We start from the raw sequence: 57,671 nt of genomic DNA on the forward strand, positions 1-57,671 counted from the left end.
ATTTAATAATTTTCAGGTTGTTCCACCTGGAACAGGCATTTGCCATCAAGTAAATCTGGAATATTTAGGGAAAACAGTATGGAGCAGTACTGATGATGGAAATTTATATGCATATCCCGATACTCTAGTAGGTACAGACTCTCATACAACCATGATTAATGGCTTAGGTGTACTTGGATGGGGAGTTGGCGGTATCGAAGCAGAAGCAGCTATGCTCGGACAACCTGTATCGATGTTGATTCCAGAGGTAATTGGATTCAAATTACATGGAAAAATGAAGGAAGGTATTACTGCAACCGACCTGGTACTTACTGTAACACAGATGCTCAGAAAGAAAGGCGTAGTGGGCAAGTTTGTTGAGTTTTATGGTCCTGGCTTGAGTGACTTACCCCTTGCTGATCGTGCCACAATTTCTAATATGGCTCCGGAGTACGGCGCTACATGTGGCTTTTTCCCAGTAGACAAAGAAACCATTCGCTATCTTGAATTGACTGGACGTGACAAACACACTATTGCGTTGGTTGAAGCCTACTCTAAAGCGCAAGGCATGTGGTATGATAAAGACAGCGAAGATCCAGTATTTACTGATACTCTGGAACTTGATTTGAGTACAATTGTCCCTTCATTAGCAGGACCTAAAAGACCACAAGATAAAGTAACGTTAAATACTTTGCCCGTAGAATTTGATTCGTTCCTTAAAGAAGCAGGAAAAGAACAGGAAAAAAATACTTCTTTCCCGGTTAAAAATCATGATTTCCAAATGAAACATGGCCATGTGGTTATTGCAGCCATTACCAGTTGTACTAACACATCAAATCCAAGTGTACTCATGGCAGCAGGCTTGGTCGCTAAAAAAGCAATTGAAAAAGGATTACAACGTAAGCCTTGGGTTAAATCTTCCTTAGCTCCAGGCTCTAAGGTAGTAACAGATTATCTCAAAAAAGCCGGATTACAGTCTTATTTGGACCAATTGGGTTTTAATTTAGTTGGCTATGGGTGTACTACCTGCATTGGTAACTCTGGCCCGTTGCCTGATGCTATTTCTCACTGTGTCAGTGATAATGATCTTGTTGTTTCAGCGGTTTTATCAGGAAATCGTAATTTTGAAGGTCGTGTACATCCACAAGTCAGAGCAAACTGGCTGGCTTCTCCTCCTTTAGTTGTTGCTTATGCTTTATGTGGAACCACCACCATTGATATAAGCAAGGACCCTCTAGGAAAGGACGATAAAGGTAATGATATATATCTGAAAGACATTTGGCCTTCTAATGCTGAAATTGCTGTTGAAGTATCTAAAGTGACTGGAGGAATGTTCCGTAAAGAATATTCTGAGGTTTTTCTTGGTGATGAGCACTGGCAAGCAATTAAAACAAGTAGTGGGAAAACCTATGAATGGGATGCACATTCAACATACATTCAACACCCGCCATTTTTTGATAATTTAAAAGCTAAACCTGATTCAATTAAACCGATCAAACACGCTTATATTTTAGCTTTATTTGGTGATTCAATTACCACAGATCATATTTCTCCAGCGGGCTCAATTAAGGCTAACTCTCCTGCAGGCTTGTATTTAAAATCCAAGGGAGTTGATGAAAAAGAATTTAACTCGTATGGTTCTCGCCGCGGTAATCATGAAGTGATGATGCGAGGGACCTTTGCTAATATTCGTATTCGTAATGAAATGACTCCTGGTCAAGAAGGCGGCATTACACGTTACATCCCTTCAGGGGAAGTAATGCCTATTTATGATGCAGCAATGCTTTATCAACAAAAACATCATGAACTCGTAGTGATTGCCGGCAAAGAATATGGCACAGGCTCTTCAAGAGATTGGGCGGCAAAAGGGACAAATTTACTTGGCGTTAAAGCAGTACTTACTGAAAGTTTTGAACGCATTCACCGCTCTAATTTAATCGGTATGGGTGTTTTACCATTACAATTCTGTGATGGTATGACCCGTAAGACCTTAAACCTGAAGGGAGATGAGCGTGTCAGTATCGACATATCTGATTCCTTAAAACCAGGCTCAATGGTTCCAGTAACTATTGAGCGTTCTGATGGTCAAGTAGAACAAATTAAAGCACTATGCCGTATCGATACTGCTGACGAATTAGAATATTATAGAAATGGTGGTATTCTACAATACGTTCTCAGAAATCTGTGTGCTTGATATGGTAATAATATACTCTCGGTTGGACCCTTGGTCCAACTGCAGTGTCATCCAATTAGATCATACCTATGATCATCATCGTTTGATTGGGCTAAAAGCCCAATCTGCTTTTTGTTTAAATTTCTTAAATAGCAATAATACTACACATCCAAAGTTATCGGCTGCTCGCTTATACCGTATTTGTTAAGGATTAATCATGAATCAACCCAAAAAGGTTCTAAGTGTATTTTCTTTAGTAATGATTAATGTCATTGCTGTTGATAGCTTACGTACCCTTCCCATAAGCGCCAAACTTGGCCTTACATTAGTCTCTTATTATGTTGTAGCAGCGCTTGCTTTTTTTATCCCTGTATCTTTAGTAGCAGCTGAATTAGCAACAGCTTATCCCGAAACGGGGGGCATTTACGTATGGGTTCGTGAAGCATTTGGTAAGCGTGCTGCGTTCATCACTATTTGGCTTCAGTGGATATATAATGTAGTTTGGTATCCAACAATCCTTGCTTTTATCGCAGCCACCCTATCGTATTTAATTTCCCCAGAATTAGGAAGTAATAAATACTATTTATTAGGCACAGTGCTTGTTCTATTTTGGGTGTTTACACTACTTAATTGCTTTGGAATGAAAATATCAAGCATAGTGAGTACGATTGGCGCAACAATAGGCACAATATTTCCCATGCTTTTCATTATTGTCTTAGCAGCACTTTGGATTATCCAGGGAAAACCTATGATGGTTGGTTATCCCTCAACATGGTTGCCTGACTTCAGTTCCTTAGGGAATTTATCGCTCTTTGCAGTAGTATTATTTGGTCTACTCGGCATGGAAATGTCAGCGGTACATGCCGAAGAGGTAAAAAATCCCAAGCGTGATTATCCCAAGGCTCTGTTTTATTCAACTATTTTAGTTATTTCTACCCTTTCTTTAGGCTCGTTAGCCATTGTAGTTGTAGTACCTAATGAAAGCTTAAGTGTCGTATCTGGACTTATTGATGCCTATGCTGTTTTTTTTAAAGCGTATAATATGGACTGGATGACTTCAATCATTGCGATTCTAATTATTTTAGGCGGTTTAAGTGGTGTTTCCGCATGGATTATCGGCCCTACAAAAGGATTGATGGTCTCAGCCCGAGATGGCTCTTTACCTGAAAAATTTGCATATACCAATAAATACGGGGCCCCAACAACCATTCTTTTTTCCCAGGCTCTTATTTTTACTGTATTAAGTTCCGCTTTTATTTTGTTGGATTCCATTAATGCAGCCTATTGGATGCTTAGTGATCTGTGCGCTCAAATGGCCCTGTTAGTTTATCTTTTTATGTTTGCTGCGGCCATTAAATTGAGATATAGCAAACCGGATCAACCGCGGGGTTACACAGTTCCAGGTGGAAATATAGTGATGTGGTTTTTATGTGTCCTTGGCATTCTCTGTTGTCTTACCGCAATTATTATTGGTTTTGTACCTCCAACACAAATACCTATTGGAAATGTATTTATTTTTGAATCATTTTTAATTGGCGGGTTAATTTTATTTGTATTAATTCCCTGGTTCCTTTCTAAAAAGCACTAGAGTATTGAATACTGCTTCAGATAAAGTGAAGCATCTGGTTCAGTTATAAAGACCGCGTATATAACCTGTCCCTTAGTCACAAGTTAAGAATGGGGAAAAGATAAATTTGAGTGCAGATTGGGGTAAAAAAACTCTGATCCGACGTCTCGCGGGGATCCAGGAGTTCTGCGTTTAGCAGAACTGGTTTTTCAACGATGCAAGCAGATTCAAGTATATAATCCTGGTTTACTTTTGTTACACCATAAGGATTACATTTGTTATTTATGCAAACATCTCAATAATCGCTTGATTCCATTGTTTGGGTTGCTCTAAATTAGATAAGTGTCCTGCATTAGGTAAAATAATTAGTTGACTATTTTTTGAGAGTGAATGCATATCAATGCTTTGTTGAGGGGGAATTACATTATCTAATTCGCCTGTAATAATCAGAATAGGTAACTTTGTCGTGGCTAATACAGCAGAAGTGGAATTACGGAGTGCCATTCCACGTAAAGCAGATGCAATTGCGGTTGATTTTTGTAACGTTAAAATATGACGAAGATAATCTTTAGTTTGTTGAGGTGTATCAGATGAAAGTGCCTTAACTATAAATCCAGCAATTAGATTTTCTGTTCCATTTTCAAGCACATCAAGTGCCGTTTTTTCGCGAGTAGCTTTTGTTTCCGGACCATCTGCCACGGCTTGGGTATTTGAAAGTACTAAGCCAAGTGTTTGATTTGGATATTTGTCTAAAAATGCAAGAGCAATATATCCTCCCATTGATTCACCGCCAATGATCGCCTTATCAATCTTTAAATAATCTAATAACTGTTTTACCTCATCAGCGTATTCGGTCATGGGAATTGCTTTTCCATCCACACTAGATGATTCACCAAATCCCCATAAGTCTAGAGTAATCACACGAAAATACTTTTTAAGTACTTCTTGTTGGGGTTGCCATAATCGTTGATCCGTTGGGAATGCATGAATTAATACAAGAGGATTGCCCTCCCCTATGTCAGTGTAAGAAATAAATTGCTTCGTATGAGGAAGTACCATAGTGGATGCCAGCGCAGTATGACTAAAAAAACAATATAAAATAGAGATTAAAACATAAATGAAACAGAATTCTTTATTCATTAATTACTCCATTAAATGAGAAGTGCAACCTCTTGTTGCACTAGAAATATAGAGGCGTAACAGAAATCAAGTATACTGATTGAAGTTACGCCTAAACTTTGTTTTAGTTAATTAATCAGGCAAAGACATTAAACTTGCATTACCTCCGGCTGCAGTAGTATCCACAGTATAAGTTCGCTCGTGGCAAAGTCGAATGAGATAGTTAGGCCCCCCCGCTTTAGGGCCTGTACCTGACAATCCTTCTCCACCAAAGGGCTGTAAACCAACAACAGCACCTATCATATTTCGGTTTACATAACAGTTGCCTGCATGAATATTTTTTCTGATGTATTCCACTGTTTCATTAATACGACTATGGATACCCAGAGTTAAGCCATAACCTGTCGTGTTAATTTGTTCAATAACTTTATTCAGATCTTTTCGTTTAAATGGGATTACATGCAGTACTGGACCAAAGACCTCTTTTTCTAATGCACTAATATGATTAATGGCAATCGCGGTTGGAGGCATAAAATATCCAGATTCCAATGATTCGTCTAATGGGCATTGGTAAATAATTTCAAAACGCTTTTTCATATTATCCACATGATTTTTTAATGTAGATAAAGCCGCCTTGTCAATTACAGGTCCTACATCAGTCATAAGCCAGCGCGGGTCACCTACGACCAGCTCCGCCATAGCTCCTTTTAAGAGAGCAATGGTTCTTGGATAAACTTCTTCTTGGACAAATAATACACGCAAAGCAGAACATCTTTGACCAGCACTACCAAAGGCTGAGTTCACCGCATCTACCACAACCTGCTCCAATAAAGCTGAAGAGTCAACGAGCATCGCATTTTGACCACCCGTTTCAGCAATCAGGGGAATAATTTCTCCACCACGTGTTGCCAGGGTACGATTAATAAGATTCGCTGTATCGGTCGAACCAGTAAATAAAACTGCTTTGATTCTTTTGTCAGCAACTAATGCAGCTCCAATTGTTTCACCTGGACCAGGAAGTAATTGTATGGCACCTACAGGAATTCCAGCCTGATGCATTAATTTAACAGCATAAGCAGCAATTAGTGGGGTTTGTTCTGCAGGTTTTGCAATAACACAGTTACCAGTTACCAACGCGGCAGCGACCTGACCTGTAAAAATTGCCAAGGGAAAATTCCATGGACTTATGCAAAGTACCGTGCCTCTTGGATGCAAACTCAGTTCATTTAACTCTCCTGTATAACCCGTTAAACGTAAGGGAGCAGCTAAAATTTGCTGTGCTTGCACGGCATAATAACGGCAGAAATCAATTGCTTCACGCACTTCTGCAATGCAATCATTCATGGTTTTACCTGCTTCAAGACAGGCTATGGTCATGAGTTCTGCTTGATTTTCCTGTAACGAGTCAGCAAAGCGATTAAGACATGCTGCTCTTTCGTTAACGGACATGCCTGACCATAGTGGGAACGTTTGCTCAGCTTGTACCAATGCATGTTCCACATCATCTAGTGATGCATTTTGGACTGATCCAACAATATTTTCAGTTTGTTGAGGCGAATTAACTTGTTGTTTCTCACCTTTAAGTATTGGGTTTCCTGCGATAATTGGTCCTGAAGTCCACTGCCGCAATTTGATTTGTCCCATTTTTTCTTGTAAAAGAGCACACTCAGTACGATCAGTAAAATCAAACCCCTTAGCGTTTTTCCTATTGGGTTGAAAGATGTCTTCGGGTAATGGAATATTTTGATTTATCTTATGTAATAAAGATTGGGCTTTTTCGACTGGATCTTCAACTAATGTGCTAATTGGTGCATTGTCATCAACGATACGGTTTACAAATGAAGAATTTGCTCCATTTTCCAGCAATCGGCGTACTAAATAAGGAAGTAAATCTTCATGACTTCCCACTGGAGCATAGATACGGCAAGGGATCCCATGGCGTGCTGCTGGTACTATCTGATGATACAGCTCATTACCCATCCCATGTAAACACTGGAACTCAAAATCGCGATAATCGCCGGTAATATTTAAAATCATTGCTACCGAATAGGCATTATGAGTAGCAAATTGAGGATAAATTGCATCAGTCATGGTTAATATTTTTTTCGCGCACGCCTGAAAAGAAACATCTGTAAACACTTTTCGGGTAAATACAGGATATTCTTTAAAGCCCTGCATTTGTGATTTTTTAATTTCACTATCCCAATAAGCACCTTTAATCAAGCGCACCATGATTCGACGTTGCTTTCTTCTTGCCAGAGCAGCGACCCAATCCAATACATAAAAAGCTCTTTTTTGATAAGACTGAACTGCCAAACCAAAACCGTTCCATCCATCTAAACTCGCATCATTAAAAACTCGCTCCATCACATCAAGTGATAACTCTAAGCGTTCAGATTCCTCGGCATCAACAGTTAAGGCAATTCCATAGTTCTTTGCTAAACGAGCAAGGGCAAGCAGCTTTGGTGGTAATTCTTCCATAACTCGCTCATGCTGGCTTTCATTATAACGTGGATGCAAAGCAGAAAGTTTTATAGAGATACCCGGGCGCTTATATACATCTGAGTTTTTATCAGCCTTTTTGCCTATAGCTTCAATGGCTTCTTTATATGCTTCAAAATAACGGGATGCATCGATAGAGGTTAACGCAGCTTCCCCCAACATGTCATATGAAAAGCGATATCCTAGAGCTTCTTTCTTTTTGGCTCGGTTTAGCGCTTCTTCAATAGTTCTTCCTTTGACAAATTGCTTGCTCATAATTCGCATCGCTTTATCCACTGCTGTTCTAACTACAGCTTCACTGCTGCGATTAACGAGTTTCATTAAAGATTTAGCTAATGATGTTTGAGCTTTTTCCGGAGTCAGTATTTTTCCTGTAAGCATCAATGCCCAAGTCGTTGCATTTACAAAAAATGAATCGCTTTGACCTCTATGAGATTTCCAATCACCACCAGATAATTTATCTTTGATTAAATTGTCTATTGTTGCACTGTCAGGAACACGTAATAACGCTTCCGCTAAACACATGAGCGCAATTCCTTCATCACTGGATAGTGCGTATTCAGTCAAAAATGAATCGATACCTGTGCTTTTTTTTCGTTCAGCTCGCACGGATTCAACTAACTTTGTTGCCCTGTTCTTAATATCTGTTACTTGCTGTTGCCCTAATGCCGCTTTTTCACAAAGTTCTGTTATCAACGATAACTCATCAACACGATAGGCGTGATTAATAGCAGCTCGTATGCCTTCAGGTAATTGTATGATCTGCTTTTCCAGCATAGCATTCTCCGAATCAAATCTATAATGAATCTTTTTCCCCTTTCTCTCTTGAACACAAAGGAGTACAAGTCAATGCTGGGTTTAAAAGAGTTTAAAAACTAACAGCCAAGTATAATTTAGAGCCATATAAAATGGAATGCGCCATCCATTATTTTGCTATAGAAGATGGCGTAAATGAGCTGTAATCGTACTGATTATACCTAATTCTAAGTAATTTTTCTGTTTTTTATTTAATTTTTTAGAATAATATTAAGTCTATTTGATTTAATATTGCTCCGATAAATAGATCTAAATATAGTCAATTAGATCCATGATTTTACTATATTTTTTCTAACACCCATCCAAGCCTCTGAATTGAATAATATTTTTCCCTGATGGTCAATTAAACTCCTTTTAAATTTACATTTACATGAATTGTTAATATAATCATCATTTTTTTAATGAAATTGTAATGACGATTTACACGTAGAAAGGGGAAGTATGAATACTTTATTAACTCTAATCTCAACCATGATTTTAACTAGCAATATCACTTCCAGTACACCTTCTTTTGCAGCGCGAGCAGAAGCGGATATCAGTACTAAATTACAGCATCTAAGTAATAAAGCGCCTCAATTAAATAAAAATGTTTTAAGACTCGCTTTAACTGCATATAACAATGCGAGCAAAAAAGGGGCTGTGAAAAAACCAGTTCTTACAGTAATTGATTATTCCTTACCATCAAACAAACAGCGTATGTGGGTATTTGACCTTCGTAGAGAGCGCCTCCTATATAATACCTTTGTGGCACATGGCAAAAACTCCGGTGTGAATAGAGCCAGTCATTTTTCTAACGTGCCTTCAAGTAAACAATCGAGTTTGGGTACGTACATTACCAAAGATACTTATATAGGGCATAAAGGATATTCACTTAACTTGCAGGGCTTAGATAAAGGCTTTAATGACAATGCATTAAGCCGACGCGTTGTAATACATGGCGCATGGTATGTAGAGCCTAATTTTATCAAACAGGCCGGTCGTGCCGGACTGTCTTGGGGGTGTCCAGCTATTGCTCAAACTTTGGCAAAGCCTGTAATTAATACGATTAAAAATGGATCCGTTATTTTTGCCTATTTTCCAGATAGAAAGTTTTTATCTAAATCAAATTATTTAACAGCATAAAAAAAGCCAGGGCTTAAACCCTGGCTTCGCAGTCATCCGTATAAGAACTTCCAGTTCTTATGATCATCCATGATAAATCATATCCGTATGATTACAATTCCGTTTGTGTGACTTATATCCATACAAGTCATGTTTAAAATGTAGCAACAGAAAATAAGAAGCGCAAGATTATTTCAGGACGATTATCTTAACTCACTTCGGATAAACCGAAAATCACTCATATAAAATATATATAAAAAACAATAAGTTAATTTAAATCAATGAAATTGACACCCAAAAAACAGCCATTGTCTTCACTTGAATTGAGAAATATCTTACAAGAAATCGAGCAAAACATAGATATCACCTCACATTAAAATATAAGTCAAAAGCCTTTATGGATTGATTTGAGGTCAACCTGGTATTTAAGTGACCTTAAAGATCAACTATAATTACTTTTTTATTTCACTGTGATCGCAAGATGGAACGCATACAAAACAAATTTGAATTCTTTAATCAGTTAGCAAAAGATCTCAAAACTGAAACGGCACTACATTTGCCGACACCTGATTTAATAAAGCTTTCTATGATTTCAAAAAAATATAGAGCATTCTTTAAGCCTATGCTGGATGTTCGAAAATTATTACATCATGTGGCGCGTGGTGAACATGATGCAGTTAAAACGATGCTCGAAAAAGATATCAATTTACTCTTTAAAAAAGGTCGAGTAACAGACTGCTCGGGCCGAACCTTTGAGCATATCAGCAGTTTTGAATATGCGCTTTGGGCCTTGGATAAACACATGTGGACCATGGTTCTTGATTGCATACCTCAAAACGAAGCAGGTAAAAAGGTATTAGTACAATTGCTTTCTCAATACAACAAAGTAAAAAAAGAAGGGGTTTCTTATACGCTTAATGGAAGAACAATCACTGAGAAGCACTTTAACTTTGAAAAGACCCTCATTAAAGAGCTGCAAACGCAAGTTGATTCGATACAGGCACCTGGAGATAAGAATTGGGATGCTATTAATAAGCAGTGGAGAGAAGGTGTCGGCGGTGTCCAAAAGCTACTTCCCATGCATGTTGTTTATGAATATTGTTCTGATGAGCCTTTTTATCACATTCCACACATCCCATCCCCACAGACTAAACCATCAAAACAATGGCTGAGCTCTCCGCGCCCCAAACCATTAAAACAATTTTACAATACGATAACTGAAAAGCATGAAAATTGGTTTTGTGTGGATTCAAAATTAGGTATTGCTTTTGCATTATATAAAGGTTCAGGCACGGGGGGAGCGGTGTCCAACTACTCAGGGTGGCAAGAGGCATCACTCATGGGGCTCAAATTAGTGATTAACGAGCTAACGGCGGTAAGGGGATTATATGAAGCAAGAACAACCGAATTTATCCATCTCGAATCGCAACTTGAAGAACAGATAATCTCAATAAATCAACCCCAAGGATTATCAAGTTTAATTTATTTGATGTCATTTTGCTAAATGAAATCTGATCTTCATTGATGATAAAAATTGATACATTAACTCAAGATTATCTCAAAAAACGTACTGAATATCCTTAAATAACCAGAGTAATCACTATGTTTGGTTATAAATGCTTGATTATGTCAGAAGATATGGTAGTTTATTCAGCATCTAGATCACGCTTTAGAGCAATATGATGGACAAACAACCGTTAACTGCAGCAAAAAAAGATAAGTTACACGTTATTGATTGGCTTATTGAACATTTCCCCAATGCTTTTTTTAAAAAAGGAAATCAGATTAAGCCCCTAAAAATTGGAATATTTGATGATATTATCGATTTTTACGAGAGACTGGACTCTCCTCCTTTCAGCAAAAAATCACTGCGAGAAGCATTAAGCTATTATAGTGCATCCCCAGCGTATCTAAATTGCCAAAAAGAAAACGCGGCACGAATCGACATCTACGGTAATGAAGTGGATACGGTAACTCAAGAACAAGCTAAATATGCGCATCAACGTTACCTAGAGCGTTATAATAAGAAAAAAAGTTCGGAAAAAAATAATGGCAGCCAGGGTGACGCGTAGCGAAAGCCCGGCTCCTCACCAACGTTGTGCTGAGCTGATCATAACTCCATAGCAGACATCCAGTCCTTATCAGTTAAGCTATGTACTCCCTATTGCAAAGCTACTAAATAATTAACTCTAACGTCAGATCCTAATGAAGCGTTCCTCAAAAAAGGATTATAATCCATTCCTTTCAAATCAATTAAGTTGAAATTCCAAGATCGAGCCATGGTAAGCAGTTCACTGGGCTTAATAAACTTTTTATAATCATGTGTTTGTCTCGGTAATAAATTTAATACATATTCTGCAGCAATAATCGCAGTGGCGTATGCTTTAATCGTTCGACTGATTGTTGATACAAATAAAAAGCCCTGTGGTTTGAGTAACCGTCTGCAATGCTCAAAAACTAACTCAGGATGTTCTACATGCTCCAACATTTCCATACAGGTAATTACATCAAAACTCTTATCTTTATATGCTTCAATTGAAGTACATAAATAGTTAATCTGCAGATGATTAATATTTGCATGTTCCTGGGCTACAGAAATTGCTTCAGATTCTGCGTCTATTCCGGTAACTTTTGCCCCTGACCTTGCCATAGACTCACTAAGAATACCGCCACCGCATCCAACATCCAAAACATTTAGATCAGTTAGCTCAACATGCTGCTTAATAAAATTAAGCCGTGTTTCATTAATGTCATGAAGAGTTTTCAGCGGCCCTTCAGTATCCCACCATAAGTTAGCATGTTGTGCAAACTTACTAATTTCTTGAGGATTAACAGTTGATTCAATATTACTCATCGTGTAATAAATCCAGAGGTTTAAAAAAATCGATAACGCGTTGATTCGTGATAAAACTTACATTATAAGGATGTTCCGCAATAAGTCCTATAGGTAATTTATCTTGTGCAACAGTTTCTGCAATTTTACCTAACAAAATGAGTTGAATAGTAGGTTTTATTACAGTCAATTGCGCCAAAAGGCTTTGCATAAAAGGCTTCCATTGACGTGCATGATAAGGAACTTTACCCTCGCTATAAACCAACGAGGCATTGAGCAGCAAAATCCCTTTATTCATCATCCCTTCAAATAATTGTCGTGCTGTTTTTACTAAAGTATTTTTATCCACCAATGCAATATTGGCTTGTGATGTATCGGAATCCAAATCACCGCGTGCAACAAGTAACATTTTAATCCAATTACGTAGGGAAGTCGCTCTATTAACTTCTTTGCTCAATCCATTTAAACTCCACAAATTACCCACTGAATTATCCCAGAAAGCATATCCATTTGCTGAGTCCTTGCGCGGGTAAGGCGATTCGCCAAATAGAATATATTGGGTTTTTGTTAATGGTAAACTAAACGATGCAAATAACCGCTCCTCTCCTGGCAACCAATATTTGTCATTCATTAACTGGTGTAAATAGTCTTGATCCACAGTTTTTAGTGCTTTGATTAGAATTTCTTTCCAATCAGAATGACAATTATTTAAAAAGGAATGATGCTCCATTTTTATGCTCGGTAAGGAATATTCCAATGACACTTCCACTCTGTCCCCTTTTTTCTTATAATGCACTTAATTTACACAAACATATGGAAATTAAATGAGCACCAGTGTAAATAACGAAGATAACTTGACCAGTGACGCAATACATAATCGTAACTGCTATACTTATTTTCTTCAATTAAAACCTGTAATTCAAACTCAAAGACAATTTCTCACCAAGCTGCTACCGGAATTTGCCAGATTACACACTGTAATGGAACAAGAATATGATGAAAATTACCCTTATGGGAATTTATATTCGTCTTGTATCGCTGCGTTGGAAGAATTCATTGATAGGAATTCAACAGAAAACATTAAAGATTTAGATGATTTAGTTCTGGCTATTTATCATAATGACAACAAGATCCTTGAAGAGTCTTCAGCCTGGATAAATGGTATTGATTCGGAAATACGTCCTCGACAATCAAATACCGAAAAAAAAATTCAAAATAAAATAAAAGATACCAAAAGAAATGTTAATAGGCAGTCTCCAAATGACTCAGGTGGAATTTATCGCCGGCTTTATTCTTTATTTGCAAATAACTTTAAGCCTCAATATGAAACGAATCTGCCAACAATAAAAAATTTTTCTTATAAAAAAAGTTCAGATGCAACAGAGTATCGGTTTAGCACTCAAGCTCAACGCCATGAGGGACAAACTCGGGTAAGCCCTTTATTCAGACGTTGGTTACAAATAAATGCCCAAAAATCCGATCCGAATCAATCCATTTGTCATATCTATTTTAATAATCTGGCATTAGATCGAAGTGATTATGATATTGCAGGGTCCAAAGAAAGAGATTTGACTCTAGAACTTCATAAACTTGAGAATGATCCGAGTCTTAAAACACTGGTTATTACTCTTCCTGCTAATGAAGGGTTGATGGATTCATCTGATTATGAAATAACACACAACCGACTGTCATCACGCTCTGTATTTAATGAATTTCTGGATATAGCAAGAGAGAAAGCAGACAAAAAAATCATTTCTGATTTCAGAATTAGTCCCATAGCAAGAGAATTATTATTTGGACCCGAAAATGAAGAGATAATCTTAAAAAAATTACTTATGAAGAGTTTTCTTGCGCAAGGACTTGCTCACAAACGCTTCATTTCTTCTGCAGAAAAACAAGCAGTATGGGTACATTTCATAAAATATGAATTGACCGATTACATTCTAAAAACAATAAAACCAAAAAGTTTTAATTTTTCATGCAAAGATGCAATAGATCGCGGGGCGCTATCTTCCACTTATTATAACTTGATACAATCCTTTAACCTGGAACAACCGATTAAAAAAGAAGAGTTTGAACGATCTCTTGATGCACCCGCTGCTAATGTCAAAGGGAGAGGGATGAATTTTCATCGAAAAATCATTTGGAATGCATTAAACACCTATGTCAATGCAAATTATTCTCAGTTAATTACACATGAGAAAAAATCATGGCTCATTTATTGGCGAGATATGAATTGTCCTAAAATACGGACAGAGGAACTTCTTAAAAACAGACTCAAACAAACCATTCAACAATTTCATGCATTACCAAAAGAAAAAAACGACATCAAAACAACAGGACTTCACTTGTTAAATACCGTGAAAGAGCTTCATACCCAAAAAGCAAGTGGTAAAAGACTTTTATTGGAAGTCGTTTCACGTACATCCGAGCTCCTGCATGCTTCATCCGAAGAATCGATTGAAAAATATAAGAGGTTGGCCAATGAATTAAAAATTAATCATCCTTCATTATATATAATTGGCGGCATCATGGAGGTATTATTAGGCTTTATACTTTATCTTCCCTCCCTGGGATATTCCGAAAAGCTAATTGATCATGGAAGTGCTGCAATTAACACCGGTTTTTTTTCTTATCGCAGAACAGAATTGAGCGATGAAATGATTCATATTACTTCAGTTTTAGCGCCTCTTGAAGTTTAAAAACAGTACTTTTTATGACCTAATCCTAGCAAACCTGAGTAGAGAAGCTGCATTCAGCAAATTGTCTTAATTAACTGCATAGGAACAAATTTTTTACTTGCTTATTGATGGTTTTGTGGTTAAAAATAGAATTTACAGGGAGATTCTTAAACACAGGGAGCAGTGTCATGTCTACTAATGAACAAGAACTTGATGTAATTATAAAAGAAACACATCCTCCTGCTAAAAATAGAGTGATTGTGGAAAAAGCTTTATCACAGATGAATTTTTCCGATGCAGCAAAAGAATTATTATTAGACCCAAATTCATCTGAAACTGATCTCGATAGTTTGCAAAGCATTGCTTTAACTCAAGAGCATTTGTCACAGGTCAAAAAAAGTTTAGGCGCCATAGTTGATAGTCTACAAGATAACCCCAGTCTCATTTCACGTGCTGCCGCTTTCTGGGGTGAGTTGCCTCTTTGGCAAAGAATCATCGGTGGGGTTGCCATATCAGGACCGACTCTAATCATAGGTGCAGCAGCTCATATTGGGTTTCTCGTAACGATTAGTGGCGTAAGCGCCTTAGCATACACTACAAGCAGTATTGTTCTGGACGACCATCATTACCATACCAAAAACATTGCTCAAAAATTAAAAGAAGGAATTTTTGGCGTTGCAGAAATCCTTGAACTGACTATTGGCGCATTAGATTCAATTCGTAAAAAATTATCCGCTGAAATCGATAAGTTTAAAGAGGAAAATGAAAAACTTGCTAAAAATATTACACGGCTTAATGAGGAGGTTGAAACGTTAAGTGCTCAGGTAGAAGTTTATATTGAAACTGAAAAATTACTTCGAAAGAATAAGGAAGATCTTGAAAAAATTGCCTCATCGCTTAAGCTCGATCTGGAGAACCAAAGTGTACAATTTGACACCAATCAAAAAGAGCTTGAAAAAGTTCGAGAGTTGCATTCGAGAAGCTTATTGCTTTTATCCCAAAAAACCGCTGAGTTAGGGGAAGTTAGAAAATCCATGGGAACTGAAGTAGAGAAAGCAAAAAGCATTGCCAGTACACTGGAAAACACTGTAAAGGCTCTAACCAGCGCGGCTATTAGTGACTCCAGTCAACGACAAGCGTTCCATGAAAAACTAGATGCTTTTTTAATGGATAAAACAACCAGTTTTGACCAGGTAGCAGAACGTATTAGTAAAGCCGAGTCAGAGCTTTCGGAAGTAAAATCTGAGTTAAAAGCCAGTACAGAGCGGTTTAATAAGCTATTAGAGCTCCAGGAAAAACAACTTCAACGTTTGCAAGGCCTTGATCGGCGAGTTGACCTCAGTACCCATTCAGAATTATATTCAGCTAAAAGTGAAGATCCCGTAAAACATGAAGGATTACTTAGTAAATTCGGTATCATGTCTATCCCGCAGATATGGCCAATAAATAACTCAGCACCCAAACAAAGTACACCACCAACATCAAAACCTTAAGAATAAATTTTACATTTCATTTTTCCTCCGAGTTTAAAAAACCGGAGGAAAAAATTTACTAATCCAATGTAATCTTCTTAGTACAACTTGGATCATGCATTGTGAAGTACTTTAATTTCAGCTATTCTGTATTTTTAGCTATAAGCCCATATATCAGCCGTGATTAAAGCATACAATAAACTGATAAATATAATAAAAAACAATCAGGCAACAATGGTGAAGCAACTCCACCAATTGTGTGAGATAAATTCTGGCACAAACAATTTGGCTGGATTAGCACAAATTACCAATCTATTGCAAACCATATATAAGCCTATAGCGGACACAATGCAGAAAAGAAAACCCGCTCCTTTATCTGTTATTGATATGGCTGGTAATACGATAGTGCAAAACTGTGGCGATGCTCTATTCATCAGAAAACGACCCCACTTGAAACGACGAGTTTTACTTTGCGGACATATGGATACTGTTTATTCTGCGGATAATCCATTTCAAAAATTAAAGTACATTAATGATAATTGTATTAATGGCCCTGGTGTTACTGATATGAAAGGCGGGCTTATTGTGATGTTACACGCCTTATCCGTTTTTGAGGAAAGTAAATTTGCAGCAGAACTGGGTTGGGATGTTTTAATCAATGCGGATGAAGAAATTGGCTCACCGGCATCCAGCATGCTTTTCGATGAATTGGCAGCTAATTATCAAGCAGCTTTGGTTTATGAGCCTGCTATGACACCTAATGGTACTTTAGCTAAAAATCGCAAAGGCAGTGGCAAATTGACGCTTATTGCAACAGGAAAAGCAGCTCATGCAGGACGAGATTTTTCAGAAGGCCGAAATGCGATTTCCTACCTGGCTGAAGCGATATGTGCTGTACATGCCCTTAATGGGAAACATGATGGAGTTACAATTAATGTAGGAAAAATTGCGGGTGGTGAGGCGCTCAATGTAGTTCCAGACAGAGCAGTAGCACAGCTTGATATCCGAATTAGTTTGCCGGAAGATGAATTTTGGGTGCGAACTGAATTGGATAAAATCATTCGCCAACTAAAACGTACGGGTTATTCTTTGAATGTCCATGGTGTTTTTGGGAGGCCAGTAAAGCGTGTATGCTTGGGCACAGAGCGTCTATTTCATCGTATTAAACATTTGGGACAAGAGCTTGGGTTAGCAATAGATTGGAAAGATAGTGGAGGCTGTTGCGATGGAAATAATTTGGCCCAACATGGTTTACCCGTTATAGACACACTTGGAGTCAGGGGTGGTAATATTCATAGCGCAGAGGAATATATATTGCTTGATAGTTTGTCTGAACGTGCATCACTAAGTACCTTACTTTTGCTTGACCTGGCTCAGGGCGGTCTAGAGGATCTAAAAAATGATGTTATTTCGTAGCGCTCGCAATACAGATTTAGATGCTATTCATCATTTAGCTGAAGAAAGCGGCGTAGGAATAACAACGCTTTCTAAAGATAAACAAATATTGGCAAAACGACTTCATTGGGCCACTGAGTCATTTCATAAAAATGTGGAAAAAGCCAATAATGAATATTATTTATTTGTCTTAGAAAATCCCAAGAATAAAAAAATAATAGGTGTTTCAGGAATTGAATCATGTACAGGATATGAGGCCCCCTTTTATTCTTACAAAATCTCCAAACGTACCCGAATTTCTCGTTCATTAAATATACGAAGTGATTATGAGGTTTTAAGTCTTGTAAATGATAATCAGGGACGAAGTGAAATCTGTACTCTTTTTTTAGAACCTAAGTATAGAAAACACAAAAATGGTTTATTACTTTCTAAAGCCCGTTTTCTTTTTATCGCCCAGCATCCTATGCGCTTTACTTCGACAATAATTGCTGAAATGCGCGGAATCTCTGATGAAAATGGTCAGTCACCTTTTTGGGAAAATGTAGGAAGTCATTTTTTTCATATGTCTTTTGCAGAAGCAGATCGGCTGACCCTGACAACTGATAAACAGTTTATAGCAGACTTAATGCCCCGTAACCCTATCTATATTAAATTGCTGTCCCTTCAAGCCCAAGCAGCAATTGGTCAACCTCATCCTTCTACGCAAACAGCCATGGAAATTTTATTGAAAGAAGGATTTCGTTATAATAAGTACATTGATATTTTTGATGCTGGCCCTACACTTGAAGTGCCCCGACTAAAAATCAAAACCATAGAACAAAGTCACGTTGTAACAATTAAAAATATTAGCGATGAAGTAAGCAGTACGAATTACTTATTAGCAAATACTCAATTGGACTTCCGAGCTACTATTAATAGCGCTTTAGTTAATAAGGAAAAAAGCACCTGTATCATCAGCAAAAATACAGCCAATCTTTTGCAAGTCACATGCGGCGATCAATTGCGTGTTGCTCCTTTAGAGCTTGATGAGGGAGAGCTGAATGACTAAATCACCTGTAATTGATGGTAAAGGACAATATATTAATGGCCAATGGACAAAAGGAAACGGAACTACCCTGGAATCCATAAATCCGGGTTATGGTACGTTACTTTGGAAGGGTACGAGTGCCACAGAACAGGATGTTTCTGCTGCATGCCATGCAGCACGACAAGCACTGTTCTCTTGGTCTTTTCTTGATTTCGAGCAGCGTGCAAATTATACCAAAAGATTTGCCCAGCAAATTGAAAAAAATCATGAGCAATTGGCTCACTTAATTGCTTTAGAAACAGGAAAACCCTTATGGGAAGCACATACGGAAGTCAAGGCTGTTATAGGAAAAATCAATTTATCAATTCAAGCCTATCATGAAAGAACTTGGACAAAAACAACCCAAACGGCTGAAGCAAATACCTGCCTTCGCTTTAAACCTCAAGGAGTTGTAGTTGTCCTTGGTGCATTTAATTTTCCAGCTCACTTAAGCAATGGGCATATAGTTCCTGCTCTGCTGGCAGGGAACACAGTACTTTATAAACCAAGTGAACACGCGCCAGCAGTGGCGGAATTGATCATGCAGTGCTGGCATGAGAGTGACATACCCCCTGGAGTAATTAATTGTTTGCAAGGCGATGCCACATGTGGGAAAGCCTTACTGACACAAGACGTCCAAGGTGTATATTTCACAGGAAGCTATGCGACCGGTTTGCGCATCCACCAACATTTTAGCAGCAAACCTGAAGTAATTTTAGCTCTTGAAATGGGAGGCAATAATCCTTTAATCATTGATAAAGTTACTGATCTTAACGCCGCAGTTTATCATACCTTACTGTCAACTGTGATTACTGCAGGTCAACGCTGTACATGTGCGCGACGTATCATTATTCCTGACTCACAGCAAGGTGATGAATTCTTAAATCGTTTCATCCAAACATGCGCATCAATTAAAGTCGCCCCTTTTGATCAAAAACCGGAACCATTCATAGGTCCGGTTATTAGTCATACACAAGCTCTTCAACATATCCATAGTCAAAAAAAACTTATTGAATTGGGCGGCGTTTCCTTATTAGACATGAACTTACTTGCTGATCATACAGGCCTGCTCTCGCCAGGCATTATTGATATGACCCACGTTAAAAACCCTCCAGATGAGGAAATTTTTGCACCCTTAGTACAAATATATCGTTACACTCGTTTTGAACAAGCGATTGATCTCGCCAACCAAACCCGCTATGGTTTGGTTGCAGGTTTATTTAGTAATGATGAGCAACATTATCACCAATTTTATGAACAAGTTCGTGCAGGATTAATTAACTGGAATAAACCCACTACAGGTGCGGCCAGTAGCCTTCCTTTTGGTGGAGTCGGATTAAGTGGGAATCATAGGCCGAGCGCTTATTTTGCTGCGGATTATTGCGCTTATCCGGTAGCCAGTATGGAGCAACCTGTTTTAACGATGCCTGAACAAATTTTGCCAGGTATTGTATTGGAATAACTATTGGGGGGGTATGACTAAAAAAACGAGATGTCTCGCCCTGCTCAGGATATGACTTATAACGCTCAGGCGTTCTAGCGTAAAATGTATAACGGAAGATTGAAATGAACGTTTATGAATTAAACATGGATGGCCTAGTTGGCCCTACTCATAATTACGCGGGCCTTGCACCTGGTAATATTGCATCTTCTTATAATGCTTTAGCAATTTCCAATCCCCAAGCGGCTGCCCTGCAAGGATTAGAAAAAATGCACCTACTTTATAAAATGGGGCTAAAACAGGGTTTACTTCCACCCCATCAACGTCCTAATCTTAAATTACTTCATCAACTAGGTTTTTGTGGTACACCTAAAGAGCAAATTAATAAAGCATTTAAAACAGCCCCAGAACTTCTTGGGGCTTGTTATTCAGCATCCAGCATGTGGTCTGCCAATGCAGCTACTGTTTCCCCAAGCATTGATACCCAAGATCATAAAGTTCACTTTACTGCTGCAAATCTTGTAAGTAATTTGCACCGGCACCATGAAGCTGATTTTTCCAAAAAAATACTGGAATTTATATTCGCTAATCCAAATTATTTTCATCATCATCCTATTTTGCCTCGGTCCATTATTACAGGGGATGAAGGGGCTGCAAACCACAGTCGCCTTTGTCAAAAACATAGTCAATCTGGAATCCATCTTTTTGTCTATGGGAAAACAGCTTTAGGGAAAAGTCAAACTCACATTGGACCGACTAAATATCCAGCCCGACAGACACGCGAAGCATCTGAAGCAATCGTTCGTCAACATCAACTACCGGAACATCAAGTTGTATTTGCCTGTCAAAATTCTTTCGCTATTGATCAGGGAGTTTTTCATAATGATGTTATATCTGTAGGCAATGAATCAGTTTTTTTAGTTCATGAACAAGCATTTTATCAACAAAGCTCTGTGCTTAAAGAGTTAGGCGAAAAAGCCCCCTTTCCTTTGAATATTATTCAGATTTCACAAAAAGAACTTAGTATAGTCGATGCAGTTGAAACTTATCTTTTTAATTCACAAGTTATCAGTTTAACCAATCAAAATTCAATGATCCTCATTGCTCCTTATGAGTGTCAAAATAACCCTCGAGTTCATATGTGTATTGAGCGAATACTTTCTGATGAATCCAATCCCATTAACTCAGTCTACTTCCTTGATCTGAAACAAAGCATGCGCAATGGGGGTGGTCCTGCTTGCCTGAGATTGCGTGTTCCCTTAAATGACGAAGAACTACGAGCGATGCATCAAGGCGTATTAATAGATAATGAACTATTAAGCACTTTGGAAAAGTGGGTATTAAAGCACTATCGTACGGAGTTAGTTGCAACAGACTTGGCTGATCCTCAGTTGCTTGATGAAAGTTTTTCAGCTTTGGATGAGTTAACTCAAATTTTAAAGCTTGGATCAATTTATCCCTTCCAATTAGAGACGACACATTAAAATGTGGAAAACAAAATTAGGAACCTGCATCTATACTTCACCCTCAGGTTATAAAGTGTATCAAAATGCGTGTTATCGTTGGTTAACCTTGGGTAGTAAAGCACTACAGACTGTTATTAACCGTCATAAGCCTCATAAACCCGTTTTATACTATCTTCCTGCACTCACTTTAATGGCCCGTACAAATCCAGGAACTATTTGTATGTTAGGATTAGGTGGTGCAGGAATTGCATTAATGCTGAATGACTCTCCTTTAGTTGCTGTAGACAACAGCGAAGAGGTTATCGAAATAGCCAAGCGTTTTTTTATGATAGACCGCTTAAAAAATTTAACAATTATCCATGAAAATGCGATGGATTATGTACAAAAGTGTGAGTCACATTTCAGTCATCTCATTGTTGATCTCTATAATGCGAATCATTTTCCACCGGAATGTGCTAATGCTCATTTTTTTATCTTATGCGATAGGATACTCACTGAAGATGGATTTTTAGCTATCAATTTAGCCAATATAAAAGAACAGTATCCAATTTTTCAACTAGTTAAAAATCAATTTAAACATACTTTGGTTATTCCAATAAGAAACAGTGCGAACATGGTTATTATTGCCGCAAAAAGTAAAAGTAAAGAACTATTCATGGATAAAATAAATGAAACAGGAGCCTTTAAGCGAATTATTTGGGTTGATTCCTGGGGTTATGTAGGGGATTATAAAGAAGGCATTTGGCAACGATTGGCAAAATCTTTAGGAAAAAATAAGGATATTTAAAAATGGATTTTGCGATCTTTTTCAAGTCCTAAAATATTATAAGGTCGGTTAAAGTTTTCAAATCAAATATTGATTTTTGTAATACCCTCTAATATTCTTCCACAACCAAACCAATGAGTATTTTTCAAAAACCATCGACCTATTTGAACTTATTTCTTTGTGTTATTAATGGCGTAAAAAATAAGACTAGAATGGTTTTTTTGTTACCTACTACGTCTCAAACAGATCGAAGTCATGTCCCAGTCAACCCAAGTATGGTCATTTTAAATGCAAATTGATTGTTTATGATCTATACTAATTAAATATCGGATTTATTATATAGCAAGGAAGTTTACATCGCATCAAGTCGATTTCAAAGACTGGGAGGTCTCGAAGTATTTCACGAGATCATCAATGTCGATGGAGAATAACATGACTCAAGCTAAATATACTGACTATACGGTTACCGTTGATGTCTCGGAATTAGTAAAGCTAAAAGATATTCTTAAAGAGAAATTAAAAGATCTCAAAGCATCTCCAAATAGTAATGCCACAATGTTCATGCTAACTTTTGATAAACTTATTAGTAATTTGGAGACCCTTGTTTCTGTGGCAAAAGATCGTGAGCGTGTGAAGAAAAAACTGCTCTCCAGTGATCTTTCGGAGCAGGAATTGTTTGATTTAAAAAAAGGCTTTAAAGAGCAGGAACTGTTAGCTTTAAAAAAAAGTGATGTTTCGAAGATGGATTTGGTACATTCGGCAGCTCACAGTATATATAAAGATGTAAAATATATCAGTGAGACACTAAGCTATAATGATCCAGAAATAGTAAATTTTTTAAATAATAAACAATTATCAGCAATTTCTCCTAAAGAAGCGGAAGAGTGTAGTGCTGAATTTAAATGTGACGAAATTAAAGATACTACATTTGCTCGTCCTGTACAAAGAAAAGAAGAAGAACTGGACGAAATAGATTGGGGGGAAAGTGATGATGAGGAAAAGGAAAATCACCTTACTCCTAAAGGATAGAGAAAAACTGAGTGAGAAACAGAAAACATTTTTTGTCAAAATCCCGGTCGACCTTCAATAAAACTGGCAGAAACAGAGCAACTCTTTTTTAAACTACATTCTTCAACCGACTACAAAATAATTCCTGGATTCAACGATGATACTTCTGCAGCGAATTCATTAAGAGCATTCATTTCTTTGGAAGGTTTAAATAAGCCATACGCGGTGAGACCACCAGCTACGATACCTAATCCCGTACTTGTTGAAGCAACCGCTACTGCAGCAGCATAACCACTTAGAAGTCCAGCAAAAAATGCACCTGGACCTGTCCACCAGCTACATGCAACGCCAATTGCAAAACCAATTAAGGCTGTTACAGTGAGTACAATTGCTGCTGCGGCAACCGAAAGTACTGCATTAAGAACATTAGGATGTTGCTCATCCAAAATAATTTTACAATTCGTGGTAAAGTCCTCAATTGCCTTTGCCTTTTGTAAAGGAGTAACGCTGGGATTATCAGCTTTCACTAATAAGACATCTGATAACTTAGTCAACTTCTTCTCAATTGATTGCTTTTTTTCTTTTGGCAGTTCTTTTAAACTTTCCATGAGTCTAGCTTTCGCTTCGCTCCAAAGAGAATTTTGTTTGTCTTTGCAAAGTTTAGTAATTATTGCAAAAAGTTCATCAACATTATCTCCTTGTTTTGCTGAAGTAGTAATGAAGTGAACAAATAAATCTTTGGATTTAAGTAGGTTCAGTTTACTCGGATCTGCCTCAGGCAAATCTGATTTTGTTCCAACGCAAACAATAGGAGCCTTTGGGACATATTGACGAAACTCTTGAATACTTTTATTAATTTCCTGCTCATTAATTTCATCAGTCAGATCAATACAAAATACACCTACCGCAGCTCCTGCATAAAATACCTGACTTAACGCTTGGTATCGCACAGCCCCTGCTGTATCCCATAAGATTGCAGTATTGTCAGAATCAATTCTTCGAGTTAAAAACTCAGCACCTACAGTGGAACGTGATTTTTCGTCAAATTCAAAATCATTTTTTAGAGCGATTCGACGATTAAGCTGGGTTTTACCACTTCTATGTGTACCAAAAAAAACAACCTTGTATTGCATGGGAAACCTCAAAAATTATTTGTATTGTGCTTAAATCTAATGAAAATCTTCAACAAATTCTCCTATTTAGCTTTATAAATAAGCTGGAAAATTTAATGAACTATTTATTACTTTGAAGGATAAAAAAATACAAAAGGATGATTGTTGCCCGAGGCTATTTTGCCTCAGGCATTAATTTGACTTAAATTTCCATTAAATCTTTTTCTTTTTCGGCCAATAATGCATCTATTTCTTGGATATATTTATCAGTCAGCTTTTGAATGACTTCAGTTGCTCTACGCTCATCATCTTCAGAAATAGTTTTATCTTTAACCAAATCTTTTAATTGATTATTTGCATCCCTTCTAATATTACGAACGGAAACTTTTCCCTGCTCGCCTTCATTACGAACGACTTTGATTAACTCCTTTCTGCGTTCCTCAGTTAATGGAGGCATAGGAACACGAATAGCAGTGCCTGCTGTAGCAGGATTTAAACCCAAATCAGAATTCAAAATCGCCTTTTCTATGGCGGGTACTAGGGATTTCTCCCAAGGAGTCACTAAAATGGTTCGTGAGTCACTGGCAGAAACATTGGCAACTTGATTTAAAGGGGTCATAGTTCCATAATAATCCACTTGCACATGATCCAGTAATCCAACATTCGCTCTTCCAGTGCGAATTTTGGTTAGATCCGTCTGTAATGCTTCAATGGTCTTTTTCATTCGCTTTTCTGAATCTTGCTTAATCTCATTAATCATGATTAGCTCCGACTATAGTTCCTACGCGTTCTCCAGATACAATTCGTCTCAATGCATTAGGGGCTGTCATATCAAAAACCTGCAAAGGCATACCCTGATCTTGACAAAGACATATTGCAGTTGAGTCCATTACTTCCAAACCTTGAGTTAATACTTCTATGTAAGTTAAATAATCATAACGTTTGGCATTAGGATTCTTAAAGGGATCTTCCGAATATACACCGTCTACTTTAGTTGCTTTTAAAACCACATCAGCGCCTATTTCAATAGCTCTTAAACAAGCGGCCGTATCGGTAGTAAAAAACGGATTTCCCGTTCCTGCTGCAAAAATTACAACCTGCCCAGTTCGCAAATGTGTGATTGCTTTACGTCGATGATAAGGATCAACTACACCAAGCATAGGAATGGCTGACATAATACGTGCAGGCATATCAATGCGTTCCAAAGCATCTCGTACCGCTAAAGCATTCATGACTGTAGCCAACATTCCCATATGGTCACCAGTTACACGCCCCACCCCTGCTTGAGAAAGCGCTTTACCACGAAATAGATTACCACCACCTAAAACGAGCCCAACCTCAACGCCCATCTTGATTAATTCGGCAATATCCTTGGCTAATGTATCTAAGACCGAGGGATCAATACCAAATTGTGACTTGCCCATTAGGGCTTCGCCACTATATTTTAATAAAATACGTTTATATTTTAATGGGTGACTTTCATTCATCATGTACGAACCTGAGCCATCACTTCTTCAACAAAGTTATCTTCTTTTTTCTCTATTCCTTCACCAACTTCATAACGAATAAAAGACAGAACTTCAGTATTTTTTTCTTTTAAAAGCTGTCCTACTTTGATATCAGGATTTTTGACAAATGGCTGGCCTAACAAGCTCACTTCATCAATAAATTTATTAATTCGACCTTCAATCATTTTATCGATAATTTCTTGCGGTTTGCCACTTTCTTTTGCCTGGGCAGTAAAAATTTCACGCTCATTTTCAATTGCTTCTGTAGATACTTGATCCTTACTTACAACAATTGGTTTACTTGCTGCAATATGCATTGCGATGTCTTTAGCAAGCTCTTCATCACCAGTTTTAAGAGCAACCATAACACCAATTCGTGATCCATGTAAGTAACAACCAATTACTCCAGAATCACACTGCATGCGTTCTAGACGTCTTAGTTTAATATTTTCACCAATTTTCGCTACTAATTCTTGACGTGCTTGTTCTACAGTACTTCCCGAAGAAAGAGTAGTGGCAGACAACGCCTCAATTGTAGTAGCCGAACTGTTTAGTGCAGTTTCTGCAACTGTATTAGCGAAGTTAGTAAAGTTCTCATCTCGAGCAACAAAATCTGTTTCACTATTAATTTCAAGCATTATCGCACTACGTCCATCGATAGAACGTGCAATGACGATTACGCCCTCAGCAGCAACACGATCCGCTTTTTTATCTGCTTTTGCCTGACCTGCTTTACGCATTTCAATGATTGCAGCCTCTATATCACCATTGGTTGCTATTAGAAACTTTTTACATTCCATCATGCCAGCCCCGGTGCGCTCACGTAACTGCATGACTAAACTTGCACTAATTGACATTTCATTTCTCCGATAGCAAAAAGGGGGCAAATTTAGGTGTTCAGACACCTGCCCCCTGTATTTTAAATTTTAATTATTCCCCTGATTTTTCTGCATCACCAGTTTGTTCAACTACTTCTACAAATTCAGCATCAGATGAACCTACTCCAACTGTGTTACTGCCCTTAGCATCTAAAATTGCATCAGCAACACAACGAAGATAAATATCAACTGCTCTCATGGAGTCATCATTACCAGGAATAATATAATCAATGTTTCTTGGGCTGTTGTTGGTATCGACAATACCAATAACAGGAATTCTTAATCGATGAGCTTCCTCAACAGCAATGTGCTCGAAGCCAACATCAACAACAAATAGAGCATCAGGCAAACCACCCATGTGTTCGATACCGCCTAAACCTCTTTCTAATTTCTCTAGTTCACGCGTGAGCATCAGTGCTTCTTTTTTGATCATACCATTGAACAGTCCCTTTTCTTGCATTTCTTTCAATTCTTTTAAGCGAAAAATGGACTGACGTACTGTTTTATAGTTGGTTAACATACCACCTAACCAACGATGATCAACATAAGGCATACCACAACGTTTCGCATGTTCACGAATACTGTCTTGTGCTGCTCTTTTGGTACCTACGAATAGAATTTTTGCTTTGTTTGATGCCAATCTGCCAACATAATTCATTACGTCATTTAGCATCACCATCGTTTTTTCAAGATTGATAATATGGATTTTGTTACGAGATCCAAAAATATACTCACCCATTTCAGGATTCCAAAACCGTGTTCTGTGTCCGAAATGAGCACCTGCTTCGAGTAACTCACGCATACTTATATTCATTATTTGTCTCCAGGGTTATTCCTCCACGCCTCCCATACGAAACCCCTTCAGGGACCCTATCGTATGTGTCGAGACGTGTGTGTATTTAAAGCGCGACCTTTATACCATATTAGATGAAATTCATCAATCAATTTAGCATCAAATCATTTTTTTTATAATGTGCTAAGCTTTTTATAGGTGCTCCAATTAATTGGTTAGGAGCATACAAGAACTGGCTTTTTATGTGCGGTAATTTATTGAAACCAAAATAAAGAAAAAAAATGTATCAATATAATCCAAACTTACATGTAAAAATCTGGTTAAGCAATAATCCAAATGTATTTATGAATTTGGAAAATCAAATTCGCCTTATTGAAATGCGTGAAAAAAATCCTAACGACACGATTCATTTGGTCTATGACTCTAAATTACTGGTACAGACCTCAGTAAATACGCTTCATGAATTTTGCAAAGAACATCAAATTATTTCCATTGATGCACACGCAATCGATACATTACTCCAATCAGAAAATGAAAGAAAATTATATAGTTTTTATAAAGAAGAAATTCATAATTTAAAAACAGGTGGGAATCTGGCTGTTGCAAGTGATATTTTAAGATGGCTTTCACCAATATTTAAAAAAGGTACTTATACAGACTTTGATTTTCCAATTGATACATCCTCTCTTCCCAAATTCATTACCACTGAAATGCCTATATTACTTAACATTGGCAGTTTAAAAATGGGTAGAAAAGAATTCATACTTGCAAATAATGATTTTGTCGCGATTATAGACGCAATCGCAGCCAAAAAGGAAATCGAGCGGGTGCAAAGAGGGCTTATCACCAGACTAACCCATTATGACACCGATTTTATTGAGCGAACTGAAACTGAATTAAATGAAGACAGCTTTATCAATCGTCATCTACTAAAATTTATGAAAAATCGTTCTGAATCACTTTATATAGCAAAATCCAAAGAAATTATTCCTCATGATATAGCGCATTCCTCCTTAAAAATTAGAGCATATCTTATTGAGGTGATGACTGATAAAAACAAATTTTTGAATTTTAACAAAATCACTCCTCAAGAAACTCATGAGGAGGTAATAAAGAGATTGCGAAAAGACCTCCAAGCACAGCTAAACTTGGTAAAATATCTTTTTTTTAGTAAAGAATATTCTTTAATTAAACGAATTCTAGAAAAAAATGATGATAGGTTTTTAACTTATTTAATGAAAAAAGAGTGTGATCTTTATCTTAAATCAATCGTTGTATGCACTACAGGTCCAATACAAATATCGAATGCATTATTTAATGGCTATGTGGTAGATACGGATAAATTTATTAGAGAAATTCAGCCTCTCTCATTTAATCATTATGGATTGCAGCATGCCTTTCGCTCACAAAATTCTATTCCTCTGCATGAGAATGTTTTAGGAATGCTCAAATTTCTTGGTGTTAATGAAGGTGAATTAAATGACTCTTCGTGGTTGGATTCCGGGAAAAAATTGCAGGCTTCAAGGACAAAACTACTTACTACACGTCAAAAGGAACTTGCGATGAGCTTGCCTCTTTCTTTTTCCGCAATAAAAAATGATGTGGAAAAATACATCCACAAAATAACAAAAATTCCTCATCAATCTTTTTCAAGCGAGGAAAAACAAGAATTGACAGAAGATCTTAAACTTATATTAAGCTGTTTTAGTCAAACAAATGAATTTAATATTCTCCAATTTAAAAAAATTTTACTTAGTATCCATCATCACGATGAATATACGCAAAAATTGATCGAAGATCTCGAAAATCTCTGCCATGAGGCAATAATTTTTAGCCTGGCAAAAGATAAAAAAATAAAATTAAACCGCCCTTCTCACATAGGACAATCTTAAAATATTTTACGAATTTTCAAATGGTTAAGATAAAATTAGTCAGGGACTGTATTTATTAATTCTATAGTCTATACTCCATTAGAGATCCGTACTGATGTCAAAAAATAAAATAAGAACGCTGCTCAAAATGCTTATGGGAATAGAAAATGAATAAAAAATTTATCTTGCTATCAACAATTGTATTGGCACTAATCTTCGGTCAACCAAGTTTTGCTTGTATTGGTGATTCAAAACAGTGTAATTCCCACCATCAATTTGATAGGTTAGCAAAAGAACTCAATCTTAATGCGGATCAAAAAGCCAAACTTAAAGCATATCGAGAAAAAGCCAGAGCTTCTCTCAAAGAAGACTATGCTCAGCTTAGATTACTACGTAGTCAAATAAATTCTTTAGTAAAAAATGAGAAAATTGATGAAGCAAAACTTGATGCTTTAATAGAAAAAGTAAATAAAATAAGAGGTTCTATGCTAAAAACGAGAATAATGATACAACATCAAATGTTTACACTTTTAAATAATCAACAAAAAGCCAAATTTCTTGAATTAAAGGAAAAATGGTTTTTGCAACAGCAATAGGTAGACCATCAATATTTGTCCTTAAAACAGGCAGAAATTGTTAGCTTATAATATCGAACCACTCTATTTTGCATCTTTATGATGTATTGGTTATTCGTTATTGGTCATAATCAGTATATCTTTTCGCAGAATTAGGATTCGCTGATTCTTCAAACACATCCTCAGTATAGGACAAAAGTACTTTATTTTGGGTAGACTCATTTGATTTTGGCAACAACTGCCTTCCTATATTAAAACCATTGTCCGTTAATAATTTGACTAAACTATCAAAACTATTTTCAGGAATTGCTTGACTAAAAGAAGCTTCAGCTCGTTTTGCAAACTCTTGAGCCTTAAGAAAGTCCTTGGGGCCAAACTCCCATTTTCCTCCTACGAAGCCAATCCTTTGATGAACATAGTTGTTTTTTTCATTATTATAAGAGGTAATAGTCAATAGTCCGGGAACAGAGCTTTCACGTAAGAGCCACACATACTTGTCAGGTTTATCGGCTGCCCCTTTTTTTTCCAGTTTCGAACAAGCCACTGAAGCACTCACTTCAGATGAGAAAATAACTGAGCGATTTTCTGATTTGGATTGCATGGTTACCTCCTATATTATATTGAAGCACTCGATAATCTTATGGGATCGGTCACAATAAATGCATTTCTAAGTATAGGGTCACTTTTATAGATATGCAAAATGACCAATTGGTGATCTTATTGGGTGAAAATATACATAATTAGCCTATTTGTTATTGATATTCATCTCCCAGGCAAAACAATAGTTTTTGGCACTCGACGCAAAATAATAATTAATTCCTATCAGGAATTCTTATCAAGCGATTGGCAATAATGATTTAAAAATTAAGTAATGAATGGAGTTTATCGCGCAAAAGAAACCAGCTAATCAAAAGACTTCAAAACGATTTCTCGCGTTGAATGAAGTATAGTCTGGAGCAAATCCACCAGACTATAGTTAGTTTTCATTAACAATTGTATGCATTACTACTTACGTGTGGCAACTGCTTTAAAATTTATAGTTACCTCATCTTTTATTTCACTCGTACTCGACCAATCACCTTGGCCAATACCAAAATCCAACCGTTTTACTGTAGTATGTCCTTCAACAAGCAGACGATTTTTAGGCGATTCAACAGCCGTGAAGGTAAGTGTTACAGGCACTGATTTATTTTTTATGGTTAGTGTCCCTGCAGCTTCATAATTTTTATCATCCTTTTTAGTGAATTTAGTTGACTTAAACTCAGCTTTTGGGAACTCCTTAGCATTAAACCAGTCAGGACCAAGGAGTATTGAACTTATTTCTGCATAGGAGGTAGTAAGTGAATTCATGTTCACTACTACAACAACCGTACTGTCTTGATAATTCTGGGGATCTGCGGCTATGGTGGCGGTAAATTCTTTAAAAGTACCCGTTACAGGCGCATTATTTTGTGTGGCTGTAAAGCTTATACTGCTTTCATTGGGAACAAGCGTCCACTCAGGTAAAGAAGCCGCATTTGCATAGATACTATTCAAGAAAAATAGAAAGAAAAAATACTTTATTATTTTCATGGGAAAATTCTCCGTAATATATCGTCCTTATTAATAAAATGATGTTTTAGAGCAGCAGCTACATGCAAACAGATTGCTGCAATAAGAGCATAACCTAACCATTTATGGATCCATTCAAATAAAACCCTATTACTTTCATTTGGAGCGATAAGATCAGGTAAAGTAAATAAGCCAAAAAATGATGCAGGCAATCCTGCAGCTGATGTAATGAGCCAACCCGTAATGGGCATGGCAAACATAAATATATAAAATGCCCAGTGCATACTGCGTGCAGCAATTTTTTCCAGCCAAGGTAAAGCCAGTTCAGGATTTTCATTAGCTAATCGCCAAATGATTCTTAAAATAGCTAAAAACAGAACTAAAAAACCATACTCTTTATGCCAGCCATAGTATTTTAGCCTTTGGGCATTCCAGGGTATAGAAACCATATACAAACCAAGTGCCAATAATCCTATAATTAATAAAGCGATTACCCAATGGAATATTATGGTAATGATACCAAAATGAGTTGAGCTGTTTTTGATTTGCATAAGATATCCTATTCTTTACCCTGCACCTGTCCTTTATCTTGTTCTTGCTTTTTATTCTGATCCTGATACGCCTCAGCTCCAATAGAAAGATTTACTTTATCACTCACTGAAGGCAAGAACGCATTGATTCCAAAATCAGAACGATTTATAGAGGATGTAGCAGTAAAACCAACGGACATTTTATTACTAATCGGGTTCATTCCCGCTTTATTTAAGGTAACTTGCAACGTGACTGGCTTACTTACTCCGCGTAATGTTAAGGTACCCTCCACTGTTGCTTTATTATCCCCTTGCGGCGTTACTTTAGTGCTCACAAAGGTTGCTGTAGGATAATGCTCGGCATCAAAAAATAAATTACTTTTCAGATGTTTATCCAGCTCAGGAATACCCGTAACCATATCCTTAACATCAATTGTTACATTGACCTTGCTTTGACTTGGATTGTCTTTATCAAGAATCAACTGTCCTGTTGCATACCACTTTCCATATTGAGTTGTAAAACCCAAATGGTCAGCACTCCACAATACATAAGTATGACTTTTATCCAAAGTATATGTTTCAGGTGCAGCATACATTGGAGCAGAAAAAGTAATTGCTGCAAGCAATAATAAGAGCCATCTTCCTAGAATTTGCTTCATAATAAATTTCCTTATGTTTAATATTAGTTTACATCAATTTTAATATTAATATTTTACTCAGGTTTGAGACTTCCGCCGACAATCCGATCACAGAGTCCTTTAGGTAACAAAATAAAAGCATCTTTTTGTTTGTCTTTAGTAGCAGAAGACGCGCATGAAGCAGTAGCAGTAGCGCAGTCATTCATACCTTTTTTAGAAATTCCATAACACTTTTCAGTTGCAGCAGAAGTATCATTGTCTGCTGCTGAACTTCCAGTTGCAACAAGAACAAAAAAAGCAGTCATTACTGATTGTATCAACTTATCGCGTGTGAACATTGTTTTCCCTTACATTAAATGAATTCTTCTTTAAAATACAATAGAGTTACTAAAACAACAAGTGAAAGATTAAAAAGCAATATTAATGCTTACTCATAGGAAAAAATCACTCGATGAAAGGTCACTTGCAAAGGGTACTTTTGCCAAAAGTGGAGAAGTAAGTTGCTGGCTTAATGTAGTAATATTAGCTGATAATTCTTGCATATTGGGATCAATACAATTGGCAATCCATCCTGCGCACTGAATATTATTTGCGCGCAAAACCGTTTCCGTCAGCAAAGCATGATTAATACACCCCAATTTCATTCCAACCACCAGGATGACAGGTATCTTGGTAATCTGCAGAAAATCAATCCAGGTTTCATGGTCATTCAATGGAACCATTAATCCACCCGCACCTTCAATAAACAATTTTTCTATTCCATCTAATTGTAAATTAAGACAATACTCTGCAATTTCGGCAATGGATAAACAAACTCCTTCTCTATGTGCAGCAATATGAGGTGATACAGGCAGCTTAAATCGCCAAGGATTTATTACATCCAAGCTGAGGTTATTTTTTTGCAAATTTTGTGCATCGCTGCTTACCAGCTTTTTTTCTATTTCCATACATCCGCTTGCTACAGGTTTAATTGCAACTGCTGATGAAAAGTAATTTATTAGGCACGTAGTTATATACGTTTTACCGCAATCAGTATCGGTACCCGTAACAAAAAAACGCTTCATCTGATGAATCCCCGTAGTTCTTCAATAAATAAATCCACATGAGATAAAAATGGCATGTGTGCAGCTCGTTTAAATAATACATAGTTAAACTCTGGATATGATAGTTGCATGGAATTCATCGTTTTAATCGGAACAATGGGATCAAGCCGACCAAACATAAAACATGAAGGTTTATCAAACTGTTTTAATTCCTCGCGTAAATCCCATGTTTCTAAAATTTTAAGGCCTAACTCCAAGCCTTCTTGCGATGGGAGTTTATCAGGTAGATGGTGCAGTTTATCATTACTGGCCAATCCATTAAGCTCCAAAAATTCTTTTAAAGTTGTATGTGGTTCTTCCGATAGATTTTTATAAAACCTTTTAAAAACATCCTGAGAAACACCTGACCACAGATCAGAGTTTAAAAATCGCGGTGATGAAGTTATGTTAACAAGATAATCTACCCTGCCCACCTCCTCTATTGCCAAACGCATGGCATATAACCCACCCATAGACCACCCGACCAGTGCAAATTGATTCGGTAATTGGGCTAATAAAAGCTCTTTAAATGAATCCCAATTCATGAGTGGACTGTGGCCAAACCCTGGCAAATCTACCAATATCAGCTGATAATCCATAGAAAGTTTGGGTATCAGTGGTAACCAAATCTGACTATCAAATCCCCATCCATGAAAGAAAACAAGAGGGAAACCTTTGCCATAACTACGGATGTTTATATTCATAAATTACACTTAACATATCAAATAACCCACGAATTTGTTCGGGAGTATGATTATAATTTAAAATAATACGCAATCCCGATGCTTTGAGGCTCACTGTAGGCTTTCTTATTGCACAGCAACTAAAACCGTGTTTTTTTAACTCGCGAGCGTAATATAAAGCCAAATGCGGACATCCTAATTGAAGTTGCTGAATTGGACTAATCGAATCACTCCAATTTAGTGGGGATTGTTCAATATAAGATCTAAATAAAGCAATCAATTGCGTTAATTTCAATCGCCGCTCTTCTGCATTTACAACAAATTCCAAAGTTTTCAATAAGCCATAACTTAAAGCCGGGCTTACGGCAGTTGAATAAATAACAGAACGACCTGCTTGTAATAATGCATCGATCCAGTCTGCTTTCCCTGCCACAAGGGCCCCTTGAGCCGCATAAGCTTTTCCTAATGGAATAATTCGTAATGGCACTTCATTTTGAGTCAATCCATGATAGGCTGTTGCTCCCTTCCCCTGACTGCCTAAAACACCAAAAGAGTGAGCCTCGTCTACTATCAGTACGCTTTGATTCATATTGCAAAGAGAAAATAGCTCTGCCAAGGGAGCCAATTGGCCACTCATACTAAAGATACCTTCGGTGATTAATGCCGCGCTTTCAAAATGTGAGGTTAACTTACGTCTTAAGTCATCCAAATTATTATGCAAATAACGTGTATAGTTTATCTGTGATAAAGCCAAACCATCATAAATTGAAGCATGTATTTCTTTATCAATAAAACAATGAGCTTCCAATTTGCCAAGTAACGCTGTCACTGCAAGATTTGCAGCATAGCCTGAAGAAAATAAAATACAGTCATCTACATCTAATAAATAAGCAAATGCTTCTTCCACAGCACGATGATTGGCATGATAACCACTGAGCAACATAGATGCACCGCTACCACTAGGGTACAAGGCATATCCACGTTGATATCCTTCAGAAATACGTTTATCTCGAGTTAAAGATAAATAATCGTTGCTGTCAAAATGAATTAAAGATGAATTTTCAGCTGCCACCAATCTATGTCTTAGCAGGCCCTCATGTGCCAGCTGATTCGTATAATCTCTAATTTTATTACTTAGAGGCATTTAGGCCATCTCAGTTAAACCAAGTTTGTCAAAAAGAACCTTATCCTTAGTCCGCTGTGGATTTTCTTCAGTTAAAAGTTTATCACCTAACCACGCAGAGTTTGCTCCTGCATAGAAACATAAAGCTTGTAGTTCATCACTCATTCCAACTCTACCAGCTGATAGTCGAATCATGCTTTTGGGCATTAATATTCGTGCAGTCGCAATAGTCCTAACTAATTCAATTCCTTCAACCTCCGCTGCCTTTGCAAGAGGAGTTCCTTCAACTGGGATTAGACGATTAATAGGGACACTTTCTGGAGGGGATTCCATATTTGCCAAAGTTAACAAGAATTCAATCCGGTCCTCACGTGTCTCACCCAAACCTAGAATGCCACCGCAACATACGTTAATTCCGGCATCTCGAACATGATTTAATGTATCTAAACGATCACTGAACTTGCGTGTGGTAACTACTTTTTCATAGTATGAAGGCGAGGTGTCAATGTTATGATTATAATAATCCAAACCAGCTTCTTTTAAAGAAACTGCTTGTTCTTGATTCAGCATCCCTAAAGTCATACAGGTTTCTAATCCTAATGCCTTAACTCCTTGGATCATTTCTTTCAACTCACCCATGACCTTATCTGGCGGGCAACGCCACGCAGCCCCCATACAAAATCGTTGTGCCCCCCCTTCTTTGGCTTCTTTGGCACTCTTCAAGACATCTTCTACAGACATCAATTTTTCTTTTTCAACATGAGTCTTATAATGACCACTTTGCGAACAATATCCGCAATCTTCAGGACATGCGCCTGTTTTAATGCTAAGTAAAGAAGCAAATTGCAAAGAATTGGGTTGATGATTTGCTCTATGCACCGTAGAGGCTTGGTGCAATAAATCATTAAAAGGTTGTTCATAAATTGCTGTAATTTCAGAAACAGACCAATGTTTCTTAACTTGAGTCACAACAGTACCTCCTAATTTAAGATATTAAAAAGTAGCCTAATTGTTCTAAAGAAAATTAGATACATTTTTATAATCCACATTTTATTTAATTAATGGACATGATAAAGTGCCCTTCCATCTTGTCAACCAAAATTTTTAAAATGGTCAACACACACCAATTAATCAGCCGGGATTTAAAACATTTTTGGCATCCATGTACCCAAATGAAGGACTTTGAAACATGTCCTCCCTTGATTATTGAAAAAGCGCAAGGAAGTTATCTTTATACCAATAAAGGTCCATTAATTGATGCTATTTCCAGCTGGTGGTGTAAATCATTGGGTCATGGCCATCCTGCAGTTATTGCAGCGATAAAAGACCAATTGGATTGCTTTGAACATGTCATTACAGCAAATACTACGCACCCAGCTCTTGTTGAGTTGGCAGAAGAGTTAGCGAAAATTACTAAAAAACAACACGTTTTTTTTGCCAGTGATGGTTCCAGTGCTGTGGAAATTGCGATGAAATTGGCAATCCATGCCAATCAGATTAGGGGTTTTACAGATAAAAAACAGTTTATTGCTCTAAAAAATGGATATCATGGGGAAACATTGGGCACAATGAGTGTGAGTGATTTGGGACTTTATAAAGCTCCCTATACCCCATTTGGTCTGACTTGCCACTACATACAAAATATTCCTTACATTTCCGGCAAAGAAGATTCTTTATGGCACAATTGTGATTCATATTGGTCCACTGTTGAAAAAGAATTAGAAGCAATTAAGGATAAAGTCTGTGCCATTGTTGTTGAACCCCTGCTTCAAGGAGCAGGAGGAATGTTATGTTACAGTCCTGATTTTCTTAAAAGGTTATCATCCTGGGCTCAGAGCAACAATATTTATCTTATTGCCGATGAAATAATGACCGGAATGGGGCGAACAGGTACATGGTTGGCTTCAAATCATGCAGAAGTTGAACCTGATCTTATTTGTTTATCCAAAGGATTAACCTCTGGCTCTATTCCTTTAAGTTGTGTGATGATCGACAACTCTATTTTTGAGCTTTTTTATGCAGATTATGCACCGGGTAACTCCTTTTTACATTCACATACATATAGCGGAAACCCACTGGCAGTCAGCGCTGCATTAGCAACCATCCGCACTATGCATCAAGAAAAAATAATTGAACAAGCAAAAAATTTAGGTGAATACATGCTTTCTGCTTTAACTGAGGTTGCTCAACTTTCAGGTAAATTAAGCAATATTCGAGGCATTGGAGCGGTTGTAGCCGCTGATCTCGAGGATACAGGACAATACCGAATAGGCAATAAGGTATATCAACATGCATTAGACCATGGAGCCTTAATTAGGCCTATAGGGAATACGCTGTATTGGCTTCCCCCACTAAATACGGATTATGAGGTAATTGGGAAATTAGCGGAAATAACACTACACTCTATAAAGGGAGCTTATGTAATACCTTAAATCATGCGAAAAATATTCAGCAACATGACATTTTTTGTCTACAAGCAATTCAAATTATTCTGGATATTTTTCACCATTTTTTTACTTTTTATTTTTTCTTACATTAATTGGCATAATAACGTTAAAAGCTCTTTTATTTTAGTTACCGAGGTAAGCAATAAACTCGCATATAACCTTGATAACTTTATTAACGTTATTCTTCAGGATTTGCATCAAATTCCTTCCTATCAGAAGGAAACCCTAACATGTAAAGATAATTTTCTTCCTTTTTTGCAATACATGATTATCAATCATGCACAAATTTCTGGGTTGGCAATTCGCGATAAAAAACATCAGATTATATGTTCTACCCTGCCTCATAATCAAACTTTTCTCTTAAGTCAGGATATACATCGGACGATTATAGGACCATTAAAAATAGCCATGTTTAATCACCCAGTTATTGCCATCCAAAAAAAAATTGGTGATTATCAGGTAGAAATAATTATTATGACATCAACACTTGAAAACATATTGAATGTCCCAGAAAATACTCAGCGCATAATCACCTTATATGACATCAATCAGAAAAAGGAAATTATCCAAATAGGAAAAATAGAAGGAGCTTCTTGGATAGATAAATTGTTTCTTGATTCATCCTATCCATTTAGAAAAATATTTGCTACAGCAAAATTAAACAGCCTTAATGGTGTTTTACTTACAGTTACAGAACCCGATCAAACTATAATTAATAACCTTTGGCATAACCAAATCTTAGTTCTTCTTTATGTTTTAGTATTTTCAACTTTCTTATATTTTTTAATCAGGAATCTATTTAACCGGTATTATTCTTTGCATGGAGCAATGAAGCAAGCGATTAGAAGCGGTCAATTTTACCCTGTTTATCAACCGTTATTTGATGCAAAAAGTAATTCCTGCTCTGGTGCCGAGGTTCTCTTAAGGTGGCAAGATAATCAAGATGAAATCATTATGCCCGATCTTTTTATAGAAGAAGCAGAAAACACCGGCTTAATTGTTCCAATAACATTACAAATTATTGAAACAGCATTTAAAGAAGCTAAGAATATCTTAAAAACCAAACCTACCTTCTATTTATCATTTAACATTTGCGCACTGCATTTTACTGATGATAACTTTTTCCCTCGCTTTTATAAGCTCGTGCGACATTATTCTGTTTCACCCAAACAAATATTGTTAGAAATCACAGAGCGCTATCTACTCGATATGAATGATGAAATTTATATAAACAGGATGCAAGAACTCAGGAATGCGGGATATTCATTAGCTATAGACGATTATGGAACAGGACATTCGAGTATCAGCTACTTGCAATACTATCCTTTTAATTATCTTAAAATTGACAAAATATTCATTCATGCCATAGGCACAAAAGCCATCACAGAAACATTAAACGACGCAATCATTCATTTAGCAAAAAAAATTAATTTAACTATTATTGCAGAAGGTGTAGAAACAAAAGAGCAAGTAAATTATTTATTGCAAAACGAAGTTCAATTTCTTCAAGGCTGGTATTTTTCGAAAGCCCTACATATCGAACAATTAATTGAATTGCTTAAGGGGGAAAAAAATGAATAAGTACATAGGATATAGTTTTTTGCTTGTTTTTGGTATTTCGTCTTCAAGTTTTGCTCAGCCAATAAATATAGAAGGTAATTATTGGCAATGTTCAACACGTGACATAACCCATACAAAATGGACTGCACAAAGCGCTTATCAAAAACTAGCTTTAAATCTTTCTTATGCTGAATGTAAAAAAGGCAGCAAGGCGCCAGCCACCTGCAAAGTTTCCAAAGCAAGTTGCATTAAATTTGTTAATGGCGTCAATGTTATGCCCACGTGGCGATGTACCGCTTTTGATAGGGAGGCATTAGCCTGGAGAAGTAATCTTTACCCAAATCGTGAAGATGCCGCGTTGGCTGCCTTAGCATTTTGCAAACATAAAAGTCCTGTTCCTTTGACGTGCTCCATTAATATAGTCACCTGCATTAATAAAAATGAGATTTAAACATGGTTTATTGCGTTGGATTAACAGGTGACATTGCGAGTGGGAAAACGACAGTAGCTGAACTTTTTTCAGAGCTCGGGATTGAAGTAATTCATGCCGATAAAATATCAAGAGAAATGACTCAAAAAAATAAAGCCCCATACAGAGAAATTGTTGCGCATTATGGTTTTACAGTTCTTAAAGAAGATGGAGAACTGGATCGTAACAAACTAAGAGAAATAATTTTTTCAAACCATGAAGAGCGAGACTGGCTTGAACGCCTCTTACATCCATCTATCCGTAAAGAGATTAAAAAACGAGTTGATGCAAGTACAACTCCTTATTGTATGGTAGAAATACCTTTGCTGATTACAAAACAATACTACCCTTATATTAATCATATTTTGCTTGTTCGTGCGCCACTGGAGCTACAGATATCACGATTAATGCAGCGAGATCAATGCAGTAAAGAACAAGCCCAGGCTATTTTATCCATTCAGCCTAAGACTCATCTGCGCTTAGAAAATGCAGATGATATAATTGTTAATAATATGGATATTGTTGAATTGACTAAAAGAGTAAATGATTTACATTATAAATATCTTTGTGCATCTAAAAAGAATTTGTAATAGATATTTAACAGTTGAGCGAAACACTTTGGCTTTTCTACAAGGAATTTAGCGATTAATGAAATTGATTACCTTAAATATATGGGGAGGCCGCTTAAGAGACCCTTTATTAAAATTTATCGAACACAATCGGGATATTGATATATTTTGCTTGCAAGAGGTATATTTCAATGCGCATCGCACTGTAACTGAAGAAGACAAAGCGCTTAGTCTGAATATTTTTTCTGATCTACAACAACTTCTCCCTAATCATTTTCCTATTTTTAAACCTGCTGTTGAAAATATTTATGGAATTGCGATGTTATTGAAAAATAATATCGACATCTTAGGCGAAGGAGATATAAATATTCACCAAAAACAGCATTATCCAGGAATAGGATTAAATCATCCTAGGGATTTACAATGGGTAGAATGTGAGATTAATAAAAAAATTTACTCCATTCTTAATGTTCATGGACTCTGGAATGGGCAAGGTAAAAAAGACTCTCCGGAACGAATCAATCAGTCACAACGTATCCGTCATTTTATGGATACGATTAATACCCCTAAAATATTATGCGGTGATTTTAACTTAAGACCTGATACCCAAAGCATGCACATCATTGAACAAGGAATGAAGAATTTAATAAAAATTAATCACATCAGCTCAACACGAACTCGTTACTATCAAAAAGAAGAAAAATTTGCGGATTATATCTTAACTTCGCAAGATATTGTTGTTAATGAATTTTCTGTTCTGAGTGACGAGGTCTCAGACCATGCTCCATTATATCTTGATTTTAATTAGTGAATTAGCATAGTTTGGGTTAAGGCTTAATTAAGCATGGGGCTTCGCAAGCTCAGAACCAACCTACACTACATGAGGGTTATGCATACGCAAGGCAGCCATGGGCGCTCACTGCTTCGCAGGTTCATTACACAATAAATGATCTTGCACCATTGCAATGACTTCACGATTTGCTTCTGGGAAATGCTCAGAAATTAATTCATGCTGATAAACCCATTTCATAGCCAATTGCCCTTCCAAACATAAAGGTTCGCCGACATATTGACTGACAAGAAAAATAATTAATTTTACCGATTTATCAGAGTATTGATGTTGTACTTCGCCGAGTAATTTGTAATGTTTAACTTCTATGCCAATTTCTTCTTTGAGCTCTCGAATCAACGCAGATTCTGAAGGTTCATTTACTTCCAATTTACCACCGGGAAATTCCCAACATCCTCCATGAGGGAGATGAAAAGGACGTTGGGTAATTAAGATACGTTGTTGCTCATCAATAATAACTGCTACGGCAACTGAGATGTTCACGCCAAACTTCCATGGCAGGCTTTATACTTTTTACCTGAGCCACAGGGACAAGGATCATTTCGACCAATTTTTTTCTCTTGTCGTCTATATGTTTGAGTCGAAGCTTCCTCATCATTTTCATCAGCATAATTGCCGTGTTGCAAGCTCATTTTACTTACCTGATCAGCACGTCGTTGTTCTTCAACTGCATTAACGTCTTCTTCAGTTTGTATTTCTACTGAAGAAACTAAACGAACAACATCATACTTTAAATTATCCAGCATTGTGGTAAACAAAGTAAACGCTTCTTTTTTATACTCTTGCTTTGGATCTTTTTGCGCATAACCACGTAAATGGATTCCTTGACGCAACTGATCCATTACCGCCAAGTGTTCACGCCATTGATTATCTAAAGTTTGCAAAACTACGGATTTTTCAAATTGTGACATCGTAGTTCTACCCGCCTGCTTTACTTTTTCATCATATTTCCGTGCAGCAAGATCAAGAATTTTTTCTTTAATTTGTTCTGGCTGAATATGATGATCTTCTTCAATCCACTCCAGTACAGGAGCTTTAAGTTTGAATTCATCAGCCAAAATATCACTTAAGGATTTAGGATCCCATTGATCTTCCAAACTTTGGGGAGGGATATAAGAATCAACAAGATTTGATATCACTTCCTCCCGCATCATATTTATCATTTCTTCAGTATCAGTCATTTCCATGATCGAAGCGCGTTGAGTATAAATGACTTGTCTTTGATCATTCGCTACGTTGTCATAATCCAAAAGCTGCTTTCTCACATCAAAATGGTGTCCTTCAAGCTTACGTTGAGCATTCTCAATTGCCTTAGTTACCAAACTATGCTCAATAGGCTCTCCAGGTTTCATTCCCAAACGGCGCATCATCGATGCAACGCGCTCAGATGCAAATATGCGCATTAAATTATCTTCAAGAGATAAGTAGAAGCGACTGCTTCCTACATCACCCTGACGACCTGAACGTCCTCGCAACTGATTATCGATTCGACGGGATTCATGACGCTCCGAACCAATAATTCTCAATCCACCGGCTGCAATGACTTCATCATGGCGCTTTTGCCATAACTGTTTTGCAGCTTCTATCTCTTCAGGACGCGCATCTTCACCGAGTTGCGCCAAATCTGCAGATAAACTTCCACCCAAAACGATATCAGTTCCTCGTCCCGCCATATTTGTAGCAATAGTTACCGCACCAGGACGACCTGCTTCAGCAATAATTTGTGCTTCTTTTTCATGAAATTTAGCATTAAGTACTTGATGTTTAATGTTTTCCTTTTTAAGAAGTTGACTTAAAAACTCAGATGCCTCAATCGAAACAGTACCCACAAGAACAGGTTGCTTACGAGCAGTACATTCACGAATGTCGGCTATAACTGCTTGAAATTTATCTTTTTGAGTTAAATAAACCAAATCCGCCTCATCTTTTCGTACCATAGGTTTATTTGTAGGAATTACTACAACATCAAGATTATAAATTTGCTGCAATTCATAAGCTTCTGTATCCGCTGTCCCAGTCATTCCTGATAATTTATTATACATTCGGAAGAAGTTTTGGAATGTAATCGAAGCAAGGGTTTGGTTTTCATTTTGAATGGAAGCGCCTTCTTTAGCTTCAACGGCCTGATGCAATCCTTCAGACCATCTTCGACCAGGCATTGTCCGCCCGGTATGCTCATCGACTATAATAACTTGTCCATCCTTAACAATATAATCCACATCACGATGAAACATAGCATGAGCTTTTAATGCTGCATTGACGTGGTGCATGAGCATGATATTGCTGGCATGATATAAACTATCCCCATGATCCAGAAGTTTTGCTTTAACCAATAATTCTTCTATATGTTGATGGCCTGCATCAGTAAGATGCGCCTGCTTTTGCTTTTCATCAACAGTATAATCCCCTTCACCACCCTCTTCTTCTTGTTTCTTCAAATGGGGAATCAATGAGTTAATTTTAATGTAAAGTTCGGAACTATCTTCTGCTGCACCGGAAATAATCAGAGGAGTACGTGCTTCATCAATGAGAATTGAATCCACCTCGTCCACGATGGCAAAGTTCAACTCTCTTTGCACCTTATCTTCAAGACTAAATGCCATATTATCGCGCAAGTAGTCAAAACCATATTCGTTGTTTGTTCCATAAACGATATCACAACGATAGGCTTCCTGTTTTGCAGTGTGCGACATATCAGGAAAAATTACACCCACAGTCAATCCCAGAAACTCAAATATAGGACTCATCCATTGGCTATCGCGTTTGGCAAGATAATCATTTACCGTAACAACATGTACACCACGCCCAGTAATTGCATTCAAATAAGCGGGTAAAGTTGCTACCAATGTTTTACCTTCCCCTGTGCGCATTTCAGCAATATTACCTTCATGCAAAACCATTCCACCAATTAATTGCACATCGAAATGACGCATACCTAAAGTACGTACGGATACTTCTCTAACTGTAGCAAAGGCCTCTGCTAACAGTTCATCAAGGCTTTCTCCTTCTGCAAAACGTGCTTTAAAATGCTGGGTTTTTGCAGCTAACTCGGCATCAGTTAATGCTTGCATTTGAGACTCAAATGCATTAATTGCCACTACTGCCTTTTCCATACGCCGCAAAGTGCGCTCATTTCGGCTTCCAAACATTTTCTTAATCAACGTATTCAGCATGGCCTACATAATCCTCTGGAGATTTCAAATAACAAATTGGTTAATGTACTAAAATTTGGGGGAAAATACTATGAATACCTTTTAATTTAAGTGAATCTTCATGGTATAACTTAGCGAAGAGAGAGGTTTCTGACAAATCAGACAGCTCAAATATTATTTTCCGCAATTTCCTCTCATATTATACAATAGTTTGGAGGTGAGTTGATGAATAGAGCACTAGATTTCGAAATATTGATATCAAAATTGCAAACGAGCGACAAAAGATCATTTCATCTGGAATTCATAAACCCTCTGCATATAATTCCACCTCCCGCAAATACTCACTTAATTCCTGCAATAAAGAAATATTTTTAGTCTGTAAAACACCCATCAATTTTTTTTTCCATTGACTTGCGCCAGGCAATCCAAAAGCCAAATTAAATACAGGTTTAATCAATAAACTCAGGGAAACCCCTTTATTGTATTCTTCGAATAAATAATTCAAATAGACATCAAATACGTGCCCCCGCGTTTTCATTTTAGTTTCGGGATAAAGTGCTTGATGTATTACTGCAATTTGAAATGGATTATCACATGCCAAACGACCAAGCATCACACCTTCAACATAGCGCAGATGCTCTTCAATTTCCTTTATATTCAATATATTACCATTCATCACTACCGGAATATCAGGAATTTCTTCCTTGAGGCGATAAACATATTCGTAGTTAACAGGTGGAATTGTTCGATTTTGTTTGGGGTTTAAACCATTTAGCCACGCTTTACGTGCATGTACAATAATTTTTTGAGCTCCGGCTTCAAGCAGCTGATGTACAAAATCACTAAAAAACTTATAACTGTCCTGATGATCTATTCCTATTCGGATTTTTGCGGTAATGGGTAGGGTCGCTACTTCTCGCATGGCTCGAATACAAACTGCAACGTGTTTTGGTTCTTTCATTAAACAGGCACCAAAACGTCCTGCCTGGACTTTATTACTAGGGCAACCAAGATTAATATTTACCTCGTCATATCCTTCTTGTTCTGCACGTTCAACACAATGTGCTAATGCATAGGGATCTGCCCCTCCCAGCTGGAGTGCTATCGGATGTTCTTTTACATTAAATTGCAAAGAACGCAACGGATTATTTTGTATCGCTCCAGTGGTTTGCATTTCTGTATATACGAGGGCATTGGGAGCCAAAATTCGCATAAAAACTCGAAAATGACTGTAAGTCCAATCAATCATAGGAGCAATGGATAAAGGGGCAAGCAGGATATTTGACACTATTGTTGTTTCAATTAAAAAAGAGACAATTATAACCCGAACTAAAAAATTGTGTACAATAATATGACTAAAGATTCACGAGGATTTAAAATTCTTCTGAGTCACGCGGCTTGTCCCTGAAAGATCTTTCTTTAATAAAATTTTCCGCATCCTACGTACAACCCCTCCATTTCCTACATACCGCGGTTTATGCGTGGTATCCAGACCGATGCCTTGAAGTAGTATTGAATTCAATTTCAAAGAAAAGATCTACTAGATACCGCGCATAAAGCGCGGTAGGTGGGGGGTTGCCCGGTACGTAAGAAATCGAAGGATCCATCTGGGCTTATCCGGAAACGCAGAAAATCATTAATTTAACGAATTCCACTGAGTACATCACAATATTGTATTCAAATTATTCCTGGTTTACCGCATTCATTGCTTGGATAAGTAATTGCAGCCGCGTTCGACCTTGATAAAAGTTGATATCCAACTTATATGCTGCATGCACGTATTTAACTCTATAGTTTGGCCAAGATTTTAAATCGACATTAAAAGCTATCGCATCCACTTGTTGGTTACCTTGTGTTGTCATCAAAGTCATTTTTAAATGACTCTTTCCTACTATGCGTTGATCCAAGACTTCAAAAACATTATCAAAAACGGGTTCAACGAATTGCTGTCCCCAGGGCCCCGCCTGTTGTATTAACTGAGCAATTTCAAGACTAAACTCTTCAGGCTGTAATGGGCCATCGGTAAGTAATTCGCCTTCACATTGAGAAAAATCAATATGCTTATTCACTTCCAAAACCAATGCTTCACGAAACGCGTCAAGAGCATTTGGATGAATACTCAGGCCCGCTGCCATAGCATGACCACCAAATTTGCAGATAAGTCCAGGATGATCCTTATCTATTGCTGCCAATACATCTCGAATATTTAAATCTGGAACCGAACGGGCCGAACCCTTCAATTCATCATCACTCACTTCAGCAAAAGCAATAACAGGTCGATGATAACGTTCTTTCATTCGCCCCGCTAAAATTCCAATGACTCCTTGGTGCCATGTTTTATCAAAAAGACATAGTGCAATAGGTAAATGTTTGTTCTTGTAATCAGCACTAAGCGCAAGTTTTTCCAATGCAAGCATAGCCTGCTCTTTCATTTCCGTTTCAATTTGCTTTCTTTCTTCGTTGAGTTCATCTAATTGCTGACAATAATTCCTAGCGTGTACCTGATCTGAAGTAATTAAACATTCTATACCTAAAGCCATATCATCCAATCGTCCCGCGGCATTGAGTCTTGGCGCAATAGCAAATCCCAAATCTGCTTCTCTGAGTCGTGTATACTCACGTCCGGATACTTCAATCAAAGCTTTAATACCTACGCGGCAAAGACCTTGTCGTATTCGTGCTAAACCTTGATTCACCATAATGCGGTTATTCTGATCCAGTCCTACAACATCAGCGACGGTTCCCAAAGCAACTAAATCCAAAAAACTCGCCATATTAGGCTCAGCAATATTCATTCCGGAAAACCAATTCGTGTTTACCAAATGTCTACGTAGAGCAAGCATGACGTAAAAAATCACGCCAACACCAGCAATCGATTTACTGGGAAATTTACAATCCGGTTGGTTCGGATTCACGATAGCACACGCGTTAGGAAGGGTTTCGGCGGGTAGGTGATGATCAGTGATTAAAACGTCGATATTTAATTGGTTCGCCCTTTCCACACCTTCAATACTTGCAATCCCGTTATCTACAGTAATTATCAACCCTGGTTTCCATTTGCTGGCTACTTCAACTATTTGTGGTGTTAATCCATAACCAAATTCAAAACGGTTAGGGACTAAATAGTCGACAAATTGAGCCCCCATAGCGCGTAAAGCAGTTATAGCAAGTGCTGTTGATGTTGCCCCGTCTGCATCAAAATCTCCAACAACCAAAATCCTATGTTGCTCACGTAATGCTGTCTCTAAACGAATACATGCTTTATCTATTCCTTTTAAACTATCAAAAGGTAATAAAGTTTGGAGTTGTTTATCCAATTGGGAGGGTTCAGTAATTCCTCTGTTTGCGAATATTCGCTTTAGTACATCAGGCATATTAGGTACGTTGAGCGTGTGTATTGGCTGAGGGCGTTGTTTAATAAGCATGTATTAGTTTTCTCCACAAACGAGCATACCAGCTGTTAGCACTCGTAGAGTAAGCCAGATTATTCCAATACCAATGAACAGTCATTTTTTTTAGTTCTTCTTGATGCTGTTCACTGATAATAGAAAATTCAGTGAGCAATAAAATCTGATAATCCTTAAGCGTTATTGCTGAGCTATATAAGGTAACTTGAGTACTACATATTTGTGCTAATGAATAAAAATGTTCATCAACACAAATATTGATTGGTATTTTATCCCTAAGTTTCGCGTCACCCCACACCCATAATCCATTAGCAAAGGATTGATTTGATTTGGATGCAAAAAGCATTTGGCTTTCGGTAATAAATTTTTGCCAATGCATTGTCTTATCGAGTTGAGTCAATTGGGGCATTAATGATTGATGTAGCAAGCGATAAGGAGGCTTTGCATTTATGGATAAATTTTCATGATTACTTAGCAACCATGTTTCCGCATCATGATAGTAAAGGACTGTACCCTCTTCTGCCAGATACTGGGAGAATAAATCGAACCATAATTTAGACTCCTGTTGTTCAAGTTGCAGAGCTTTGCCTAAAGCTACGATCATTGCGTCATTATGTGTTGCTTCCCAATGAACCGGGGTCAACACAAGCCATTCCCCTGTTAAATTGTGATACTTCTTTAATAAATCAGCAACGGGGGGATTTTCGGGATTATAGCAGCCTAGGCTCAGCAAAAAATTGAGCAATACATTCCCTTCTGAATTGAGTGACTTAGCCCTTTCAGGAATAGAACTACACTCTGAGTCAATCACAACACGCATGTTTGTTCGGCCTTAATCAATCCATCTCTGCGAAATAATGATTTTAAATTTCTTAATGCCTGACGTATGCGATCTTTGTTTTCAATTAAACCGAAACGAACATAACCATCACCTTGTTGGCCAAAACCTATTCCTGGCGATACAGCAATATGCGCTTCTTTTAATAAATATTTACTGAACTCAAGCGAGCCCATATGTTGATAATGAGAAGGAATAGGCGCCCAAACAAACATGGTAGCTTTGGGTCGAGTAACCTCCCAGCCAATCTCATTTAAACCATCACAAAGGATATTACGTCTTTTTTCATAAAGCGTCCTAATCTCTTGTACACACTCATCAGGACCATCTAAGGCAGCAATTGCAGCAACTTGGATTGGTGTGAATGTACCGTAATCTAAATAAGATTTAATCCGGGTAAGCGCCGCAACTAACTCTTCATTTCCACAAGCAAAACCAACACGCCAACCTGGCATATTGTAAGATTTAGACATTGAATAAGTTTCAATTGCTACATCTGTGGCTCCCGGTACTTGAAGTATTGAAGGAGCCTTATATCCATCGAATACAATATCAGCGTATGCTAAGTCGTGAATAACCCAAATTTCATGCTTTTTTGCTAAGTCGATAACTTGTTCAAAAAAAGAATAATCTACACAATGAGTACTTGGATTTGCAGGAAAATTAATTACCAATGCTTTCGGTTTTGGCCAGCTGCGATTAATTGCATCTTCTACAGATGCTAAAAATTGAGTTTCATTAATAAGGGGAATTTGCTTTACATTCGCACCAGCAATAATAAATCCATATGTATGAATCGGATATGCAGGATCAGGAACTAAAATTGTATCCCCAGGTCCACTTATAGCTAATGCCAGATGCGCCAGCCCCTCTTTCGACCCTATGGTAGCCAATATTTGTGTTTCACTATTTAACTGTACATCATAGTTACGCTGATACCAGGAAGCCATAGCTCTTCGTAGCCTTGGAATTCCTTTGGACATGGAATATCGATGAGTGCCAGGTCGTTGAACTGCTTCAATCAACTTAGTGACAATATGCGGCGGTGTGGGTTGATCTGGATTTCCCATACCGAAATCAATAATATCTTCTCCACGCGCTCGCGCTTCGGTTTTTAATTGGGTTAAAGTATTAAAAACATAAGGGGGCAACCGGTTTATACGCGGAAATTGACTCATAATATTGACCTCTGTAGTATACTTACAGCCACGTATCATTCATTGAAACACTCTAAACCATGAATATCAATTTAGAATCAGCAGAACCACATGTAGTGCAAGCTTATAGTGATAACAAAATTCAGATTAATTCCATTGTTTATGAAAGCAGTTTAATTGTTTCTAAAACAGAAATCATTAGCGATCTGTCAATTAAAGACCCTCAGGAAATTGACGAACACTACATAGGCTTATTAACGCAATTTAAACCGGAAATTATCATCATTGGCCATGAACATACCGGAAAACTCCTACCCCTGTCAATTATGAAACAGCTTACAGAGCAACGGATTGGTATGGAATGCATGTCTATAGGGGCGGCATGTCGAACTTACAATGTTTTATTAAACGAACATCGTGCTGTTGTTGCTGGATTTATTTTTAAATAATAGTGTAGTCTGTGTGAGACACATTGAACCCCATGTCCCGTTATCTGCACTTGGATCTTCTACACATCTTTGAAAAAATCAGCCCAACTCTATTGCGACGCCCGGGGACCCAGAAGCTCTTCCCTAAAACACTGGATCCCGCCCACAAGCCGCGGGGCGTTGACAAGGATGTGATCAAAGGACAGAGGCAACATCCAGGCTCCAACTGGAAAATTAAAGCTGTCTTCTCGCTTCAAGCACATTAGGGATTTGCTCTAATTTCGTCAGTAATCTGGAAAGACTACTTAGGCCATCCACATCTACTGTTAAAGTAATATAAGCCATATTTTCCTGTTTATTACTCTGGGTTTGCAACGCATACACGTGTGCTTTTTCATTAGCAAGTAATGAGGTTACGTCCTTTAGAAGTTCAGATCGGTCAAAAGCTTTAATTAAAATATCCACAACATAATTTTCACGTGTTGCACTTCCCCAAGTGACCTGCAGAAAACGTTGTTTTTGTCTTTCGTTCGCATGAATGATATTAGGACAATCTTGGCGATGTACGGATACACCACGGCCTAAAGTAATATAACCAATAACAGGATCACCAGGGACAGGCTGACAGCATCTTGCCATAAAAGTTAGTAAATTACCCACTCCCTCAATACGTAAATCACTCCCAGTAACTTCTGGTTTTGCATGAGGTCTGACAAATCGCTCAAGATTGAGTTCCGAGGTTGCTGGCGGAGTGAGCTTGCTAATAATTTGACCTATTTTAATATCACCACGGCCAAGATTTGCATAAAGGTCATCAAGTTTTTTAAAATGTAGAGCGATTGCAGCTTCATGTAGTTTATCGGATTTTATCCCCAAAGATTTTAATTCTTTGTCTAATAACTCTCGGCCATCCTGAATGTTCCGATCATAATCTTGCATTTTAAACCAGTGCAAAACTTTGGCCTTAGCACGAGACGTTTTGAGATAATTTAAATGGGGGTTAATCCAGTCACGGGAGGGTTTACTTTCCTTTCCAGCTAAAACCTCTACTCGATCCCCAGTTTTTAGTTGATAGGTTAGTGGTACGATATGACCATTTATACGTGCACCGCGACATCGATGCCCTAGATCACTATGGACGTGATAAGCAAAATCCAAAGGAGTTACACCATGAGGTAAATCGAGGACATCTCCATCTGGAGTAAAAACATAAACTCTGTCTTCGAGAAATTCAGTGGTAGTGCTTTCAGGCACACCTTTATTACTTGCCATTTCACGATGCCAAGCCAATACATCCCGGAGCCATTCGATTTTACGCTCATGACTTTGTTTCTGTTTGAAGCCGCCTTCCTTATATTTCCAATGGGCAGCAACCCCCATTTCAGCCAAATCATGCATATGAAATGTTCTAATTTGCACCTCAAAAACCCTACCTTCCTGTCCTTTGACTGCAGTATGCAATGATTGATACCCATTAGGTTTGGGATTAATAATATAATCATCAAATTCCGCAGGAATTTGTTTCCAAAGTGTATGCACCATACCTAAGACTTCATAGCATTGAGGCTGGGTATCAACAAGAACACGTACCGCAGTGGCATCATATATTTCATCAAGTGACACATTCTTGCGGGTCATTTTTTTATAGATACTATGGATATGCTTTGAACGCCCATAAACAGCAAAGTGATCTATTCCACTTGCTTTAATCTGTTCATTCAACTGAGCAACAATCCCATTAACAAAATTATCTCGTTCTAAACGCTTTGCTTTCAGGCCTTTGGCAATCTCTTTATAGTCTTCAGGATGTAAATGCCGAAAAGCCAAGTCCTCCATTTCCCATTTAATGGCCCCTATTCCCAATCTGTTAGCTAAAGGAGCATAAATTTCCATCGCTTCTGTGGCCAATTGCTTGCGCAATTCTTCAGGTAAATGCCCTGCAGTTCTTAAAACACATAATCGTTCAGCAAGTTTAATCAATACAACACGAACATCATCCACCATAGCCAACAACATTTTACGAAGATTATCAATTTGTTGTTTATTTTGTGGGTATTTATTTAATCCCTGAAAACTGTGCATCGCGCTCATGCGCTCTATGCCTTTGACTAATTTTGCAATATTACTGCCTAATTGCTCCGCAACATCATCAATGGATAAATCAGCATAGTGTACGTTTTCAAAAATAATTGCAGCCGCAAGTGTTTCCTGATCTACCTCAAGATCTGCAAGCAAATCAGCCATAGACAAGCCTTGTTGCAAACAAGATTGACCTGTTTCTGTAGCATGTTCTTGCCCTGCAAGTTGGCTTAAAGTGCAGGCCCCACGAATGAGTTCAAGATTATCTAAATAACCCTTTGCGCCTAGCTGATGGAGCCACAAATCAACATCAATGCTTCCATCTTCACACAATGGAATAGTATCTTTTACTCGAACCATGAGTATTATCCTTTTTCAAACAACGCAATCGACTCAACATGGGCAGTGTGGGGAAACATATCCATTACTCCCGCCTTTATTAATGTATAGCCTTTTTGATTGACCAAAATATCTGTATCACGAGCTAATGTTATGGGATTACATGATACATAAACAATACGTTCTGGGTTTAGTGCATCAATCTGTTTCACAATTTCCAGTGCACCAGATCGAGGAGGGTCAATTAATATTTTGTTGCAAGATTGCTGAACCAACTTCTTTACTTCATTCACATCATCCAAGTTTGCAGCATAAAAATCTACATTATGAATATGATTCAGTTTTGCATTCATATATGCTCTTTCAACCATAGTTTTACTACCTTCCACTCCAAGTACTTTTGCGCAAAAACTTGCCATTGGAAGTGAAAAATTACCAAGTCCACAAAATAAGTCTAGCACTATATCCGTACTTTTTAAGTCCATTAGCTGCATAGCTTGCGATACCATAGAACGATTCAACGCAGAATTGACCTGGGTAAAATCTGTTGGATGAAACAAAAAAGAAATTTGATAATCTGGCAATTTATAAGTGAGATATTCACTTGATTTGGGTGGATAAAAACAAAATACCGTTTCAGGAGAACCTGGCTGTAGAAAAATTTTATATTGATATTTTTCAGCAAATTCTTTGATTTTTAATTCATCGTCACGATTCAAGGGGGTTAAGTTTCTGAAAATAAGAGCAATCTCATCATCTCCCGCGGCAACTTCAATTTGCGCAATACACTGTTTGTCTTCCATTGAATCAATTAGTTGCCTTAACGGAATAATATCCTTATCAAGTTTTGCATTTAAAACCGGACATTGGGTAATCTCAGTAATGAAGCGGGGATTACTGCGTTCTCTAAACCCAACCATAGCACTTTGTTTTTTTTCCACATAGCGTACGCTTAATCGAGCTTTATTCCTGTAATTCCAGTGCCCTGCAATTAAAGGTGACAACACGAATTGCGGTTTAGTATGGCCATATCGTGATAATAAATCCAATAATTGATCTTGTTTAAAATGAATTTGCTCTTCTTCGCTTATATGTTGTAATGAGCAACCACCACACATTGAATAATGAGGGCATTTAGGCTCAACCCGTAACGAAGATGGTTCAAGAACATTAAGCAAAAGACCTTCATCAAAATCTTTTTTTATTCTGGTATATTGAAATTCCACTATTTCCCCAGGTAAAGCACCCTGAATAAACGTTGCTTTACCCTGAATCCGTGCAATACCCTTTCCATCATGGCTTAAATTATCAATTTGAGCAGTTTGGGTCGTAGGATTTGGTTTTGATTTTGCTCTTCTCATGAAATGTTCTCAACAAATAAATCATTAATTAACTTAAATTAGTGTAGCAATCGTTGTGAGAAAGATTGCATTTTTCAAGATGTTAGAGAGTACCACAGGCGATTTATATTTGTCATGGTAATTTGTCGTGACAATATCCATGCTGAGCAAAGTAAGTACAAAATCCCATGTATTTTTACTATCTTGATATTCCTACCTCCTGCGGCTTGTACTCAGTAGGTAGAAAGTCAGGGTACTGCTTATGGAGTAATGGCTCAATGCAACAAAGTTGCTAATCAAAAGCTGATGGCTTTGCAAGCCCAGCTCAAAAAAATAACAATCGTTATTTTGGTTAATTTTGTGGCATCTATAAAATGAGCTTATTTATCAAGTAATTCATAGTCCTATTCACAATGTTATCCACAGATTTTGTGGATAAAGACTATCATTACATCATTAAGGTGAAAATAATAATTTCACTCTATATAAGGGCTATATTAATTTTTGATGTAAAAATAAAAGTAATGATAGGATTTATAGGAAAAAGTTATCCACAGGAATTAGAATTAGGGGATATTACAGAATTGGTCGTATATAATAACAAAGAAAAATTAAAAAAACAGTCTTGACAGCATTTTTTTATAAAAATTTTTAATTGATTTTTATTTTAGATAGACAATTTTTTTTTCAACACAATCGCATCTTCAATATTGTTTTCTTCTATGTAGTACGCTGGCTTAATTTCAATTTGTTCAAAGCCCATACTCTGATACAGATGTAAGGCGGCTTTATTACTGGGTCTTACTTCAAGAATCACATGATCAATATACTGAGACTCGGTTAATGAGGAAAGTACTTGGTGCAAAAATTGCCGTCCGTACCCTTGTGATTGGTACGGTTTAGCAATACAGAAATTTAGAATATGACAGCAATTATTACTGTGTCTAGAAATAATATAACCACAAATCATTAGACTACTTTCTAAAATTACTTCAAATACTCGACAATCATATCCTACCCGCACACAATCCCTTAAGATGTCTCTATCCCAGGGGGCAATATGTACTTCTTTCTCAATTGCATAAACGGCATCAATATCTGATTCAGCCATGCGTCGAATATTAAAAGTCATCCTTGCTGCTCCCAAATAAATAAGTTTAACCTGGCAACGAAGCAAATCCTGGGTCGAGATTCAAATTCCAAAGTTGGCTTCGTCGTACCCAGGCTATATATTACATATCATTCAGTATTTTTTTTCTTTTTTGGTAAATAAAGATCAGTAATTGTTCCTTCAAATGCCTCTGCTGCTTGAGCAATAGTTTCAGAAAGTGTTGGATGAGGATGTATTGTCAAGGCAATATCTTCAACATCACAACACATTTCAATAGCTAATGATGTTTCAGCAATTAAATCACCTGCATTAATTCCTACAATGCCTGCACCCAATATCCGATTAGTATCTGGGCAGAACAATAATTTAGTCATTCCCTCTTCTCTTCCCATGCTGAGCGCGCGACCACTAGCTGCCCAAGGGAAAGTAGCTTTTTCATAGCGAATACTTTTTTCTTTAGCTTCTTTTTCAGTTAAACCTGTCCATGCGATTTCTGGATCAGTATAGGCAACACTGGCAATACATTTAGGATCAAAGTAATGCTTTTTGCCCGCAATAACTTCTGCAGCAACTTTTCCCTCTGGAATTGCTTTGTGTGCAAGCATTGGCTGTCCAACTACGTCACCAATGGCAAAAATATGTGATACATTTGTTCTTTGTTGATTATCTACTTTAATGAAGCCACGATCATCAACTTTTATCCCAGCTTTTTCTGCATCAATTTCACCACCATTAGGCTTTCTTCCAACTGAAACAAGAACTTGTTGAAAACAAAGAGGCTTGTCTGTTGCATGCTCACCTTCCATGGAAACATAGATACCCTCTTTTTTTGCTTCCACGGCAGTAACTTTAGTTTTTAACAGGAATTTGACGCCCTTTTTCTGCATGCGTTTTTGCAAAACATTTACCAAATCAAAATCGGCACCAGGAATCAGCTGATCCATAAATTCAACAACAGTTACATCAACGCCTAAAGATGAATAGACAGTAGCCATTTCTAAACCAATAATTCCACCACCTAGAACCAATAAACTGCCTTTGATGTCAGCAAGCTCTAAAGCACCTGTTGAGCTAAAAATACGTTTATCTTCAGGAATAAAAGGTAAATTAATCGATTCAGAGCCTACGGCAATAATTGCATTTTCAAATTCCACTTCCATAGAACCATCTTTCGTAGTCACAGTCACTTGATGCGTTCCTGAAAACTTACCATTTCCTGTAAGTACTTCAACTTTGCGTTGTTTTGATAAAGCTTTCAAACCGCCTGTTAGTTTGGAAACCACAGAGTTTTTCCATGCAACGATTTTTTTATTATCCAGCTTAGGTTTACCAAAACTAACACCCTGCTCAGACATTTCATGAGCTTCCTCAACCACTTTAGCAATGTGCAATAATGCTTTAGAAGGAATGCAGCCTACATTTAAGCAAACACCTCCCAGTGAATCAAAACGCTCTACCAATACAACCTTTTTTCCCAAATCCGCCGCTCTAAATGCCGCTGTATATCCACCAGGGCCACTTCCCAATACAACGACATCTGTCTTTATTTTATTAGCCATTACAAGCCTCTTTCATTTTAGATATTATAGTAAAATTCGTCTTATATCACTTAAACACTCGCAAATAAAACGAGTAAAACGTGCCGCCTCTGCACCATCTATAACTCGGTGATCATAGGATAAAGACAAAGGCAACATAAGTCTTGGTTGAAATGTACCATTTTCATAAACAGGTTTTATTTCCGAACGAGATAACCCAAGGATGGCCACTTCAGGACTATTCACTATGGGCGTAAATGCAGTCCCACCAATTCCGCCTAAGCTGGAAATTGTAAAACATCCTCCTGCCATATCTCCGGGCATTAGACCTTTGTCTCGAGCCTTAGTACTTAATCGTGTCATTTCAGTTGCAATTTCAGCAACACTTAACGTGTCAACATTTCTAATTACTGGAACTACCAAACCGTTAGGTGTTTCTACTGCAATACCTATATTGCAATATTTTTTATAAATAAGATTGGTACTCGTAGCATCTAAAGACGCATTAAATTGAGGAAACACTTTTAACGCTTTACTCACTACGGCACAAACAAATGCAAGCAATGTGAGCTTATATCCTTTTTCTTTAGCATGCTCTGCTTCAGACTTTCTAAATTCTTCGACATCAGTAATATCTGCTGCATCAAATTGCGTTACA

The 57,671-nt window shown here is 37.4% G+C and carries 50 protein-coding genes (2 of these 50 running past the window's edge); 21 read left to right on the forward strand and 29 right to left on the reverse strand.

Annotated elements, in window-relative coordinates:
- Positions 1–2,173, forward strand: the 3' portion of a protein-coding gene (gene acnA, locus FOLKNPGA_RS09580) for an aconitate hydratase AcnA (RefSeq protein WP_182349705.1). The gene continues 503 nt to the left of window position 1, outside the view; only the last 2,173 of its 2,676 coding nucleotides appear in the window; the start codon falls outside the window, past its left edge; the stop codon is at positions 2,171–2,173.
- A 196-nt stretch (positions 2,174–2,369) separates the two neighbouring features.
- A complete protein-coding gene (locus FOLKNPGA_RS09585; RefSeq protein ID WP_182349706.1) occupies positions 2,370–3,740 on the forward strand; it encodes an APC family permease in 1,371 nt (456 codons plus the stop codon).
- 261 nt (positions 3,741–4,001) lie between these two features.
- Here FOLKNPGA_RS09585 and FOLKNPGA_RS09590 read toward each other — a convergent pair whose 3' ends face one another.
- Complete coding sequence (locus FOLKNPGA_RS09590) at positions 4,002–4,859, reverse strand: alpha/beta fold hydrolase (protein WP_182349707.1); 858 nt, start codon at positions 4,857–4,859, stop codon at positions 4,002–4,004.
- Positions 4,860–4,970: 111 nt separating this feature from the next.
- Complete coding sequence (putA, locus tag FOLKNPGA_RS09595) at positions 4,971–8,117, reverse strand: bifunctional proline dehydrogenase/L-glutamate gamma-semialdehyde dehydrogenase PutA (RefSeq protein ID WP_182349708.1); 3,147 nt, start codon at positions 8,115–8,117, stop codon at positions 4,971–4,973.
- A 480-nt stretch (positions 8,118–8,597) separates the two neighbouring features.
- Here putA and FOLKNPGA_RS09600 point away from each other — a divergent pair, with 480 nt between their 5' ends.
- The 3 genes from FOLKNPGA_RS09600 (at position 8,598) to FOLKNPGA_RS09610 (ending at position 11,329) form a co-directional block, all read left to right on the forward strand.
- Positions 8,598–9,278 carry a murein L,D-transpeptidase catalytic domain family protein gene (locus tag FOLKNPGA_RS09600; RefSeq protein ID WP_182349709.1) on the forward strand — a complete coding sequence of 227 codons (681 nt, stop codon included), beginning with the start codon at positions 8,598–8,600 and terminating at the stop codon, positions 9,276–9,278.
- Between the two features lie 460 nt (positions 9,279–9,738).
- The gene (locus FOLKNPGA_RS09605; RefSeq protein ID WP_232891013.1) at positions 9,739–10,761 is read left to right on the forward strand and encodes an F-box protein; all 1,023 of its coding nucleotides are present in this window, start codon (positions 9,739–9,741) and stop codon (positions 10,759–10,761) included.
- Positions 10,762–10,939: 178 nt separating this feature from the next.
- A complete protein-coding gene (locus FOLKNPGA_RS09610; protein ID WP_182352820.1) occupies positions 10,940–11,329 on the forward strand; it encodes a ProQ/FINO family protein in 390 nt (129 codons plus the stop codon).
- Between the two features lie 89 nt (positions 11,330–11,418).
- Here the strand turns inward: FOLKNPGA_RS09610 and ubiG are convergent, their stop codons facing one another.
- Both ubiG and FOLKNPGA_RS09620 read right to left on the reverse strand, forming a co-directional pair.
- Positions 11,419–12,111: a bifunctional 2-polyprenyl-6-hydroxyphenol methylase/3-demethylubiquinol 3-O-methyltransferase UbiG gene (gene ubiG / locus FOLKNPGA_RS09615; RefSeq protein WP_182349710.1), complete on the reverse strand. Its 693-nt coding sequence runs from the start codon at positions 12,109–12,111 to the stop codon at positions 11,419–11,421.
- On the reverse strand, positions 12,104–12,820 hold the full coding sequence (locus FOLKNPGA_RS09620) for a uracil-DNA glycosylase (RefSeq protein ID WP_182352821.1): 717 nt from the start codon (positions 12,818–12,820) through the stop codon (positions 12,104–12,106). Before FOLKNPGA_RS09620 ends, ubiG begins: the two co-directional genes overlap by 8 nt.
- Positions 12,821–12,914: 94 nt before the next feature.
- Here FOLKNPGA_RS09620 and FOLKNPGA_RS09625 point away from each other — a divergent pair, with 94 nt between their 5' ends.
- From FOLKNPGA_RS09625 to FOLKNPGA_RS09660, 8 genes are all read left to right on the forward strand, one after another.
- Positions 12,915–14,792, forward strand: a complete 1,878-nt coding sequence (locus FOLKNPGA_RS09625; RefSeq protein WP_182349711.1) for a hypothetical protein — start codon at positions 12,915–12,917, stop codon at positions 14,790–14,792.
- A gap of 167 nt (positions 14,793–14,959) precedes the next feature.
- Positions 14,960–16,264: a LegC2/C7 family Dot/Icm T4SS effector gene (locus tag FOLKNPGA_RS09630; protein ID WP_182349712.1), complete on the forward strand. Its 1,305-nt coding sequence runs from the start codon at positions 14,960–14,962 to the stop codon at positions 16,262–16,264.
- Between the two features lie 213 nt (positions 16,265–16,477).
- Entirely contained in the window at positions 16,478–17,659 is a 1,182-nt protein-coding gene (locus FOLKNPGA_RS09635; protein WP_370529160.1) for a hydrolase, read from the forward strand.
- The gene (locus FOLKNPGA_RS09640) at positions 17,643–18,686 is read left to right on the forward strand and encodes an arginine N-succinyltransferase (protein WP_182349714.1); all 1,044 of its coding nucleotides are present in this window, start codon (positions 17,643–17,645) and stop codon (positions 18,684–18,686) included. The genes FOLKNPGA_RS09635 and FOLKNPGA_RS09640 overlap by 17 nt, the downstream gene beginning before the upstream one ends.
- Positions 18,679–20,166, forward strand: a complete 1,488-nt coding sequence (gene astD / locus FOLKNPGA_RS09645; protein WP_182349715.1) for a succinylglutamate-semialdehyde dehydrogenase — start codon at positions 18,679–18,681, stop codon at positions 20,164–20,166. The genes FOLKNPGA_RS09640 and astD overlap by 8 nt, the downstream gene beginning before the upstream one ends.
- Positions 20,167–20,270: 104 nt before the next feature.
- Entirely contained in the window at positions 20,271–21,629 is a 1,359-nt protein-coding gene (gene astB / locus FOLKNPGA_RS09650; protein WP_182349716.1) for an N-succinylarginine dihydrolase, read from the forward strand.
- Between the two features lies 1 nt (position 21,630).
- On the forward strand, positions 21,631–22,398 hold the full coding sequence (locus FOLKNPGA_RS09655) for a spermidine synthase (protein WP_182349717.1): 768 nt from the start codon (positions 21,631–21,633) through the stop codon (positions 22,396–22,398).
- Between the two features lie 411 nt (positions 22,399–22,809).
- The gene (locus tag FOLKNPGA_RS09660; protein WP_182349718.1) at positions 22,810–23,406 is read left to right on the forward strand and encodes a hypothetical protein; all 597 of its coding nucleotides are present in this window, start codon (positions 22,810–22,812) and stop codon (positions 23,404–23,406) included.
- 110 nt (positions 23,407–23,516) lie between these two features.
- On the opposite strand, the gene FOLKNPGA_RS09665 is transcribed toward FOLKNPGA_RS09660, so the two are convergent.
- The 5 genes from FOLKNPGA_RS09665 to rpsB all read right to left on the reverse strand — a co-directional run bounded on the left by FOLKNPGA_RS09665 (position 23,517) and on the right by rpsB (position 27,700).
- Positions 23,517–24,518, reverse strand: coding sequence for a Rab family GTPase (locus tag FOLKNPGA_RS09665; protein ID WP_182349719.1), 1,002 nt, complete (start codon positions 24,516–24,518; stop codon positions 23,517–23,519).
- A 181-nt stretch (positions 24,519–24,699) separates the two neighbouring features.
- Positions 24,700–25,257 (reverse strand): ribosome recycling factor, encoded by a 558-nt coding sequence (gene frr / locus FOLKNPGA_RS09670; RefSeq protein WP_182349720.1) that lies wholly within the window; start codon positions 25,255–25,257, stop codon positions 24,700–24,702.
- The gene (gene pyrH, locus FOLKNPGA_RS09675) at positions 25,250–25,987 is read right to left on the reverse strand and encodes a UMP kinase (protein ID WP_058518308.1); all 738 of its coding nucleotides are present in this window, start codon (positions 25,985–25,987) and stop codon (positions 25,250–25,252) included. Before pyrH ends, frr begins: the two co-directional genes overlap by 8 nt.
- A complete protein-coding gene (tsf, locus tag FOLKNPGA_RS09680; protein ID WP_182349721.1) occupies positions 25,984–26,862 on the reverse strand; it encodes a translation elongation factor Ts in 879 nt (292 codons plus the stop codon). The genes pyrH and tsf overlap by 4 nt, the downstream gene beginning before the upstream one ends.
- Positions 26,863–26,935: 73 nt before the next feature.
- Positions 26,936–27,700, reverse strand: coding sequence for a 30S ribosomal protein S2 (rpsB, locus tag FOLKNPGA_RS09685; protein ID WP_182352822.1), 765 nt, complete (start codon positions 27,698–27,700; stop codon positions 26,936–26,938).
- Between the two features lie 257 nt (positions 27,701–27,957).
- On the opposite strand from rpsB, the gene FOLKNPGA_RS09690 reads away from it, so the two are divergent.
- Positions 27,958–29,568 (forward strand): glycosyltransferase family 88 protein, encoded by a 1,611-nt coding sequence (locus tag FOLKNPGA_RS09690; RefSeq protein ID WP_182349722.1) that lies wholly within the window; start codon positions 27,958–27,960, stop codon positions 29,566–29,568.
- Between the two features lie 146 nt (positions 29,569–29,714).
- Positions 29,715–30,143 carry a Spy/CpxP family protein refolding chaperone gene (locus FOLKNPGA_RS09695; protein WP_182349723.1) on the forward strand — a complete coding sequence of 143 codons (429 nt, stop codon included), beginning with the start codon at positions 29,715–29,717 and terminating at the stop codon, positions 30,141–30,143.
- Between the two features lie 97 nt (positions 30,144–30,240).
- Here the strand turns inward: FOLKNPGA_RS09695 and FOLKNPGA_RS09700 are convergent, their stop codons facing one another.
- From FOLKNPGA_RS09700 to bioB, 9 genes are all read right to left on the reverse strand, one after another.
- Positions 30,241–30,723 (reverse strand): hypothetical protein, encoded by a 483-nt coding sequence (locus tag FOLKNPGA_RS09700; protein WP_182349724.1) that lies wholly within the window; start codon positions 30,721–30,723, stop codon positions 30,241–30,243.
- 404 nt (positions 30,724–31,127) lie between these two features.
- A complete protein-coding gene (locus FOLKNPGA_RS09705) occupies positions 31,128–31,694 on the reverse strand; it encodes a YceI family protein (RefSeq protein ID WP_182349725.1) in 567 nt (188 codons plus the stop codon).
- Complete coding sequence (locus tag FOLKNPGA_RS09710) at positions 31,691–32,224, reverse strand: cytochrome b (protein WP_182349726.1); 534 nt, start codon at positions 32,222–32,224, stop codon at positions 31,691–31,693. Before FOLKNPGA_RS09710 ends, FOLKNPGA_RS09705 begins: the two co-directional genes overlap by 4 nt.
- A gap of 8 nt (positions 32,225–32,232) precedes the next feature.
- Positions 32,233–32,862 (reverse strand): YceI family protein, encoded by a 630-nt coding sequence (locus tag FOLKNPGA_RS09715; protein ID WP_182349727.1) that lies wholly within the window; start codon positions 32,860–32,862, stop codon positions 32,233–32,235.
- A 53-nt stretch (positions 32,863–32,915) separates the two neighbouring features.
- On the reverse strand, positions 32,916–33,179 hold the full coding sequence (locus FOLKNPGA_RS09720; protein WP_182349728.1) for a DUF2282 domain-containing protein: 264 nt from the start codon (positions 33,177–33,179) through the stop codon (positions 32,916–32,918).
- 93 nt (positions 33,180–33,272) lie between these two features.
- Positions 33,273–33,905 (reverse strand): dethiobiotin synthase, encoded by a 633-nt coding sequence (gene bioD / locus FOLKNPGA_RS09725; protein WP_182349729.1) that lies wholly within the window; start codon positions 33,903–33,905, stop codon positions 33,273–33,275.
- Positions 33,902–34,627, reverse strand: a complete 726-nt coding sequence (locus tag FOLKNPGA_RS09730; protein ID WP_182349730.1) for an alpha/beta fold hydrolase — start codon at positions 34,625–34,627, stop codon at positions 33,902–33,904. Before FOLKNPGA_RS09730 ends, bioD begins: the two co-directional genes overlap by 4 nt.
- Complete coding sequence (locus FOLKNPGA_RS09735) at positions 34,608–35,750, reverse strand: aminotransferase class I/II-fold pyridoxal phosphate-dependent enzyme (RefSeq protein WP_182349731.1); 1,143 nt, start codon at positions 35,748–35,750, stop codon at positions 34,608–34,610. Before FOLKNPGA_RS09735 ends, FOLKNPGA_RS09730 begins: the two co-directional genes overlap by 20 nt.
- A complete protein-coding gene (gene bioB, locus FOLKNPGA_RS09740; protein WP_182349732.1) occupies positions 35,751–36,698 on the reverse strand; it encodes a biotin synthase BioB in 948 nt (315 codons plus the stop codon).
- Positions 36,699–36,838: 140 nt separating this feature from the next.
- Between bioB and bioA the strand changes: the two genes are divergently transcribed.
- From bioA to FOLKNPGA_RS09765, 5 genes are read left to right on the forward strand one after another with little or no spacing between them, the layout of a single operon-like run.
- Entirely contained in the window at positions 36,839–38,161 is a 1,323-nt protein-coding gene (bioA, locus tag FOLKNPGA_RS09745; RefSeq protein WP_182352823.1) for an adenosylmethionine--8-amino-7-oxononanoate transaminase, read from the forward strand.
- Positions 38,162–38,185: 24 nt separating this feature from the next.
- Entirely contained in the window at positions 38,186–39,757 is a 1,572-nt protein-coding gene (locus tag FOLKNPGA_RS09750) for an EAL domain-containing protein (RefSeq protein ID WP_255465947.1), read from the forward strand.
- Positions 39,750–40,187, forward strand: a complete 438-nt coding sequence (locus FOLKNPGA_RS09755) for a hypothetical protein (RefSeq protein ID WP_182349734.1) — start codon at positions 39,750–39,752, stop codon at positions 40,185–40,187. The genes FOLKNPGA_RS09750 and FOLKNPGA_RS09755 overlap by 8 nt, the downstream gene beginning before the upstream one ends.
- Before the next feature lie 2 nt (positions 40,188–40,189).
- The gene (gene coaE, locus FOLKNPGA_RS09760; RefSeq protein WP_182349735.1) at positions 40,190–40,795 is read left to right on the forward strand and encodes a dephospho-CoA kinase; all 606 of its coding nucleotides are present in this window, start codon (positions 40,190–40,192) and stop codon (positions 40,793–40,795) included.
- Between the two features lie 58 nt (positions 40,796–40,853).
- Complete coding sequence (locus FOLKNPGA_RS09765; protein WP_182349736.1) at positions 40,854–41,582, forward strand: endonuclease/exonuclease/phosphatase family protein; 729 nt, start codon at positions 40,854–40,856, stop codon at positions 41,580–41,582.
- A gap of 108 nt (positions 41,583–41,690) precedes the next feature.
- Here the strand turns inward: FOLKNPGA_RS09765 and mutT are convergent, their stop codons facing one another.
- From mutT to alaC, 6 genes are all read right to left on the reverse strand, one after another.
- Entirely contained in the window at positions 41,691–42,107 is a 417-nt protein-coding gene (gene mutT, locus FOLKNPGA_RS09770) for an 8-oxo-dGTP diphosphatase MutT (protein ID WP_182349737.1), read from the reverse strand.
- Positions 42,104–44,797 carry a preprotein translocase subunit SecA gene (secA, locus tag FOLKNPGA_RS09775; RefSeq protein ID WP_182349738.1) on the reverse strand — a complete coding sequence of 898 codons (2,694 nt, stop codon included), beginning with the start codon at positions 44,795–44,797 and terminating at the stop codon, positions 42,104–42,106. Before secA ends, mutT begins: the two co-directional genes overlap by 4 nt.
- 280 nt (positions 44,798–45,077) lie before the next feature.
- Positions 45,078–46,064: a tRNA dihydrouridine(20/20a) synthase DusA gene (gene dusA / locus FOLKNPGA_RS09780; RefSeq protein ID WP_182349739.1), complete on the reverse strand. Its 987-nt coding sequence runs from the start codon at positions 46,062–46,064 to the stop codon at positions 45,078–45,080.
- 394 nt (positions 46,065–46,458) lie between these two features.
- Entirely contained in the window at positions 46,459–48,201 is a 1,743-nt protein-coding gene (gene recJ, locus FOLKNPGA_RS09785) for a single-stranded-DNA-specific exonuclease RecJ (protein WP_182349740.1), read from the reverse strand.
- Complete coding sequence (locus FOLKNPGA_RS09790) at positions 48,191–49,003, reverse strand: hypothetical protein (RefSeq protein ID WP_182349741.1); 813 nt, start codon at positions 49,001–49,003, stop codon at positions 48,191–48,193. Before FOLKNPGA_RS09790 ends, recJ begins: the two co-directional genes overlap by 11 nt.
- Positions 48,991–50,199: an alanine transaminase gene (alaC, locus tag FOLKNPGA_RS09795; protein WP_182349742.1), complete on the reverse strand. Its 1,209-nt coding sequence runs from the start codon at positions 50,197–50,199 to the stop codon at positions 48,991–48,993. The genes FOLKNPGA_RS09790 and alaC overlap by 13 nt, the downstream gene beginning before the upstream one ends.
- A gap of 59 nt (positions 50,200–50,258) precedes the next feature.
- Between alaC and FOLKNPGA_RS09800 the strand changes: the two genes are divergently transcribed.
- Positions 50,259–50,627: an Mth938-like domain-containing protein gene (locus FOLKNPGA_RS09800; protein ID WP_182349743.1), complete on the forward strand. Its 369-nt coding sequence runs from the start codon at positions 50,259–50,261 to the stop codon at positions 50,625–50,627.
- Positions 50,628–50,840: 213 nt separating this feature from the next.
- Here FOLKNPGA_RS09800 and relA read toward each other — a convergent pair whose 3' ends face one another.
- The 5 genes from relA to aceF form a co-directional block, all read right to left on the reverse strand.
- Positions 50,841–53,045, reverse strand: a complete 2,205-nt coding sequence (gene relA, locus FOLKNPGA_RS09805) for a GTP diphosphokinase (protein ID WP_182349744.1) — start codon at positions 53,043–53,045, stop codon at positions 50,841–50,843.
- Between the two features lie 5 nt (positions 53,046–53,050).
- Positions 53,051–54,385: a 23S rRNA (uracil(1939)-C(5))-methyltransferase RlmD gene (gene rlmD / locus FOLKNPGA_RS09810; protein ID WP_182349745.1), complete on the reverse strand. Its 1,335-nt coding sequence runs from the start codon at positions 54,383–54,385 to the stop codon at positions 53,051–53,053.
- A 646-nt stretch (positions 54,386–55,031) separates the two neighbouring features.
- Positions 55,032–55,496 (reverse strand): ribosomal protein S18-alanine N-acetyltransferase, encoded by a 465-nt coding sequence (gene rimI, locus FOLKNPGA_RS09815; protein WP_182349746.1) that lies wholly within the window; start codon positions 55,494–55,496, stop codon positions 55,032–55,034.
- A 107-nt stretch (positions 55,497–55,603) separates the two neighbouring features.
- Positions 55,604–57,034 carry a dihydrolipoyl dehydrogenase gene (gene lpdA, locus FOLKNPGA_RS09820; RefSeq protein ID WP_182349747.1) on the reverse strand — a complete coding sequence of 477 codons (1,431 nt, stop codon included), beginning with the start codon at positions 57,032–57,034 and terminating at the stop codon, positions 55,604–55,606.
- A gap of 24 nt (positions 57,035–57,058) precedes the next feature.
- Positions 57,059–57,671, reverse strand: the final stretch of a protein-coding gene (gene aceF, locus FOLKNPGA_RS09825) for a dihydrolipoyllysine-residue acetyltransferase (protein ID WP_182349748.1). The gene runs 1,001 nt beyond the window's last position; the window shows 613 of its 1,614 coding nt (coding positions 1,002–1,614); the start codon falls outside the window, past its right edge; its stop codon occupies positions 57,059–57,061.

This window comes from Legionella sp. PC1000 (assembly GCF_014109805.1).
Classification (GTDB): domain Bacteria; phylum Pseudomonadota; class Gammaproteobacteria; order Legionellales; family Legionellaceae; genus Legionella; species Legionella resiliens.

Bases quoted from the DNA above. Each gene is read 5' to 3' on its own strand.
- FOLKNPGA_RS09590 (WP_182349707.1), bottom strand. From the start codon at position 4,859: ATGAATAAAGAATTCTGTTTCATTTATGTTTTAATCTCTATTTTATAT.
- FOLKNPGA_RS09640 (WP_182349714.1), top strand. From the start codon at position 17,643: ATGATGTTATTTCGTAGCGCTCGCAATACAGATTTAGATGCTATTCAT.
- FOLKNPGA_RS09705 (WP_182349725.1), bottom strand. From the start codon at position 31,694: ATGAAAATAATAAAGTATTTTTTCTTTCTATTTTTCTTGAATAGTATC.
- FOLKNPGA_RS09630 (WP_182349712.1), top strand. From the start codon at position 14,960: ATGTCTACTAATGAACAAGAACTTGATGTAATTATAAAAGAAACACAT.
- rimI (WP_182349746.1), bottom strand. From the start codon at position 55,496: ATGACTTTTAATATTCGACGCATGGCTGAATCAGATATTGATGCCGTT.
- FOLKNPGA_RS09655 (WP_182349717.1), top strand. From the start codon at position 21,631: ATGTGGAAAACAAAATTAGGAACCTGCATCTATACTTCACCCTCAGGT.
- FOLKNPGA_RS09735 (WP_182349731.1), bottom strand. From the start codon at position 35,750: ATGCCTCTAAGTAATAAAATTAGAGATTATACGAATCAGCTGGCACAT.
- alaC (WP_182349742.1), bottom strand. From the start codon at position 50,199: ATGAGTCAATTTCCGCGTATAAACCGGTTGCCCCCTTATGTTTTTAAT.
- FOLKNPGA_RS09625 (WP_182349711.1), top strand. From the start codon at position 12,915: ATGAGCACCAGTGTAAATAACGAAGATAACTTGACCAGTGACGCAATA.
- FOLKNPGA_RS09790 (WP_182349741.1), bottom strand. From the start codon at position 49,003: ATGCGTGTTGTGATTGACTCAGAGTGTAGTTCTATTCCTGAAAGGGCT.
- secA (WP_182349738.1), bottom strand. From the start codon at position 44,797: ATGCTGAATACGTTGATTAAGAAAATGTTTGGAAGCCGAAATGAGCGC.
- ubiG (WP_182349710.1), bottom strand. From the start codon at position 12,111: ATGAGTAATATTGAATCAACTGTTAATCCTCAAGAAATTAGTAAGTTT.
- FOLKNPGA_RS09660 (WP_182349718.1), top strand. From the start codon at position 22,810: ATGACTCAAGCTAAATATACTGACTATACGGTTACCGTTGATGTCTCG.
- coaE (WP_182349735.1), top strand. From the start codon at position 40,190: ATGGTTTATTGCGTTGGATTAACAGGTGACATTGCGAGTGGGAAAACG.
- bioA (WP_182352823.1), top strand. From the start codon at position 36,839: ATGGTCAACACACACCAATTAATCAGCCGGGATTTAAAACATTTTTGG.
- rlmD (WP_182349745.1), bottom strand. From the start codon at position 54,385: ATGAGAAGAGCAAAATCAAAACCAAATCCTACGACCCAAACTGCTCAA.
- FOLKNPGA_RS09755 (WP_182349734.1), top strand. From the start codon at position 39,750: ATGAATAAGTACATAGGATATAGTTTTTTGCTTGTTTTTGGTATTTCG.
- FOLKNPGA_RS09585 (WP_182349706.1), top strand. From the start codon at position 2,370: ATGAATCAACCCAAAAAGGTTCTAAGTGTATTTTCTTTAGTAATGATT.
- FOLKNPGA_RS09750 (WP_255465947.1), top strand. From the start codon at position 38,186: ATGACATTTTTTGTCTACAAGCAATTCAAATTATTCTGGATATTTTTC.
- relA (WP_182349744.1), bottom strand. From the start codon at position 53,045: ATGGTTCGAGTAAAAGATACTATTCCATTGTGTGAAGATGGAAGCATT.
- FOLKNPGA_RS09605 (WP_232891013.1), top strand. From the start codon at position 9,739: ATGGAACGCATACAAAACAAATTTGAATTCTTTAATCAGTTAGCAAAA.
- astD (WP_182349715.1), top strand. From the start codon at position 18,679: ATGACTAAATCACCTGTAATTGATGGTAAAGGACAATATATTAATGGC.
- tsf (WP_182349721.1), bottom strand. From the start codon at position 26,862: ATGTCAATTAGTGCAAGTTTAGTCATGCAGTTACGTGAGCGCACCGGG.
- FOLKNPGA_RS09715 (WP_182349727.1), bottom strand. From the start codon at position 32,862: ATGAAGCAAATTCTAGGAAGATGGCTCTTATTATTGCTTGCAGCAATT.
- FOLKNPGA_RS09730 (WP_182349730.1), bottom strand. From the start codon at position 34,627: ATGAATATAAACATCCGTAGTTATGGCAAAGGTTTCCCTCTTGTTTTC.
- FOLKNPGA_RS09800 (WP_182349743.1), top strand. From the start codon at position 50,259: ATGAATATCAATTTAGAATCAGCAGAACCACATGTAGTGCAAGCTTAT.
- FOLKNPGA_RS09700 (WP_182349724.1), bottom strand. From the start codon at position 30,723: ATGCAATCCAAATCAGAAAATCGCTCAGTTATTTTCTCATCTGAAGTG.
- FOLKNPGA_RS09690 (WP_182349722.1), top strand. From the start codon at position 27,958: ATGTATCAATATAATCCAAACTTACATGTAAAAATCTGGTTAAGCAAT.
- FOLKNPGA_RS09610 (WP_182352820.1), top strand. From the start codon at position 10,940: ATGGACAAACAACCGTTAACTGCAGCAAAAAAAGATAAGTTACACGTT.
- recJ (WP_182349740.1), bottom strand. From the start codon at position 48,201: ATGCTTATTAAACAACGCCCTCAGCCAATACACACGCTCAACGTACCT.
- FOLKNPGA_RS09600 (WP_182349709.1), top strand. From the start codon at position 8,598: ATGAATACTTTATTAACTCTAATCTCAACCATGATTTTAACTAGCAAT.
- frr (WP_182349720.1), bottom strand. From the start codon at position 25,257: ATGATTAATGAGATTAAGCAAGATTCAGAAAAGCGAATGAAAAAGACC.
- putA (WP_182349708.1), bottom strand. From the start codon at position 8,117: ATGCTGGAAAAGCAGATCATACAATTACCTGAAGGCATACGAGCTGCT.
- FOLKNPGA_RS09635 (WP_370529160.1), top strand. From the start codon at position 16,478: ATGGTGAAGCAACTCCACCAATTGTGTGAGATAAATTCTGGCACAAAC.
- FOLKNPGA_RS09620 (WP_182352821.1), bottom strand. From the start codon at position 12,820: ATGGAGCATCATTCCTTTTTAAATAATTGTCATTCTGATTGGAAAGAA.
- FOLKNPGA_RS09710 (WP_182349726.1), bottom strand. From the start codon at position 32,224: ATGCAAATCAAAAACAGCTCAACTCATTTTGGTATCATTACCATAATA.
- lpdA (WP_182349747.1), bottom strand. From the start codon at position 57,034: ATGGCTAATAAAATAAAGACAGATGTCGTTGTATTGGGAAGTGGCCCT.
- astB (WP_182349716.1), top strand. From the start codon at position 20,271: ATGAACGTTTATGAATTAAACATGGATGGCCTAGTTGGCCCTACTCAT.
- bioD (WP_182349729.1), bottom strand. From the start codon at position 33,905: ATGAAGCGTTTTTTTGTTACGGGTACCGATACTGATTGCGGTAAAACG.
- FOLKNPGA_RS09665 (WP_182349719.1), bottom strand. From the start codon at position 24,518: ATGCAATACAAGGTTGTTTTTTTTGGTACACATAGAAGTGGTAAAACC.
- pyrH (WP_058518308.1), bottom strand. From the start codon at position 25,987: ATGATGAATGAAAGTCACCCATTAAAATATAAACGTATTTTATTAAAA.
- FOLKNPGA_RS09720 (WP_182349728.1), bottom strand. From the start codon at position 33,179: ATGTTCACACGCGATAAGTTGATACAATCAGTAATGACTGCTTTTTTT.
- FOLKNPGA_RS09695 (WP_182349723.1), top strand. From the start codon at position 29,715: ATGAATAAAAAATTTATCTTGCTATCAACAATTGTATTGGCACTAATC.
- FOLKNPGA_RS09765 (WP_182349736.1), top strand. From the start codon at position 40,854: ATGAAATTGATTACCTTAAATATATGGGGAGGCCGCTTAAGAGACCCT.